The organism is Massilia violaceinigra, from assembly GCF_002752675.1.
GTDB classification, from domain to species: Bacteria; Pseudomonadota; Gammaproteobacteria; order Burkholderiales; family Burkholderiaceae_D; genus Telluria_A; species Telluria_A violaceinigra.
On the sequence record NZ_CP024608.1, the window covers coordinates 4713556 to 4768511 of the forward strand.

A 54956-nucleotide genomic window follows, 5' to 3' on the forward strand; every position below is an offset into this window, starting at 1 on the left:
CCTGGGCGAATCGATTGCGCAGCGCACCCAGAGGGCGAGCGGATTGCGGGAGATGATTTCGGGGTGAGGCAAACTGTCGCTTCCGCCAGTGGCGGAAGCGACGGGGCCGCATTGTTACGCGCGGCGGTGGCGGTGGATGACCGGTTTGTTCTGCTTTAACTTCACGCGGCTGTGCAGCCCCGCTTTGACCACCGGACCACGGGCGACGGTGACGATCACCGGCTGGTTACGTCCACGGCTACGCAAGCTGGCCTTGATCACCGGCGCGCGCGCCGCCGACGCCATGATCACCGGACGCGCGCGCTGGCGGGTCGGTGCACGGGCGATCACAGGCGCTTCATCGCCGGCAATGAAGCGGCGGATGCTGAGCGCATCCACGATCCGGGTCGAACTGGCTTTGGCGTTGAGCAGCACCAGGGTTGCATTCTTGCCAGCCGATTTGATCTTCATGATCAGGCAACGGCCCGCTTCTTCCGTATACCCGGTCTTCGAGAGGCCGATTTCCCAGCCCTTGGCGCCGACCAGGCGGTTGGTGTTGCGGTACTCGACCTCGCGGCCGCTGATATTGATCGTTTCGCGCGACTCGGTCGTCATGCGCGCAATTTCCGGATAAGCCGACGCTGCCTTGGCCATCTTGACCAGGTCCAGGGCGGTCGACTTGTTGTTGGGCGACAGGCCGGTCGGCTCTTCGATCACGGTCTGGGTCATGCCCAGCGCCGCCACCTTGGCGCGCACGGCCGACTTGAACGCGACCACGCCGCCCGGATAGGTGCGGCCCAGGGACGCCGCGGCGCGGTTGTCGGAGCTCATCAACGCCAGCGAGAGCACATCGCCGCGGCTGATCACCGCGCCCACCGGCACGCGCGAGGTGCTGTGCTTGAGGATGTCGACGTCGCGCTGGTCGATGGCGATCAGTTCGTTCATGTCTTGCTTGGCATCGAGCACGACCATGGCGGTCATCAGCTTGGTCAGCGATGCGATCGAGACGACCTGGTTGGCGTTCTTTTCGAGGAGGATCTTGCCGGTGTCGTCCTCGATCACCAGCACTGAATGCGATCCGAACGGCACGGCAACAGCGGCCGCGGCGGACAGCGACATCAATAGGGTGACAAGCAATTTCTTGATCATGTGGTTGGTCTTTGCAGTAGGGCTGGGTCAATGGCGGCGCGGGGAGCGCGGCAGCTGCTGATGTGGTAATTCTATACGGCAACTACTTAATAAGGGGCACGATAGCATCAAAGGCGCGGCTATGTCTAGCGTGCGCGAAGCAAAACGAGCTCAAGCGCAATAAACACCTTAATAAAGTCACGTAAGTACCTGAATTATTTCAGGAAAGCAAAGTTTCTCGTATGCTACGCGGGTGGCGGAAATGCTATTGGGCGATGCCGTGGGGGTAGGAAAAGGAAGGAGGGCGACGGGCGGAATGGCCGCTTGCGCGCCGGTGGCGCAAGCGGCGGGGAAGGCTTATTTGACCTGGTAGATTTTGTCGAATTCACCACCGTCGTCGAAGTGTTTTTTCTGCGCCTGTTTCCAGCCGCCGAAGACCTCGTCGACCGTGAACAGCGCGATCGGCTTGTAGTTGGCGGCAAACTTCTTGGCCACCGCTTCCGAGCGCGGGCGCAGGAAGTGCTTGGCGCCGATGGTCTGGCCGACCTCGGAGTACAGGAAGTTCAGGTAGGCGGTGGCCTGCTTGCGCACGCCGCGCTTGTCGACCACCTTGTCGACGACCGCCACCGGCGACTCGGCGAGGATCGATACGGCCGGGTAGACGACCTCGAAATTGTCGCCGAATTCTGTGCGCACCATCTGCACTTCGCTCTCGAAGGTCACCAGGACGTCGCCGATGTCGCGCTGGGTGAAGGTGGTGGTGGCCGCGCGGCCGCCGCCGTCGAGCACCGGCACGTTCTTGAAGATGCGCGTGACCAGGTCGCGCGCCTGGACTTCAGTGCCGCCTTTCTTGATCACGGAGCCCCACGCGGCCAGGTAGGTGTAACGGCCATTGCCGGCAGTTTTCGGGTTGGGGATGACCACCTTGGTGCCGGGCTTGGCCAGGTCGTCCCAGGTCTTGATCTGTTTAGGATTGCCTTTGCGCACCAGAAAAATCATCGTGGAATAGAAGGGCGCCGCATTGTGGGGAAACTTCTTGGCCCAGTCGGCCGCCACCACGCCGCGGTCGGCCAGCATGTCGATATCGTTGGCCTGGTTCATGGTCACCACCGACGCCTCCAGACCGTCCGCGACCGAGCGTGCCTGCTTGCTGGAACCGCCGTGCGACTGGTTGATGGTGACGGTTTCGCCCGTGGTTTTCTTCCATTCTGCAATAAATGCCGGATTGATTTCCTTGTACAGCTCGCGCGCCACGTCGTACGAGACGTTGAGCAGCTGCACATCGGCGGCGCTGGCGCTGAGCGGCAGGATGGCCATGCCGGCGGCCAGGGAAAGAATCGCCCGACGGGTACGCATATTGCATGTTGTTTTCATGGTGTTCTCTTGGGCTTTCTATTGTAGTAACTGAGACGCATGGTCTAAAATCCGCAGCCAAAACGGAAGGATTGTTTTGTCATATGCTTAGATGGGGCGTGCTGGTAGTGTCGCATAAGCTTCCTTGATTTTCTTCGTTGGCACGGGCTGCCGGGCGGCGTAGGCTGGTCGGGTTGGGCAAATTCGCAACAGGCGTGTGCACCTGTTCTTGGTATAGTTGCGTTGCACTTGGACTGCGGCAACACCTTTTACTCTTTTGTTATTGGTTATCGTGATTACACATGGGTATTGAGATTCGCATTGCTGTGCCAGAAGACGCGTTCGCCGCGTGTGACGTCTTGCGCCGCTCGATTACCGAGTGCTGCGTGGCCGATCACCAGCACAATCCGGACGCGCTCACGGCGTGGCTGGGCAACAAGACACCGCAGAATGTGGCGAGCTGGTTCGTCTCGCCCGCCAACCATGCCCTGGTGGCGGAGCGCGACGGCGCCGTGGTGGGCGTGGCCTTGTTGACCCAGGCCGGCAAGTTGTCGCTGTGCTATGTGTTGCCCGAAGCGCTGTACAGCGGCGTCGGCAAGGCTCTCCTGCAGGGCGTGGAAGCGCAGGCGCGCGCATGGGGCGTGAGCGTGTTGCGCCTGAATAGCACTATCACCGCCAGCAAGTTTTATGAACGTAACGGCTACATCCTCGCGGGCAAGGAAAAGAGCTGCTACGGGCTGGAGTGCGACTTTTTCTGGAAGAAATTGAACGCCTGCGAGACGACGGATCCCAGTCCGCGCAAGCGTTTTTGCAACTGTACCGGGCAATAATGCGCGTGCGCCCTGTGCGCACGGCAAGCTTGCGCTATAGTGTGCGCCTTGTTTACTGAGTATTCGTCATGGCCACGCGCAGAGATTTTCTACATCAAGGCTTATGCCTGTCCACCATGGGCATTATTTCGGTTCCGCTGATCGGTTGCGGCAGTGCGAGCGCGGCGCCGGCGGACAAGGCCAAGCGGCCGGTCCAGGTCACCAAAGCAGGCAAGCCGGCGCCGGTAGCCCGTGCGGCGGCCCCATCCGCGCCGGTCCCGGAAACCGAACTGGCGCCCCCACCTGATATTTTCGATGCGCAAGCGCTGGACCTGGATTTCTGGCTCAAGCCGCGCGTGTTGACGCTGACGCGTCCGCAAAGCGGGGAAAAAGCCAAGGTGCTGTACTGGAAGGATGGCCAGGTCATCGATTCGGCCTATCAGGAACTGTGCCACTTGATGCGTGACGTCAACGGCAAGGAAACGGCGCCGATCGATCCCAAGCTGTTCGAAACGCTGTGGGGCACGCAGGCCTTCATCGCCCGCTACGGTATCGAGGAACCGCTGGAAATCCTGTCGGGCTTTCGGACGTCCAAATCGAACGATAAACTCAGGGAAGCGGGCGTGCCGGCGGCGCGCCAGTCGCTGCATATCGAAGGCAAGGCGGCCGATATCCGGATCGCCAATTTGAATGCCGATGTGCTCGGCGGGCTGGTGCGCAGCTTCCGCCAGGGCGGGGTAGGGTATTACTATCGTTCGGGACCGCGCGGCGGCTGGATTCATGCCGATACCGGGCTCAAGCGGACCTGGAAAGGCTGATCGCCGCACGGTATGTCCACGCGCTCGCGTTGATGCCGCTGCCCGGCGTGCGGGTGCATGAGGAATTGCGAGTGAGGGGGCGCGCGTCGGCTCACTTACTCACGGTAATAGTCCTTCATGACCTCATGACTCCAGGCTGGCTGCCTTATTTCCCCGATCGGCCCGAATTCCGCCAAGTACGGTTTGATATCGAGCACCGGGCTCCCATCCACAGCGTCGAGCCCGCGTACGCGCAATGTACGACCATCGACGGACAATAGCTGACAACGAGCCAAGCCAATCAGGTTCGGGCGCGCCTTGGCGCGTTGCGCCAGTATCCCGACGTTTGGCCAGTCGGCGCGCCCGCGCGGATGGCGGGCGCCTCTTTCTATTTCTTCCAGCGGAACGCGGTGAAGGTGATATATCACTTCGATGTGGCTGAATGTATCCAACCCCAGAAGCGCCTCATGCAACAGTTCGGGGGAGTCGATCGTAATAACGGATTCGACCGACCCCCAATTGTCGTCGCTTAAATCGTCTCGCTGCGACGAGACCACGCCGATGGGAACCATGGTGATTGGGTGAGCAGACACTGAATACCTCCTCGTCATCCAGGCGGATAACTTGAATAAACACCGTTAACGTTCCGCAGCCGAGCGCCGCAGCAAGGGGCGACCGCATTGGGGCCGATGCTTCGCATTCTCTCGCGGAAGTGGCTGTGACGACAAATTATATTTTCTTATTCATACGTACTCCACTTGGATCGTTATGCCCTAATCATTACTTTGTCTGGCACGAATTTCTATCCTATTAAAACGAACTAAGTGGTATCTGGTCCGGATCAAAATAATCGCGCGAATTTTTACGATCGTACGATATCGGCGACGCCTGATATGCCAGGTGATGGCATTTTGGTTGCAAATCCTGTCGCAATTTCGTACTTTTTGAAGCGGAAAGCCTCAGCGCCTGGCGCGGATGGCTGGTCAGCAATTTGACCAAGCCACCGCAGCGGGCTGTAGCGCTATGCATGAAATGGTGATGTCAAAGTGCGTGATGGCGTTTGGCACTTCAAACAACGTCCACTCGGCATGGGGAGTGCAAGCTTTCAGCAAGGTACCCACCGCCGAAATTTACCGGGGTAACCGTAGATTTTCCAACTTATCGAGCCGCTGGTACCGTAGGGTACTCGTATGCATGGGCTATCTTTGCCACGCTGGATATCCACACGAATATGATCCGGTCCGGAGCCGCCGGAGCAATTGTAGTACGTACCGCTCCAGTAAAAAGACAGTGTGAAGGGAGTCCTGTGATATATGGAGGCCGTGCCCCCGTCGTTTCGCTTGCTGCACACATTCGGTTCTGCAGAAACATTTGGCGATAATAATGCGAGCATGGCAGCGCTTATCACAGGGATCAGAACAGCACAATAAAGACAGGACGTGAATGTCGGTCTCATGATTTTCTTCCGGAAAGGTTAAGCCGCGTCTGAAGGACGCGAAATTTCATGCTACGCGCGTAGATACCGAGGCAATTGACTGTCCTCACGATGAAAATACAGGCAATGACAAGGATCGGCGGACCGGGGCCAACAACCACAGAGGGATTTGACTGGCTGATTTGAGCTGGGTGGAGAGGAGGCGAAAGGGCCGTGTAGTCCGGCAACTGATAACAGCTGGAAGGGCAGGGCAACGGAACGTCGAGCGCTTCGAGGCGTTTGTAATGCTGGCGGCGCCGCCATCATTTCCAACTCGTCATGTGACCACGTTGAAAAGTTCCAGCGAGCTCGAATGCAGTGCGTGGTCCAGGAATCGAACCTGGTTATCAGTCATTCGGTCTGAGACACTCCTGACTGGGCTTTACCAAATAAGCGAACCCCGCATCTACATCTTACTGAAAAAATTCTAAATTGCAATAATTATTTTCAACGACCAATGACTGGACCTAGTCGTACACGTATGGCTTGACCCGCAACTCGTTCTCGCGCTGCTTGTCAAGCTCATCGAGATCGACGCGGTGATCCCACCAGATGTTCCAGCCGCGCCGTCGGTCCTCTTCCACCTCCGGATGCCGCGCCAGAAAACCATGCATGAATTCTTCGAATTCGGACACATACCCGCCGCCCGGCCGGTGATCTTTCCCGGTATGCTTCATCATCCATCCTCCCGTTAACGCTACTATGACCACCTGCGCGCGCACTGGTTCCATGTACGCGCGGCCGAAAATACCGTACGATACGCGCCGTTAAACGCTCACTCTCAGGACGCAATGAACTCAGAACCACCCGAGCCAGCGCCGGCGCCGCGCTTTCGCCCGCGCCCCTGGACCGCACTCGAAACCCCGCAAGACGTCGAACTGTGGATCGACGAGCACAATCAAAGCCTGACCGAACACATCGCCCCGCACGAAACCGGCTACGGCGTCTGCTTCACCCTGGCCGAGGGCGGCAATATCTATATGCAGACCAGCGCCGACGCCGTCATTCTCGACGTCGACGACGATGCCGCCTGGATCGCGCCCCTGATCATGGCCGCCACCGGCGTCGAGGCGCCGCAGGGCCAATTGTGGGTGCTGCCGGACGATAAACTGGTGCAGCTCATCATTGGACTGTCGACCCTGGTCGCCAGCACGACCCTGGTGGTCGGCCACAATTTTGGCGGACGCCACCGTAAGGCCAGCTATTCGCGCTAAACTGCATTTCTTTTCCATAATATTGCCGCCTTCATGCCTATTCATTTCCGTCGCCGCAGCCTGACCCTGACCTTGACCTTTGGATTGATCGGCGCCGCCCTGGCCATGCCGGCCGCCGCCGCCGACCTGCTCACCGGCGCCAAGGCGCGCGGCACGCTGAAAATCGCCATGGAAGGCACCTATCCGCCGTTCAATTTCAAGGACTTGAAAACCAACCAGCTGGCCGGCTACGACGTCGACGTCGCCACCTTGCTGACGGCGCGCCTGGGCCTGAAGCCCGAGTTCATCACCACCGAGTGGAGCGCGATCCTGGCCGGCCTGGCCGCCGGCAAGTTCGATGTGGCGGTCAGCCAGGTGGGCATCAATCCCAAGCGCGAGCAAACTTTCGATTTTTCCGAGCCGTACACCTATTCGAACCCGCAACTGATCGTGCGCAAGAACGAGAAGGCGACCTACGCCTCCCTGGCCGATCTCAAGGGCAAGAAACTGGGCGTGGGGCAGGGCAGCGTCTATGAGCAGCAAGCCAAGGCCGTGCCCGGCATCGAGGTGCGCAGCTATCCGGCCGCGCCGGAAACCTTGCAGGACCTGGCGTTCGGCCGCATCGACGCCGCCCTCAACGACAGCCTGATGGTCGCTTACCTGCTCAAACATTCCAAGCTCCCGATCCAGGCCGGCGCGCGCGTCGGCAACGTCGAGCGCATGGGCATTCCTGTCCGCAAGGGCAATCCTCTGCTCAAGGCCGCGCTGAACCGCGCACTGGCCGAGGCCCAGGCCGACGGCAGCCTCGCGAAACTCTCGCTCAAGTGGTTCGGCAGCGACGTCAGCCGCCCGGCCGCGCAGCCCTGATCGGGGCCGGTGTTGATGGATTGGGCCGCGCTGGCCGAGCTCTTGCGCGACGCCGCGCCCTCGATGCTCAAGGGCACCGGCTACACGGTGATCTTTGCGCTGGCCTCGATGGTTGGCGGGCTGGCGCTGGGCTTTCCCACGGCGCTGATGCGCCTGTCGCGCTGGAAGCTGGTGCGCGCGCCGGCCGAACTGTATGTGAGCGCAATGCGCGGCACGCCCCTGCTGGTGCAGTTGTACGTGATCTATTACTGGCTGCCCAGCATCGGCATCGACTTCCCGCCGGTGGTGGCCGGCGTGCTGGCGCTCTCGCTCAATGCCGGCGCCTTCCTGTCGGAGAGCCTGCGCGGCGCCGTGCTCGGCGTGAGCCAGGGCCAGTGGCGCGCCAGCTTCAGCCTGGGCCTGGGCTACTGGGCCACCCTGTACCACGTGGTGCTGCCGCAAGCGCTGCGCGTGGCCGTGCCGTCGATGAGCAATACCCTTATCAGCCTGATCAAGGATACCTCGCTGGTCTCGGTCGTCACCATTAGCGAGCTCATGCTAGCGACCAAGGAAGCGGTCGCCGGCAGCGCCAATCCCTTGCCGCTGTATATGACCGCGGCCCTGATTTACTGGTGCCTGAGCCTGCTGTTCGAGGCGCTGCAGCGCTATCTCGAACGGCGCCTGAACCGCGCGCACCGCTAGGATCGTCCGCCGCCTTCGCCTTCGACTCCGCGAATCTGCGGCGCGATCGGTGGTGGCGCTCGACATGGCGCCCACGCCCATGCTAGTCTAGTCCACAGTGCTTCCACGATCCGTTTTGCCGGTGCGTGGCAGGTGTCCGCTGGCGTGTGCAATGTGTGCGAGGTGAGATGGACAACGATCACGATCCGGCAACGCAGGGGGGCTCCGCGCAGGCGCGTGCCCGCCGCGCCGACCGCGCCTTGCCCGGCAGCGCCTTCGCCTACGACCCCGGCGAGCCCGCAGCCTTGCCCGTCCTGGCGCGCGGCGCGCCGCAGGCGCCTCCCACCGATAGCAGCGGCGTCACCATCGAACGCCTGCGCCACGAAGAAGACCTGGCGCGCTCGGGCGACCTGTATCTGCTCGCTCCCGTCGGCTACTGCCTGCTGGCCTTCGACACCACCGTGCTGAAGGTGAACCTGGTTGGGGCCACCATGCTGGGCGTGGCGCGCGCCAATCCAGGACTGCACCATTTCCGCGCCTTCGTGGTTCCCGCCTTCCTGCCCGATTTCGACGGCTTTTTCGCCCGCGCCCTCAACAGCCACACCGGCGAAACCTGCCGCGTGCGGCTGCGAACGCCGAACGACGGCGGCGTCGACGTCACCTTGCACGGCAGCGCCGACGGCAGCGGCCAGGCCTGCCGCCTGATTGTCGAGCGCGCCGAAGGCAGGCTGGCGGCGCTCGAACGCAGCGAGGAGCGCTTGCGCCGCATCGTCCACTGCGCCGGCGAAGGCATCTGGGAAATCGACGCCGCCGCCCATACCACCTTCGTCAACCCGCGCATGGCGCACATCCTCGGCTACAGCATCGAAGACATGCTGGCCCGCCCGCTGATCTCGTTCATGGATGACGAGGGCATCGCCATGCTCGAACACTGCATCGCCGAGCACACCCCGGGCCTGCCCGCCCCGCGCGAATACCGCTTCATCGGCAAGGATGGCAGGGTGGTCTGGACTTCCATGTCGACCAGCCCCATCCTCGACGCCGACGGCGCCTGCCTCGGCGCGCTGGCGCTGGTGACCGACATCACCGTGCAAAAGCAGTCAACCGAGCTGATCTGGCACCAGGCCAACTACGACACGCTTACCGGGCTGCCCAACCGCCATATGTTCATGGACCGCCTGCGCCACGAGACACGCAAGGCCGACCGCGGCGCCGATTTCCTGGCGCTGCTGTTCATCGACCTCGACCACTTCAAGGAGGTCAACGACCGCCTCGGCCATGCACGCGGCGACCTGGTGCTGGTCGAAGCGAGCCGCCGCATCGCCAACTGCGTGCGCTCGAGCGACACCCTGGCGCGCCAGGGCGGCGACGAGTTCACGGTCATCCTGTCGGGGCTCGACCATATCGGCAGCGTCGAGCGCATTGCCCACGCCATGATCGCGGCGCTGGCCCTGCCGTTCGAGTTGGGCGGCGAGAAAGCTTTTGTGTCGGCCAGCATCGGCATTGCCCTGTACCCGCCGGACGCGCGCGATATCGACCAGCTGGTCGAGCGCGCCGACCGCGCCATGTACGCCGCCAAGAACGCGGGCGGCCACCAGTTCAGCTATTTCACGCCCGGCCTGCAGCACGCCGCCCAGGCGCGCCAGAGCATTGCCGACGACTTGCGCGCGGCCATTGCGCTGCGCCAGTTCGAAATCGTCTACCAGCCCATCGTGTCGCTGCAGACGGGCGCCGTGCACAAGGCCGAGGCGCTGCTGCGCTGGCGCCATCCGACCCGCGGGCTGCTGGGACCGGCCGAATTCATTCCGTTCGCCGAGTCGAACGGGCTCATTGTCGAGATCGGTGACTGGGTGTTTCGCGAAGTGGCGCAGCAGGTGCAGCGCTGGCAGCACAGCCTCGATCCATCGTTCCAGATCAGTGTCAACAAGTCGCCGGTCCAGTTCCGGCGCGATGCCGATCTGTACCTGAGCTGGCTGGACTACCTGAACGAGCTGGGCCTGCCGGCGCACAGCATCGTCATCGAAATTACCGAGGGGGTGCTGTTCGAAGGGGCGAACCAGGTCATCGAACGCCTGCGCCAGTTCCGCGCGATGGGGCTGCAGGTGGCGCTGGACGACTTCGGCACGGGCTATTCCTCGCTGTCGCACCTCAAGCGCTTCGACATCGATTACGTGAAGATCGACCAATCCTTCGTGGCCACCCTGGAAAACGATGTGGGCGACCTGGCGCTGTGCGAAGCCATCATTGTCATGGCGCACAAGCTGGGGCTGAAAGTGGTGGCGGAAGGGGTGGAGACCAAGGTGCAGCGCGCGCTGCTGGTCGATGCCGGGTGCGATTTTGCGCAGGGCTATGTGTTTGCGCGGCCGATGCCGGCGGAGGAATTTGAAACGATGGCCGCTGCGGGGATACCGCGTTTGCCGCATTGAAGGCAGTCCGTCGTTCCCGGCAGTGCCAGGAACGACGGAGCTGATGCAGTCGCCCGGGCTTACATCCCCGGGTAATTCGGCCCGCCGCCGCCTTCCGGCGTCACCCACACGATATTCTGGGTCGGGTCCTTGATATCGCAGGTCTTGCAGTGCACGCAGTTCTGCGCATTGATCTGCAGGCGGTCCTTGCCTTCGTCGGTTTTCACGTACTCGTACACGCCCGCCGGGCAGTAGCGCGACTCCGGACCGGCATACTGCGCCAGATTCACCGACACCGGAATGCTGTCATTCTTGAGCGTCAGGTGAATCGGCTGGTCTTCGGCATGGTTGGTGTTCGAAATGAACACCGACGAGAGCCGGTCGAAGGTCAGCTTGCCATCCGGCTTCGGATAGGCGATCGGCGCATAGTTTGCCGCCGGTTTCAGGCATTCATGGTCGCCGTAATCGCGGTGCAGAGTCCATGGCGCCTTGCCACGCAAAATCAGCTGGTCGATGCCGGTCATGATCGAGCCCAGGTACAGGCCTTTCGACAGCCACGGCTTGACGTTGCGCGCCACGTGCAATTCCTCGTGCAGCCAGGATTGCTCGAACGCGGTCGGGAAGGTCGACAGCTCGTCGTGCTGGCGCTGCTCGCCCAGCGCCGCGAAGGCCGATTCGGCCGCCAGCATGCCGGTCTTGATCGCCGCATGGCTGCCCTTGATGCGGCTCATGTTCAGGAAACCCGCTTCGCAGCCGATCAGCGCGCCGCCCGGGAACACCAGCTTCGGCAAGGCTTGCAGGCCGCCGGCCGTGATCGCGCGCGCGCCGTACGAAATGCGTTTGCCGCCTTCGAAGAAGGTGCGGATTTCCGGGTGCGTCTTGTAGCGCTGGAATTCTTCATACGGCGACAGATACGGATTCTCGTACGACAGGCCGATCACATAGCCGACCATGACCTGGTTGTTTTCCATGTGGTACAGGAAAGAACCGCCATAGGTATCCGACTTGAGCGGCCAGCCGGTGGTGTGGATGACCAGGCCCGGCTTGTGCTTGGCGGGATCGATTTCCCACAATTCCTTGATGCCGATGCTGTACGACTGCGGGTCCTTGCCCTTGTTCAGGTCGTACTTGACCATCAGCTGCTTGCCGAGGTGACCGCGCGAACCTTCGGCGAACAAGGTGTACTTGGCATGGAGTTCCATGCCGAGCTGAAAGGCCGATGTCGGCTTGCCGTGGCGGTCCACGCCCATATTGCCGGTCGCTACGCCCTTGACCGAGCCATTCTCGTTGTACAGAATTTCCGCGGCAGCGAAGCCCGGGAAGATTTCCACGCCGAGCGCTTCGGCCTGCTGGCCCATCCAGCGCACCACATTGCCCAGCGAAATCACGTAATTGCCGTGGTTTTCAAAGCAGGCCGGGGTCATGAAGCCGGGCGCCTGGTAGGCCTTGTTTTCGGTCAGGAACAGGATGCGGTCTTCGGTCACGGCCGTATTGAGCGGTGCGCCGAGTTCCTTCCAGTTCGGAATCAGTTCAGTCAGTGCGCGCGGGTCCATCACGGCACCGGACAGGATATGTGCGCCAATTTCGCCGCCTTTTTCCAGCACGCAAACGGACACTTCCTGGCCCTTTTCGGCCGCCATTTGTTTCAGGCGGATGGCGGCGGACAGGCCGGCAGGGCCCCCGCCGACGACGACAACGTCGTACTCCATTGCTTCGCGCGGACCGTATTGTTCGAGGATGTTGATAGGCTCTGTCATGGTCTCATCATGGGATAGAAAAATTTAAGCACGAGTGTGCGGCTTTTTGTCGAGGATTGCAACTTTGGCGCCATTTTACGGACAATATTAGACGCTGCCATCTAATACTGGCAATTTGTGACATCATTATGCTTTCGCAAGACCACCGCACAGGAGCCGATCGTGGGTATTGAAGTAAATTTCGAAGGAAAAATCGCACTGATCACCGGCGCATCGAGCGGCCTGGGCGCGCGCTTCGCCAAGGCCCTCGCTGGCGCAGGTGCCCAGGTCGTGCTGGCTTCGCGCCGCACCGACCGCCTCAAGGAGCTGCGTGCCGAAATCGAAGCCGACGGCGGCGCCGCGCACGTGGTCTCGCTCGACGTGACCGATCTGGCGAGCATCAAGTCGGCCATTGCGCACGCCGAAACCGAAGCCGGCCCGATCGACATCCTGGTTAACAACTCGGGTGTCTCGACCACCCAGCGCCTGATCGACGTGACGCCGGAAGATTACTCCTATGTTATGGACACCAATTTGCGCGGCGCCTTTTTCGTGGCCCAGCAAGCGGCCAAGCGCATGATCCAGCGCGCCAAGGGCGACCCGAAAAAACAGCATCGTATTATCAACATTGCCTCCGTGGCCGGCCTGCGCGTACTGCCGCAAATTGGCGTGTATTGCATGAGCAAGGCTGGTGTGGTGCAAATGACCAAGGCAATGGCGGTGGAGTGGGGTAAATATGGCATTAACGTCAACGCGATTTGTCCTGGTTATATATCCACTGAAATCAACGAAGAATATTTCGCCACCGAACAAGGCCAGAAACTGATCGACATGCTTCCGCGCAAGCGCCCGGGCAAGCCGGAAGACCTGGACGGCTTGCTGCTCTTGCTGGCGGCCGAGGAAAGCCACTTCATCAACGGTGCGATCATCACCGCCGATGATGGTATGACAGCGCAGTAAAGTAAAAGTTCGTCGCGGCGCAACGCCGCGCACGTGGATCGCTTGTCCAGCCTGGGCCCTGCCTCCATAAACAAACAAATGCAAAACCGGGAACAAAGCCCGGGTTTGCATTTAAAGCCAGATTTCCGGTATTATTCGCGCCTCTCCGTTTGTTCCCAACTCGCAGTCCTGCAGTTTCGCGCTATCGGCGCACCAGCCGGCATCGCGTTTATTGCTCCCCAATCCCCTCTAATGCGCCTCTTCTGTTGTTTATCAGATATTTATTTGCATAAAATCCCGTAACAGTGGGACAATTCGGACCTTCTGTTGCTTGCTGCTACTTTAGTTTCTCGAATGGAAGTATTCCTCTAGGAGCCAGCATTACCGGCAGTTTATAATTTAGGCTGTACGTACCTTAGAGAAATAAGTAACAAAATGCGAGTAGACGGCCTCAAGTTTTCCATTGCTGCGCATTCTGCGTGGGCGCCTGGACTGGCAACGGCCGAGGCCTGGGCCGGATGGGCACAGGCGCCGGTCAGAATCGGTGAAGGTCCCGATCCGGCCGTGTCCGCGATGCCTGCCATGCTGCGCCGGCGCGCCGGCTTCCTCGGCAAGATGGCGCTCGAGGTGGCCTACCGCTGCCTGGACGGCCGCACCGATATTGCGGCGGTTTTCTGCTCGCGTCATGGCGAAGTGTCGCGCGCGGTGGACCTGCTGGGCGAGCTGTCGCAGGGCGAGCCGATGTCACCGACCGGCTTCGGCCTGGCCGTGCATAACGCCAGCGCCGGCCTGTTCTCGATCGCACGCACCGACCGCGCCAATCACATGGCCCTGTCGGCCGGCGCGGCGACCGTCGAACATGGCGTGGTCGAAGCCTGCGGCCTGCTGGCCGACGGCGCGCCCATGGTCCTGCTGGTGGTGTACGACTGCGCACTGCCGGCGGCCCTCGCGCATTTCGAGGATTGCGACGAGCAGCCGCACGCGTGGGCATGGCTGATGACCGCGCCGGGCGCCCACGCCATCGGCCTTGCCTGCGACGCCGCCGACGGCACGGCGCCGGCGTCGACCCAGCCCGGTGGCCTGGATGTGCTGCACTTCCAGTTGAGCGGTGCCGCGAGCCTGGTGCGCCAGGCGGGCGGGCAGCGCTGGACCTGGACGCGCGATGTTTGACCGGATCGGCCGCTACTGGCGCGTACTCGCCACCGGCATCAGTTTTCTCGCCTTCGGTATCGGCGGCCTGCTGCTGCGCATCGCGGTCTTTCCGCTGCTGCAGGTGGTGGTATGGGAGCGCGCCGCGCGCGTCACCGCGGCACGCGCCATCCTGCGCCTGACGTTTCGCGGGTTTGTGGGCCTGATGCGCGGCCTGGGTGTGCTGCGCTATGAATTCATCGGGCTCGAAAAGCTCGAACGGGGTGGCCTGCTGATTCTCGCGAACCACCCATCGCTGATCGATACCGTGTTCCTGATGGCGTTCGTCAAGCGCGCCGACTGCATCGTCAAGAGTCACCTGTGGAACAACCCGTTCACCCGTGGTCCGGTGCGCGCCGCCGGCTACATCAGCAACGACAGCGGCGAGCAGCTGGTCGAGGCGTGCATCGCCTCCCTGCGTGCCGGGAACAACCTGATTATCTTCCCGGAAGGGACGCGCACCCCGGCCGGCGGCGCGATCAGCCTAAAACGCGGCGCCGCCAACATCGCCGTGCGCGGCGCGCGCGCCGTGACCCCGGTGCTGATCGACTGCCAGCCGCCGACGCTCGGCAAGGGCGACAAGTGGTGGCGCGTGCCGGAGCGCTTTGTGCAGTTCCGGCTTGAAGTGAAAGACGATATCGAGGTCGGCACCTTTCTTGGCGCCGGCGTGAGCGAAGTAATGGCGGTGCGTCATCTGACGGACCACCTGCAACAATTTTTTACTGGAGAGTACCAAGGCCATGCTTGAAACAGAAGTCAAACAACTGATCATCGACGTCCTGCAACTGGAAGATATTAGCGTCGACGATATCGATAGCGCCGCGCCGCTGTTCGTCGAAGGCCTCGGCCTGGACTCGATCGATGCGCTGGAACTGGGCGTCGCGCTGCAGAAGCGTTACGGCATTTCGCTGTCGGCCGATTCGGAAGACACCCGCAGCCATTTCGCGTCGGTGCGCGCGCTGGCGGCCCTGATTGAAACCCACCGCAAAAAGTAAGGAGTTTGTATGGTAGACGTAAACAATATGAGCCGTGACGAGCTGTATGCGTGGGTTGTCGATCTGCTGGCCGACATGTTCGAGCTCGATAAATCCTCGCTGACGGCCGACTCGAACCTGTACGCCGATCTCGATATCGACAGCATCGACGCGGTCGACCTGGCGGTCAAGCTCAAGCAGCTGACCGGCAAGCGCCTGCAGCCGGAAGTGTTCAAGACCATCCGCACCATCGGCGACGTGGTCAACGCGCTTGACGATCTGGTCGAGGAGCAGGCGTTATAAGCATGCGCCTGTTGACAGGGCTGCTGGCCGCGATGTCGGTCGTGCTCACCCTGTGTTATCCGCTGGCCGTCTGGTACGGGCAGGGGAGGGTGGAGCCGCGCTGGCTGGCGCTGCTGCTGGTGCTGGCCGCCCTGGCGCGCCTGCCTGCCATGAAGGTCAGCCTGGCTGCACGCTGGTCGGTTGCCGGCGCCCTGGCGCTGGCCGCCGTCACGGTGATGGGTAATGCCATGCTGCCCTTGAAACTGTACCCGGTGCTGGTCAATGCCGCCCTGTTGGGAGCATTTGCCTACACACTTACCACGCCGGTGTCGATGGTCGAACGCTTCGCGCGCATGCGCGAGCCGGACCTGCCGCCCGCGGCGGTGGCGTACACGCGCACGGTGACCAAGGTATGGTGCGTGTTTTTCGTGGTGAACGGCGCCATTGCGCTGGGCACCGCGCTGTGGGCCACGCAAGAGGTCTGGTCGTTGTACAACGGCGTTATTGCGTACGGTCTGATGGGCGTACTGTTCGCCGCTGAATTTTTGGTACGTCTGCGCTTTAAGCGATTGCATCATGGTTGATCTGTTTTCTGTTCTCGGTTCACGCGATGGCGCCGCCATCGCCGGCTGGCGTGAGGTGGCTGGCGTCCGCGCGCCCGTCACCATCGGCGCGCTGCGCGAGCGCGTGGGAGCGTGGCGCGCGCTGGCCCTGCGCACCTCCGGCACCAACGCCGCCCTGTACATCGAGGACAGCCTTGAATTCGCCGCCGCGCTGCTGGGCGCATGGCAGGCCGGTAAAACCGTGTGGCTCACCGCCGACACGCTCGACGCCAGCTGCATCGCGCTGGCGCGCTCGGTCGACTGTTTTCTGGGCGAGTTCGCGCCGCGCTGGAAAGCGCTGCGGCCGGCGCTTGACGACGCCTGCGCGCTGCCATGGAGCGGTCCCGATGGCGCTTTTCCGGCGCTGATGGTGCATACCTCCGGCAGCACCGGTGCGCCGCAGGCGATCCCGAAACAACTCTCGCAGCTCACCAGCGAAGTGGCCACGCTCGAGGCACTGTTCGGTCCCGCCATCGGCGAGGCCGACATTTTCTCGACCGTCTCGCACCAGCATATTTACGGCCTGCTGTTCAAGGTCTTGTGGCCGCTGGCCGCCGGCCGCGCGATTCACGCGGCCAGCCTGGCCTATCCCGAGCAGCTCGCGCAGATGCTCGGACAGCGCCCCTGCGTGCTGGTGGCCAGCCCGGCCCACTTGAAACGCTTGCCGGCTCACCTGGACTGGAGCGCGGCGGCAGCCTGCCTGCGCGCGGTGTTTTCGTCCGGCGGCCCGCTTGCGCCCGACGCATCGGTGGCGGCCGCCCACCTGCTCGGCCAGATCCCGACCGAAATCTATGGCAGCTCGGAAACTGGCGGCGTGGCATGGCGCCGCCACCACGCCGGCTCGCCCGGCGCATGGGAAGCGCTGCCCGGCGTCGCCTGGCGCATCGCGCCCGACAGCGGCCGCCTCGAAGTGCAGTCGCCCCACCTGGGCGACGATGCCTGGCTGGCGCTGGAAGACCGGGTCAACCCCGCGCCGGATGGGCGTTTCCTGCTGCTCGGCCGTGGCGACCGCCTGGTCAAGATCGAAGAAAAACGCATCTCGCTCGACGCCATCGAAGCCGCTCTGGTGGCATCGGGCCTGGCCAGCGAAGCGCGCGTGATCGTCTGCCCCGAGCGGGCCGGCGAGCGCCAGGTGCTGGCCGGGTTCGTGATTCCGTCGGCCAGCGGCCGCGCGCTGCTCGACGCCGAAGGCAAGCAGGCCCTCAACGCGCTGCTGCGCGCCCACCTGGGACGCGTGGTGGAAGCGGTCGCGCTGCCGCGCCGCTGGCGCTACCTCGATCAATTGCCGCTCAACGCCCAGGGCAAGACCACGCACGCACAGCTGCTTGCGCTGCTCGGCGTGGGCGACGCCCGTCCGCGCGTGCCGCAGGTGCGCCTGCTGGAGCAGGACGCGCAGCGCACCCTGCTCGAAATGGTCGTGCCGTCGACCTTGTTCTACTTCGACGGCCACTTCACCCAAGCCGCCGTGCTGCCGGGCGTGGTGCAGGTCGACTGGGCCATCCGCTACGGCCGCCAGCACTTTGCGATGGCGCCAATGTTCCGTGCCATCCATGCGCTCAAGTTCCAGCAGGTGGTCAGGCCCGACACCCCGTTCCACCTTGAGCTCAAGTACGACAGCGCCGCCGACGGCGCCAGCGGCACCCTGCATTTCCGTTATTTCTCCGACGCCGGGCAGCACGCCGGCGGTCGCATCCTGTTTGGTACTTAACCTAAAGCGTCGTATGTTAGATAAAAAATTCTCCCCTGATCGCCAGACTGCCTTTGAAGCCCGTTTTGAAGCGCAAAAAATCGCCTTCGGCCCGGTCGTATTCCAGTGCGTGCGCTACGCGTGGAAGCGCGGGATGCTGCAAACGCTGGCCGACGCCGGCGAAACGGGGCTGTCCATCGCCGATATGGCGGGCACCGGCCGCTGGACCGAATACGCGCTCAAGGTGGTGCTGGAAACCTGCCTGTCGGCCGGCGTGGTGTTCGTGCACGATGGCCGCTATGCGCTCGACAAGGCTGGCTTTTGCGTCCTTACCGACAGCATCACCCAGATCAACATCGACTTCAATCACGATGTCTGCTACCAGGGCTTGTTCAAGCTGGACGAGTCGCTCGACGCCGAAAAGCCGATTGGCCTGAAAGCGCTGGGCGAGTGGCCCACGCTGTACCAGGGCCTGTCGGAACTGTCGGAGCCGGCCAAGACCAGCTGGTTCGCGTTCGACCACTATTATTCGGACACCTCCTTCCCCTCGATCATGCCGGACGTGTTTGCGACCGCGCCGCGCAAGGTGATGGACGTGGGCGCCAATACGGGCAAATTCAGCTGCGCCGCGCTGGCCTATAACGCCGACGTCGAGCTGCATCTGGTCGACTTGCCGCGCCAGTTGTCGGTCGCTTCGACCACGCTCGAAACGGCCGGCGTGCGTGCGCGCGCGCAGCTGCACCCGACCGACCTGCTCGACGCCGCGCTGGCGCTGCCGGCGGGGATGGACGTGATCTGGATGAGCCAATTTTTGAGCTGCTTCTCCGAGCCGGCGATCGCCACCATCCTCCAGCGCGCCGCCGCGGCACTGGCGCCGCAGGGCCAGCTGCTGGTGATGGACACCTTCTGGGACCGCCAGCGCTACGACATCGCTTCCTACTGCCTGATCAACACCTCGCCGTACTTCACGGCCATGGCCAGCGGGAACAGCAAGATCTACGAGAGCGGCGACTACGTGCGCCTGGCTGAAGCGGCCGGCCTCAAGCTGCTCACCGCGCGCGACGGCATCGGCTACTGCCATTCGCTGCTGCGCTTCGGGCGGTCGGAGTAAATCATGTTCAAGCCCTGCGTGATGATCCCGGTGTACGACCACGAACACGCCATCGGCGACGTGGTCGACGCGGTGCTCGCTCACGGCCTGCCGTGCATGCTGGTGGACGACGGCAGCAAGCCGTCGTGCGCGCGCGTGCTCGACCAGCTGGCGGCGGCGCATCCCGGCACGGTCGTGCTGGTGCGCCACGCCGTCAACCAGGGCAAGGGCGCGGCCGTGCTGACCGGTTTTCACAGCGCCGCGCAGGCGGGCTACACGCATTTGCTGCAGGTTGACGCCGACGGTCAGCACAACACCGGCGACATTCCGCGTTTCGTGGCGCTCGCGCGCCTGCATCCGCACGCCGTCATCGCCGGCTGCCCGGTGTACGACCAATCGGTACCGAAGCTGCGCCTGTACGCGCGCTACCTGACCCACGTCTGGATCTGGATTAACACCTTGTCGTTCGCGATCCGCGATTCGATGTGCGGCTTCCGTGTCTATCCGGTGGCGCCGGTGGTGGCGCTGGCGTCGCGCTGCTCGCTGGGCAAGCGCATGAACTTCGACTCCGAAGTTCTGGTGCGCCTGTTCTGGGACGAAGTGCAGGTGGTGAACCTGCCCACGCGCGTGACTTACCCGAGCGACGGCGTGTCGCACTTCATGGCCTTTCGCGACAACGTGCTCATTTCGCGCATGCATACGGTGCTGTTCTTCGGCATGCTGATCCGCCTGCCCAAGCTGCTGGCGCGCAAATGGCGGGCCGCATGACCAAGCTGCACGCCAGCCACTGGGCCGCGATCTCGGAATCGAGTTTCGTGGGCGGCATGCGCCTGCTGTTCTGGGTGTGCCGCGTGTTCGGCCGCTGGCCGTTCCGGGTGGTGCTCTATCCCGTGCTGGCCTGGTACGTGCTGACCAAGCCGGCCGCGCGCCGCGCGTCGACGAATTATCTCGACCGCGTGCGCGCCTTTGCGCCGGTGCCGGGCGGCTGGTACGGCGTGCTGCGCCACTTCGGCAGCTTTGCCGAAGCCATTCTCGACAAGATGCTGCTGTGGGGCGGCCTGTTCGACAAGAACCTGGTCAGCCACCTGGGCATGGAGCCGATGCGGCGCCTGCTGGACGAAAAGCGCGGCGCGGTGCTGGTCTGCACGCACCTGGGCAATGCCGACTTGTGCCGCGTGCTGTCGAACGACGTGCCGGGCCTGACGCTGACGGTGCTGGTGCATACGCGCCACGCCCAAGCGTTTAATAATATGCTTGCCTCGCTCGACCCACGCAGCCAGACCAATCTGCTGCAGGTGACGGAGATGAATCCGGCCACCGCGATGATGCTGTCGGAGCGGGTAGGGCGGGGCGAGTTCGTCGTCATCGCAGGCGACCGCGTGCCGGTCTCGCCCGACCCGCGCGTGGCGCTGGCGCCGTTCCTGGGCGTCGATGCGCCTTTTCCGGTCGGGCCGTACGTACTGGCCTCGATCCTGCAATGCCCGCTCTACATGATGTTCTCGAACCGCGTCGGACGCGGCTACCAAGTGAACTTCGAACTGCTGCGCGAATCGGTGCGCCTGCCGCGCAAGGGCCGCGAAGAAGTGCTGGCCCAGGTGGCCGGCGACTTCGCGGCGCGCCTGCAGCACCACTGCATCCGTTCCCCGCTCGAGTGGTTCAACTTTTACGATTTTTGGCATTTACCCCATCTGGACAAGAATGATGCATCCTGACCTGACCACTACCCGCCGCGCCGTCCAATTCGACCGCGAACGTCTGACGATCGAAGATATCGTCGATATCGCGCGCGGCACCGCCAGCGCCGTGCTCTCGCCCGACCCGGTGTTCCGCGCGGCGATCGCGCGCGGCGCCGACTTCCTCGACCGCCTGCTGCGCGAGGACGGGACCATTTACGGCGTCACCACCGGTTACGGCGACTCGTGCACGGTATCGATTCCGCCCGACCTGGTGGCCGAACTGCCGCATCACCTGTACACCTACCACGGCTGCGGCCTGGGCGAGTACCTCACGCCCGCGCAAACGCGCGCGGTGATGGCCACGCGCCTGGCGTCGCTGTCCAAGGGCTTTTCGGGCGTGAGCGTCGAACTGCTGGAACAGATCGCGCGCCTGCTCGACGCCGGCCTGTTGCCGCTGATCCCGAGCGAAGGCTCGGTCGGCGCCAGCGGCGACCTGACCCCGCTGTCCTACCTGGCGGCGGTACTGTGCGGCGAGCGTGAAGTGTGGCGCGACGGCGTGCAGGTCCCGGCCGCCCAGGCCTTGAAGGAAGCCGGCATCACGCCGCTGCGCCTGCGCCCGAAAGAAGGGCTGGCGATCATGAACGGCACCGCCGTCATGACCGCGCTGGCCTGCCTGGCATACGACCGCGCCGAGTATCTGACGCGCATGTGCACCCGCATCACCGCCATGGCCTCGTTTGCGCTGGACGGCAATGCCCATCATTTCGACGAAACCCTGTTTTCGGTCAAGCCGCACGCCGGCATGCAGGGCGTGGCCGCCTGGCTGCGCCAGGACCTGCACGTCGGCGAGGCGGAACGCAACGGCAAGCGCCTGCAGGACCGCTATTCGATCCGCTGCGCGCCGCACGTCATCGGCGTGCTGGCCGACGCGCTGCCGTTCTTCCGCCAGTCGATCGAAAATGAACTCAACAGCGCCAACGACAATCCGATCATCGATGCCGAAGGCGAACGCGTGCTGCACGGCGGGCATTTCTACGGCGGCCATATCGCCTTTGCGATGGACGGCATGAAGAATGCGGTGGCCAACCTGGCCGACCTGCTGGACCGCCAGATGGCGCTGCTGGTCGACAGCCGCTACAACCACGGCCTGCCGGCCAACCTGTCGGGCGCGGAAGGGCCGCGCGCGGCCATCAACCACGGCCTGAAAGCCTTGCAGATCAGTTCCTCGGCGTGGACCGCGGAAGCGCTGAAACTGACCATGCCGGCCTCGGTGTTCTCGCGTTCGACCGAGTGCCACAACCAGGACAAGGTCAGCATGGGCACCATCGCCGCGCGCGACTGCCTGCGCGTGCTGGAACTGACCGAGCAGGTTGTCGCCGCGCTCTTGATCACGGTGCGCCAGGGTGTGTGGCTGCGCCTGCGCGTCAATCCGGAAAACCCGGCGCCGCAAGCGCTGCGGGACATGATGGACAAGCTGGGCGAAGACGTGGCCCCGGTGGCAGAAGACCGCCGCCTGGAACCCGAGCTGCGCGTGCTGATCGCGCGCCTGCGCGAGCAAGCCTGGAGCCTGTATGCGTAGGGGCGCGCTGCCGAGCCGCTGGTTCGCCGAGACCGAGATGCAGGTCCAGTTCTTCGACCTGGACCCGATGCAGATCGTCTGGCACGGCAACTACGTCAAATACCTCGAAGTGGCGCGCTGTACGCTGCTCGACAAGATCGACTACAACTACGAACAGATGAAGGCGTCCGGCTTCGCCTGGCCGGTGATCGACATGAACCTGCGCTATATCGGGCCGGCCGTGTTCGGCCAGCGCCTGATCCTGCGCGCTGAAATCGTCGAATACGAAAACCGCCTGAAAATCGATTACCTGATCAGCGATGCGGCCAGCGGCAAGCGCCTGAACCGCGCCAGCACCACCCAGGTGGCCGTCGATATCGCCAGCGGCGAGATGTGTTTCATGTCGCCGCCCGTGCTGTTTGAAAAATTAGGAGTAAGCCCCGCATGAAACGTTTGATCTTCGCCCTCGCCATCGGCGCCGCCTGCGCTGTTGCCGGCGCTAGCGCGCCGATCGCCAAAATCCAGGCATTGCTGGCCAAGCCGACGGTCTTGTGCGGCCGCTTCGACCAGACCAAGCACCTGGCCGGCATGAAAAAACCGCTCGCCTCGAACGGCCGCTTTTGCGTCGTGGCGGGCAAGGGCGTGTTGTGGCGTACCCTGAAACCGTTCCCGAACACCCTGCGCCTGACGCGCGACGAAATCGTCAGCTTCCAGGGCGAGCGCGTGGCGATGCGCCTCGAAGCGAAGCAGGAACCGACGGTGCGCATGATTAACAGCGTGCTGTTCTCGCTGCTGTCGGGCGACCTGGGCCAGCTCGAAACCCTGTTCGAAGTCGACGGCGGTGTCGAGGGCAGCACCTGGAACGTCGCGCTCAAGGCGCGCCAGCCGGCGCTGGCCAAGGCCATCGGCGCCATTTCGCTCGACGGCGGCGCGTACGTGAAGAATATCCAGATCGTCGAAGCGAGCGGTGACAAGACCTTCATTGTCTTCTCCGAGATCAAGACAGGCGAGGGCGCGATTACCCTTGAGGAGGCGGCGCTGCTGTGAATCCTGAAGTAAAGCGGCACAAGTGGCTGGCCTGGCTCTGGGCGCTGGTGGTATGCGCCCTGCTGGGGCATAACGCCTATCTGTGGGTGGTCCAGCGCATTGTGCCGGACACCGATATCCTGGCCTTGCTGCCGGTGCAGGAGCGCGACCGCGTTCTGCAGGAGTCGTTCACCCACATGGTCGACGCCGCGCAGCAGCGCGTGATCGTGCTGGTCGGCGCCGCCGAGTGGAATGACGCCAAGCGCGCCGCCGACGCCTACAATGCGGTGCTGGCCACCCAGCCCGGCGTGCTCGAAGCGGTCAAGCTGTCCGACGAAACCCAGGGCGACTGGCTGGCGCCATTCCAGAAGCACAGCGTGGCTTTGCTCACCGCGCAGCAGGAAGCGCAATTGCGTAGCGCGAGCCCGCAATTCTGGACCGACGCCGCCCTGGCCAAGCTGTACTCCGCATTCTCCGGTCCGAAACTGGGCGCCTTCCGCGACGATCCGTTCGGCCTGTTTTCCGGCTGGGTCCAGGAACGCGCGCAGGAAACCCCGGTGCGTCCGCGCGACGACAAGCTGTTCGTGGCCGACGGCGAGCGCCAGTACGTGCTCATGCCGCTGACCATGCGCGCGCCGGCGTTCTCGATGACGGCCCAGCAAACCGTGGTGCCGCTGCTCGAACGGGCCAAACAGGCCGCGCTCAAGGCCGCCCCGCAGGCGAAGGTGATCACCGCCGGCGTGGTGCTGCATGCGTCCGCCGCCAGCAGCCAGGCCGAAGGCGAAATGTCCACCATCGGCCTTGGTTCGCTGGCCGGTATCGTGCTGCTGACATGGTTCACTTTCCGCTCGCTGCGGCCGATCGCGCTGGTGCTGCTGTCGATCGGGATCGGCTTTCTCGGTTCGCTGTCGGTGTGCTGGCTGCTGTTCGGCCGCATCCACCTGCTCACGCTCGTCTTCGGGGCAAGCCTGATCGGCGTGGCCCAGGATTACGGCATCTACTTCCTGTGCAACCGCCTGAGCGCCGATCCGGCCGAGGGTTCGGTGCGCCTGCTTAAACGCCTGCTGCCGGGACTGTGCCTGACGCTGCTGGCGGCGGTAATCGGCTACATGGGCCTCGGCTTCACGCCGTTCCCCGGCCTGCGCCACATGGCCGTGTTCTCCGCCGTCGGACTGGTGTTCGCCTGGCTGACGGTCGTTTGCTGGTTCCCGCTGCTCGTTTCCGGCGGCACTTTGACAACCGGTGCACTGGCCCACCGCTACGGCGCCACGCTGGCGCACTGGCCGCAAGCGCGCCTGAATGCCCGCACGCTCGTCATTGCCGCCTTGTTCGTGGCGGTGGCCGGTTTCGGCTGGTCGCGCCTGGGCGTCAACGATGACATCCGCTCGCTGCAAAACCCGCCCAAGCATCTGATCGACGACCAGATCAAATTGAGCAAGCTGCTCGATGCCCCGACGCCCGTCCAGTATTTCCTGGTGCGCGGCGCCAGCGCCGAAATCGTGCTGCAGCGTGAAGAAGAACTCAAGCGCCGTCTCGACCCGCTGATCGCCGCCAAACGCATCGGCGGCTACCAGGCCATGTCGAACTGGGTACCGTCGGTGCGCACCCAGCTCGAACGGCGCGCCCTGATCGACAGCAAGCTGCTGGCGCCGGGCGGCCCGCTCGATGCGGTGGCCAAGGCGATTGAAGAAGACAGTGCCTGGAGCGCCGCCACGCGCGCGCACCTGATGGCGCCGCGCGCGCCGCTCACGCCTGCGGAATTCCTGAAAACCCCGCCGAGCGAGCCTTGGCGCCACCTGTGGCTGGGCGACATCGACGGCGTTCACGCGAGTATCGTCGCGCTGCGCGGCATGAGCATGGCCGCGCTGCCGGAGCTGCGCCGCGCAGGCGAGGGTATGGAAGGTGTGCAGTGGGTCGACAAGGTGGCCGAGATTTCATCGGTACTGGGCCGCTACCGCCAGTACATGGGCTGGGTCGTCCTGGGGGCGTACGCGGTGGTGTTCGCGCTGCTCTATCCGCGCTACCGCGGCAACGCCTGGCGTGTGCTGGCGCCAAGCGCGGTCGCGAGCATCGCCACCCTGGCGGTGCTCGGCCTCACCGGCCAGGCGCTGCAACTGTTCCACGTGCTGGCACTGATGCTGCTCCTCGGCGTCGTGGTCGACTACGGCATCTTCATGCAGGAGCACCCGGGCCGGCGCAATACCACGCCATGGCTGGCGGTCGGCCTGTCGGCGGCCAATACCCTGCTCGCTTTCGGCTTGCTTGGCCTGAGCCGCACCCCCGCACTGCAGGCGTTCGGGCTGACGATGCTGATCGGGACCACGCTGGCGTGGCTGCTGGTCCCTTATTTTGCGAATACCAAGGAAAATGAACATGCGTGATTCCCGCCTCCACCTGGCTGCGCCGCTGCTGGCTGCCGTGCTGCTGGGCGCCTGCAGCACGCCGCCGGCGCCCATCGCGCGGCTCGGCATCAAGCTGGCGCCGCAAGCGCTGGAGTCGACCATCAGCGTGCAGCAGCACCTCAAGGTCGAACGCAAGGGCCGCATCGACGAACTCGATGCCGCGGTCGAAGTCGACCCGCAGCAGGTGCAGATGGTCGGCCTGGCTTTCGGCCAGCGCGTCCTGAGCCTGAGCTATGATGGCAAGGAACTGACGTCGTGGCGCCACATGATGCTGCCCAAGCAGGTGCGCGCCGAGGACGTGCTCGAAGACATGCAGCTCACCTTGTGGCCGGCCGAGGCGATTGCGCGCAGCCTGCCGCAGGGCTGGCGCATCGAAGACGCCGGCCTGCGCCGCACCCTGACCCTCGATGGCGCGGTGGTGGCCACGATTACCTACACGCAGATGCCGCGCTGGACTGGCACTGTGATCCTCGACAACCTGCGTTATGATTACCGCCTGACCATCGAGTCGGCGCCCTGATGATGAAGCTGTATTTAAACAAATGCGGGATCGTCTGCGCGCTGGGCGACTCGCACGAACAAGTCAAACGCGCCCTGTTCGCCGGCGAGAGCGGCATCGCGCCGACCGACGCCTGGTCGCCCGGCCGCGTGCTGCCCCTTGGGCGGGTGCTTACCGCGCTGCCCGACGGCGGCGTGCTCCCGCTCGGCCAGCGCAGCCGCAACAACCAGCTAGCCCTGGCCGCGCTGGCGCAGATTCGCGCCGCGGTCGACGCGGCCGTGCTGCGCTACGGGTCGAACCGGATCGGCATCGTGATCGGCACCAGCACCTCGGGCATCGCCGAAACCGAAGCGGCCCTGCAGGCACATTTCACGGGTGGGGCGCTGCCGGCCGAATTCCATTATGCGCAGCAGGAGATGGGTTCGCCCGCCGCCATGCTGGCCCATGAATTGAAAGTCACCGGCCCGGCCTATGCCCATTCGAGCGCCTGCGCATCCGGCGCCAAGGCCCTGGCCAGCGCCGCGCGCCTGATTCGCATGGGCCTGTGCGACGCCGTCGTTACCGGCGGCGTGGACACCCTGTGCGGGTTTACGGTTGCGGGTTTTTCGGCACTCGAATCGGTCAGCGCGGCGCGCTGCAATCCATTGAGCGCCAATCGCGAGGGTATCAACATCGGCGAGGGTGCGGCGCTGTTCCTGATGACGCGCGAGCCGGCTGCCGTCGCCCTGTGCGGCTGGGGCGAGGCGTCCGACGGGCACCACATGTCGGCGCCCGATCCGGCCGGCAGCGGCGCGCGCCTGGCGATTACCGAAGCGCTCGCGCGCGCCGGTATTGACGCGGCGCAGATAGACTATATCAACCTGCACGGCACGGCGACCATCCAGAACGATGCGATGGAGTCGCGCGTGGTGCATGACCTGTTCGGTCCAGCGGTGCCGGTCAGCTCGACCAAGGGCTTTACCGGCCATGCGCTGGGCGCGGCGGCGGCGCTGGAGGCGGCGTTGATCTGGCTGGCCATGCAGGACGATAATCCGGAAGGGCTGCTGCCCCCGCACCTGTGGGATGGCGTGCCCGATCCGGCGCTGCCGGCGCTGAACGTGGCCGCGCCGGGTGCGCGCCTCGGGCGTCCGCTCGACTGGGCGTTGAGTAACTCGTTTGCGTTCGGCGGCTCGAACGCCACCCTGGTGTTGGGACGGACCCGATGAACAGTGACAGCTACCCCGATATCCGCGCGCTGGTCCCGCACGAAGGCGAGATGGTGTTTCTCGACCGTGTGCTCACGGCCGGCACCAGCACCCTGTGCGCGGAAGTGACGATCGGCCAGCGCAGCGTGTTTTTCGATGGCGCCGGCGTCGGTTCCTGGGTCGGCATCGAGTACATGGCGCAGGCAATCGCCGCCCACGCCGGTTTTCTGGCGCGCCTGCGCGGCGACGCGGTGCGCGTGGGCTTTCTGCTCGGTGCGCGGCGCTACCAGACCAGCGTGCCCCTGTTCGCGCTGGGCAGCGTGCTGCATGTGCACGTGCAGCACGTTCTGCAGGGCGAGAATGGCCTGGGCGCGTTCGACTGCCGCATCGACGATGGCGCCAGCGGGGCCAATCTGGCCAATGCCACCATCACGGTCTTCCAGCCCGATAACGTTAACGAATTTTTGCAGCGGAGTTTTTAAATGAGTAGCCAGAGCAGTATCAACGAGACAGTATTGGTGACGGGTTCGTCGCGCGGCATCGGCAAGGCGGTTGCGCTGCGCCTGGCGCGCGACGGCTACGATATCGTCGTTCATTGCCGTAGCCAGCGTGCCGAGGCCGACGCGGTCGCCCACGAAATCGAGGCGATGGGCCGCCGCGCGCGCGTGCTGCAGTTCGACATCGGCGAGCGCGATGTCGCGGCCGCGGCCCTGCTGGCCGACATCGAGCAGCATGGCTGCTATTACGGCGTGGTGTGCAACGCCGGCGTGGCGCGCGACAATGCGTTTCCGGCCATGAGCGGCGAGGACTGGGATATCGTCCTCAAGACCAATCTCGATGGTTTTTATAACGTGCTCAATCCCCTCGTGATGCCGATGGTCCAGCGCCGCAAGGCCGGACGCATCGTCACCATGGCCTCGGTGTCGGGCCTGGCGGGCAACCGCGGGCAGGTCAACTACAGCGCCGCCAAGGCCGGCATCATCGGCGCCACCAAGGCGCTGGCGATCGAACTGGCCAAACGCGCCATCACCGTCAATTGCGTCGCGCCGGGTCTGATCGAAACCGACATGATCAGCGACGTGCCGATGGAAGAAGCGCTCAAGATGATTCCGGCCAAGCGGATCGGCAAACCCGAGGAGGTGGCCGCCGCGGTCAGCTTCCTGATCGGCGCCGATGCCTCGTACATCACGCGCCAGGTTATTTCTGTCAACGGAGGCATGGTATGAAGCACCGCGTCGTCGTCACCGGCATGGCCGGCATCAGCCCCCTGGGCAACGACTGGGCCGCGATTCGCACGCGCCTGGGCGAGTACCGCAACGCCATCGTGCCGATGCAGGACTGGGCCGACTATGAAGGCCTGAACACCAAATTGGGCGCCCCGGCCGCGCCCTTCGAGCTGGGCGAGCGCTTTCACCGCAAGGCCATCCGCAGCATGGGACGGGTGGCGCTGATGGCCACGCGCGCCAGCGAAATGGCGCTGGCCCATGCCGGCCTGCTGGAGCATCCGCTGCTCAAAAGCGGGCGCATGGGCGTGTCCTTCGGTTCGTCCGCCGGCACGCCGAGCGCCATCGGCGACTTTGGCCGCATGATGGAAGAGCGCAGCACGCGCGGCATCAACGCCACCACCTACATCAAGATGATGGCGCACACCGCGCCGGTGAACATCGGCGTGTTCTTCGGCCTGACCGGGCGCGTGATCACGACGTCGTCGGCCTGCACCTCGGGCAGCCAGGGCATCGGCTACGCGTACGAAGCGATCCGCAACGGCCAGCAGACCGCCATGGTCGCCGGCGGCGCCGAGGAGCTGTGCGCGACCGAGGCGGCGGTGTTCGACACCCTGTTCGCCACCAGCACGCGCAACGACACGCCGGCCATCACGCCACGTCCGTTCGACAGCGCGCGTGACGGCCTGGTGATCGGGGAGGGTGCCGGTTGCCTGATCCTCGAAGAGCTCGAGCACGCGATTGCGCGCGGCGCCACCATCCACGCCGAGCTGGTGGGCTTCGGCACCAACAGCGACGGCTGCCACGTCACGCAGCCCAACGCGGCGACGATGAAGATTGCGATGGAGCTGGCCCTGGCCGACGCCGAGCTGGCGCCCGACGCCATCGGCTATGTGAATGCGCACGGCACCGCCACCGAGCAGGGCGACATCGCCGAAACGCAGGCCACGGCCGCGATGTTCGGCGCGCGCGTGCCGATCAGTTCACTGAAAAGCTATATGGGCCACACCCTGGGCGCGTGCGGCGCGCTGGAAGCGTGGATCAGCATCGAAATGATGCGCGAAGGCTGGTTCGCGCCGACCATCAACCTGGAACAGGTCGACCCGCGCTGCGCGCCGCTCGACTACATCCACACCGAGGGCCGGCGTATCGATACCGACTACATCATGACCAACAATTTTGCGTTCGGCGGCATTAACACGTCGCTGATTTTTAAGAAGTATGGCTAAACCTGGAGATATACACGAATGAAAAAAATCCTCTCGACGATGGCAGTTCTGGCAGTTATCGGTAGCGCAGTTCCGGCCCACGCGGCCGACAAGAAATTGGTGTTGCCGTTCGCCGGCGCACTGGCGGACAACGGCGCCAAAGAACGCCTGGGCGACTCGATCGCTTTCTATTATGGTGCGCAGAAGACGCCGAAGGTACTGGAAAAGCGCGGCTCCGACCAGACCAGCCAGAAGACCAACGCTTTCAGCAAGACCGACACGGCAGTGTGCCATTGGGCCTTCCTGTCGGCCATGCTGGCATTGCAGAAGCGTGCCCAGGAAGTCGGCGCGAACGCGGTCATCAATATCACCAGCAACTACAAGAACGTCACGTATTCGAGCGAGACCGACTTTGAATGCCACGTCGGTAATATCGTTGGCGGCGTCGCCCTGAAAGGCGACTTCGTGCGCCTGGCCGACGGCAAGAAGTAAGCCGTCAAGCCCTCAAGCGCGGCCCGATCGCGGCCGCGCTTTTCTTCACGATCCGGCCAGGCGCGGGAACAGCTGGTCGACCAGCTCCGTGATTTTCTTCTCTGCGCCGATGAATTTGCCCATGTTGCCCCCGCCCCTGGAGGCATCGTAGGTCGCCTTGCCGGCCGGCTTGGCGTTCTTGTAGACCACGATGTCGGCGTACGCCATGTACATGGCAAGGTCCCAGCGCCAGGTCGCGGTATAGGTCGAGGTGACCGGGCACTCCACCAGCGACGTCCCCGAAGCCAGCTTCTTCACTTCATATCCCTTGTTGGTCAACGCGCGCTCGTAGGCGTCGAAGAAGGTCGCCCTGACGGCGGGATTGTCGACGATGCACACCACTTTGCTGTCGAAACGCTCGACCGGCTTGACGTTTTGGTGAATCGCGCAGCCGGAAAGAGCGAACAGCGCGACGGAGATGCAGGCCAGTCTGGAGATCATATGATTTCTTTGCGGAAATTTTGGAGAGTCTGAACTATACCATTGCATTTCAGGGTAAACACATTAATTGCATTGACCGCTTTCCAAGTGGCGTTCGTGCAACGCCGCCCACGGGGCGTCCTGCGCGCAATCCATGTAGACCGAAAAGTTCAGCGGCTGACCCCGACCAGCTTGTGCACCAGCTCGGACGAGGTCGACGCCGAAAATTTGCGCATCAGTTTGGCTCTATGCATTTCCACCGTGCGCGGACTGAGGTCGGTTTCGCGCGCGATCACTTTGCTGGTCTTGCCTTCGACCAGCAGGGCCGCGATCTCGCGCTCGCGCGGCGTCAGTTCGGCCGTGACCGGCCGCTTTTCGCTGACATCCTCGAACGTCCACACGCCCGCGCCGAGCGGCTCGCGCGCATCGAGGGCGCGCCCGCTCACGTGGCACCAGAACAGTTCGCCCCCGGCGCGGCGCATGATGCGCTCGTCGGAATAGACGCCGCGCGCGTTCATCACCGGAATGATGCGGTCGCCCGTACGCAGGAATTCATCCATGGTCGGATACAGCACCTGGAAGGACTTGCCATCGAGTTCGCCGTGGCCGTAGCCGAACATCGAACTGAGCGCATCGTTGCAGGCCTGGATCACGCGGTCGACCGAAATGCACATGCCGACCGGCGCGTGGCGGAAAATCGTTTCGTAATCGATGGCGTATGATGCGGTCATTGGATGCTGTGCAGTGATTCGGAAGCGGTGGAAAACATCGGAAACAACCGGTAGTTCTACGGTATTGTGCTTTTGGCCCGCGTATTTTATGCTGAGAATCCACTGTGCAGTGCAGTATGGACGAATTTAGCTTAACTATAAAAAGGGACAGGGAATGAACAAAGTTTATCCTGACGCGGCATCGGCGCTGGCCGGCATCGTGAGCGATGGCCAGACCATCGCAGTCGGCGGTTTCGGCCTGTGCGGCATACCGGAAGCGCTGATCCTGGCCTTGCGCAAGTCGGCTGTCACCAACCTGACGGTGATCTCCAACAATGCCGGCGTGGACGACTTCGGCCTCGGCCAGCTGCTCACCACGCGCCAGATCAAGAAAATGATTTCGTCCTACGTGGGTGAAAACAAGGAGTTCGCGCGCCAGTACCTGGCCGGCGAACTCGAACTCGAATTCACGCCGCAGGGCACGCTGGCCGAGAAGCTGCGCGCCGGCGGCTCGGGCATCCCCGCCTTCTTCACCAAGACCGGCGTGGGCACCATCGTGGCCGAGGGTAAGGAAGTGCGCGAGTTTGACGGAGAACAATACGTGATGGAGCGCAGTCTGGTAGCGGACGTGTCGCTGGTCAAAGCCTACATGGCCGACCGCGCCGGCAACCTGGTGTACCGCAAGACCGCGCGCAACTTCAACCCGAACGTGGCGATGGCCGGCAAGATCACCATCGTCGAAGTCGAGAAACTGGTGGAAGTGGGCGAGATCGAACCCGACCAGGTGCATACGCCGAGCATTTTCGTGCACCGCATCGTCGTCAACGCCACGCCGGAAAAGCGCATCGAACAGCGCACCGTGCGCACCAACTAAGACCACAGGAGAAGAAGATGGCATGGACTCGTGATGAAATGGCCGCGCGCGCGGCAAAAGAATTGCAGGATGGTTTTTACGTGAACCTGGGCATCGGTTTGCCGACCCTGGTGGCGAACTACGTTCCGGCCGACATGGAAGTGTTCCTGCAGTCGGAAAACGGCTTGCTCGGCATCGGTCCGTTTCCGACCGAGGATGAAGTCGACGCCGACCTGATCAACGCCGGCAAGCAGACCGTGACGGCGCTGCCGGGCGCAGCCTACTTCAGCTCGGCCGATTCCTTCGGCATGATCCGTGGCGGCAAGATCAACCTGGCGATTCTTGGGGCGATGCAAGTATCGGCCCAGGGCGACCTGGCCAACTGGATGATTCCAGGCAAAATGGTCAAGGGCATGGGCGGCGCGATGGACCTGGTGGCCGGCGTCAAGCGCGTGGTGGTGGTGATGGAACACGTCGCCACGGCCAAGGATGGCTCGACCTCGCACAAGATCTTGCCCAAGTGTGATCTGCCGCTGACGGGCGTGGGCGTGGTCGACCTGATCATTACCGACCTCGGCGTGATCGAGGTCACCGCGGCCGGCCTGAAGCTGGTTGAACTGGCACCGGGCGTGAACAAGGAACTAGTGGTGGCCGCGACAGGCGCCGAACTGGACGTCAGCGGGCTCTAGCATATCGCGCCCGCGCGGCGCAAGTCTCGTCAGACGAAACAGCACCGGGTCGAACACCGGCGCGGCGCAGCGGATCGCGGGGCCCGGTCGATGAGCTGGTTCGCTCGGTGGCCAAGTGTGCCGGGCTGAATGGTACCGGCATCATCAATGACCGCGTGGGCGACGACGGCCTGCTGGAAATCCGCACCGCCGGCGCGCGCAGGATGAGGCGAGCTGCGTGGTGGACGGCATGCCCACGGATGCGGTCAAGCGCGGCGCCGTGCAGCACACGGTGGCGCTGGACGCAATCGCGCGCTCGATCACGCGATTTAGTCGTCGCCGCCTTTGAGCATCCACACATACTTCATGTTCATCCAGGCCGCCACCGGCTTGCCGTTCTCCGTGCCAGGCTTGAACTGGCACTTCATGATCCCGGCGCGCGCCGCTTCGTCGAGCAGCGCATGTCCGCTCGAGGCGGCGATGCGCGAGGCGGTGACACGTCCGGTATCGCCGACCTTGAAGGCGAGTGTGACTGTGCCGGTGTGTTCGGCCTTGAACGACGCTGCCGGCCAGACTGGCTTGGCGCAGCTGGCAAAGTCGACGACTGGCGCAACCTTGGCCAGCGCGGGCGTCACGGCCGCCCGGTCGTTGGCGGCGTGTGCGTAAAGGCTGAAGCAGGCGGCAGCCAGTCCCAGTGCCGGCAAGGATGCTTTCCAGTCGAGCGCCTGGCGGCCGGGCTTGACCAGCCGCCGCACGCGCGTCACCAGCTCACCGCCATTGGCCGCGATTGCCAGGTGGTGCGAGGAAAACTGCAAGCGCTCCAGCTCCGACAAGGCGTGCGCCAGCCGGCGCGGTTCGCCCAGATGGCGTGCCGCCAGGTCGTCGGCGATCTGTTCGCGTTCGGTGCGGATGCGGCCCGAAATCCACCACACGGCGGGGTGATAGAAGAGCAGGATCTCGACCACATTCTGGCCCAGGTTGACCAGGTAGTCGAAGCGCCGCACGTGCGCCATTTCGTGCGCCAGCAGCGCTTCGAGCAGCTCGGGCGGCATGCCGGTCATCAGCGAGGCCGGCACCAGCACCACGGGACGCAGCCAGCCGATCGTCAGCGGGCTGTCCAGGTTCTCGACAACGCGCACGCGCACGGCACGTGTGATGCCGAAGGCGCTTGCCATGCGCCCGGCGCGCGCCTGCCATTCGGCGCCGGCCAGCGGTGCCTGGCTGGCGTGGCGTATCCATGCCAGTCCGGCCGCCATGCGCAGCGCCAGCAGTGCCGCGCACACCGACCAGAAGCCGACGATCCACAGCAACTGCTCCTGCAGCCAGCCGGCGAGGCTGGCGTCATCGGCGCGCGCGCCGGCCATCATCTGGTCGGCAAAGCGCAGGTGCGCCGCGCTGGCGTTTGCGTCCTGCAGGCGCAGCGTCAATTCGGCGGCGGGCCACAGCACGCAGGCCAGCAGCGCCACGCAGGCCACGTTGTAGCGGTATTCGGGCCGGGTGTTGCGCATCAGGGCCAGTACGGCGGCGCTGGTGCAGCCGATCAGCAAGCCTTGCCAGGTGAAGTGGAGCAGGGTCCAGCCGATGCTGTCGATGAGGGACGCCGTCATTTGTCTTCTTCCTTGAGCATGTTTTCGATCTCTTCGCGCTCTTTTTTGCTGATGCCGCTGCGCAGGGCCGCCATGACCAGCGCCTTGGCCGAGCCGGAGAAGGCTTTCTGGATCAGGTCCTTGAGCAGGTTCGTTTGCAGCGAATCCTGGGCTTGCGCGGGCGCATAGACGTGCGAGCGTTCGCTTTCGTCGCGGATCAGCAAACCCTTGGTATGCATGATCTGCATCAGGCGCAGCACCGTCGCATAGGTCACGTCGGGGCGCTCCATCAGGATCGCCTGGTGCACTTGCTTGGCGGTCGCCGCGCCGAGTGGCCACAGGGTTTGCAGCAGATCGAGTTCGGCCGCTGTCGGCTTGGGCGGGGCAGGGAGTTTGGACATGGTGCGCCGTTTGTGTAAGGGTAGATGCTAGGTTAGCGCATCTAGACTTTCGTGTCTAACGAAAAAACCCGGAGCTTTAAGGAATAGGGGGCGCCCAGTTGCGCATGTGGGATAAAAATAGACATCATTGTCTATTTTAGGGGCGTCATGGATATCTGGATGGCTGGATCATCGCCATCGCCGGCCTGACCTATGGGCTGGCGATTCTCGTCACGCGAGGTACTTTTGCGGGATGGACCGGCGGCTGCGGCGATTTCGGCATGCGCTGCGTGAGTCAGGGCGTGATCGTGCTGGGCGTCGGATGCCTGGCGGGCGCGATACTCGCGGGGAGCCTGGCCGCTGTGATTACAGCTTCCACACGTAATCGATGCCGGCCCAGCTTTCGACCGGCTTGCCCTTGGCGCTGGCGGCGGTGAACTTGCACAGTTTGATCGCATTCCGGGCGGCGTCGTCGAGCGCGACGTGGCCGCTCGATTTTTTCACCTTGCTGTCGACAACATCTCCGCTGGCGCCGATCAGGTAAGCCAGTTTCACCGTGCCGGCATGTTTGGCGGCGCGCGCCTCGGCCGGGTAGACCGGTTTGGTGCAGGAAGTCAGGTCGGCGACGGCGTGGGCTTTCTCGCCCTTGGCCGGCGTGGCGTGCGCAGCGCCGGCAACGCAGCCGGCGGCGAGGGCAAACAGGGCCAGGCAGCGTGTCAGGCGGGCCGAAATGACCGGGGTCGAAGTTGGGGATGGGGTCATGCAATCTCCTTGGTTGGCGTCGTGCGCCATGGTTTGGGCGGGTGCCTGATTTATAGATTAATCTGTCTAGACAGAGTTGTCTATAACTTTTTTCGCCCTGTTTTAAATGCATAATTGTTGTAGACAGTACTGTCTACATTGTCTATTCTGGCGTTTTCAACATCAGATTAACGTCCGGAGAAACCATGCTCAAAACGATTGCCGCCGTTGGCGCACTGACCTTGCTGCCCGTGGCCGCGCAGGCTGCCGGCTTGCCCGACTATCCATTCATCCATGTCAGCGGCATGGGTACCACGACTGCGATGCCCGACCTGGGGCAGATCGATTTCGAGATCAGCGCCTTCGACGCCGACCCTGCCGTGGCTGTGGGTGTGGTGCAGACGCGCGCCACCGAAATCCGCGCGGCGATGGAGCAGGCGGGCGTGCCGCTGGAGGATGTGGAGGTGCGCGATGTGCGCAAGGACTTCCGCAAGCCGGACCCGAATGCGGCGCCAGGACCGGTGCAGTACGATATCCGCGCCGGGGTGCGCATCAACGTGCGCGACCTGACCAAATGGCGCGGCGCTGCGGCGCCGTTGCTGAACATGCCGAACCTGGACGGCTTCATGACGGTGTTCGATACCACCCAGCGCGAAAAGATCGAGATGGAACTGGCTACCGATGCGATCAAGATCGCGCGGCGCAAGGCGGAGGGGATTGCGGTGGGGCTGGGACGCAAGCTGGGGCCCGCGAGTGCGGTCAGTACGGGAGATCTGAAGAACCTGACGCGGGCGATGGGGCTGGCCCCGAACGAGACGAATTACCGCTCGTCGCCGCAGACCGGCATGGACAAGGCCGATGTGCTGACCGTGATGGCGCTCAAGTTCGCGCAGCCGGTCGATGTGATTTATCGCTTCAAATAAGCAAAATTCCCGCAGGGGTCGTGAGCCACCGCGGGAAGGGGGGTGAAGTCAGTGACGGTCAGGCGGCTTTGCGGACCGGGTACATTTCGCGATCATCGTCGATGTGGGTTGGATTGGCCAGTTCGCTCTTGAGGCGGTCGTGATCGAGTTCTTTTTCCCAGTGCGATACCACCACCGTCGCTACGCCGTTGCCGACGAAGTTGGTCAGTGCGCGGCACTCGCTCATGAAACGGTCGATGCCCAGGATGAGGGCCATGCCGGCCACCGGTACCGACGGCACCACGGCCAGGGTGGCCGCCAAGGTAATGAAGCCCGCGCCGGTGATGCCCGACGCGCCCTTGGAGGTCAGCATCGCCACGCCCAGGATCGTCAACTGCTGGCTGAAGGTCAGGTCGGTATTGGTGGCCTGCGCCACGAACAGGGCCGCCATCGTCATGTAGATGTTGGTGCCGTCCAGGTTGAACGAGTAACCGGTCGGCACCACCAGGCCCACGACCGATTTCGAGCAGCCGAGTTTTTCAAGCTTGCGCATCAGGGCGGGCAGGGCGCTTTCCGAGGAGCTGGTACCGAGCACGATCAGCAGTTCTTCCTTGATGTACGAGATGAAGCGGAAGATCGAAAAACCGGTCATGCGGGCGATCAGGCCAAGCACGACGAACACGAACACGGCGCAGGTCAGGTAGAAGGAACCCATCAGCTTGGCCAGTGGCAGCAGCGAGGCCAGGCCGAATTTACCGATGGTGAAGGCCATCGCGCCAAAGGCGCCGATCGGTGCGACTTTCATCACGATGCCGACCACGCCGAAGATCACATGCGACATGTCGTCGATCAGCTTGGTGATTGGACGGCCACGCTCGCCCAGCATCGACAGCGCGAAGCCGAACAGGATCGCGAACAGCAGCACTTGCAGGATGTCGCCCTTGGCGAAGGCATCGACCACGGTGTTCGGGATGATGTTCATCACGAAGTCGATGGTGCTCTGGGATTTGGCCTTGGAGGTGTATTCGGCAATCGCCTTGGTGTCAAGCGTGGCGGGATCGGCATTGAAGCCGTCGCCCGGGCGCACCACGTTGGCGACCACCAGGCCGATGGCCAGCGCGAAGGTCGACACCACTTCAAAGTACAGCAGCGCCTTGCCGCCGACGCGGCCAATCTTTTTCATGTCCTGCATGCCGGCGATACCAGCGACCACGGTACAGAAAATGACGGGGGCGATGATCATCTTGATCAGCTTGATGAAGCCGTCGCCCAGCGGTTTCATGTCGACCCCGAGTTTTGGGTAGAACACGCCGAGCAGGACGCCGCACACGATGGCGAACAGAACCTGCACATACAGGATCTGGTAGAAGGGCTTTTTCATGACGGTGTCTCCGTTCGATATTGGAATGAATGTATCTTTATCCAAATCGGGAACCTCATCTATTGTGGATATCCGCAGTGCGTGATTTTCCAGCGCGACTGTGATCGGCATGGCGGCAGGACAATGATTGATTGAAAGGTTGCATCTTTGTTAGCATGCTTGTTTTCGTATGAAGAAAGCGATTATGTTGATACGGGCATCGTTAGCAGCCTGCCTGATGTGGGCCAACCTGGTGCTGGCCTCGGCGCCGCCAGGCGGGGTGGATGGGCCGTTCGCCCTGATCGATGCGGGCAAGCACCGCGAGGCACTGGTGCTGCTCGAAAAGGCCAGGGAAACCGCACCCACGCCCGAGGTGTTGTGGGGCATCGGCCTGGCTGCATTCGAACTGGGCGAGTACGAGAAGTCGCTCGACGCGCGCCTGGCGTTTGCGCGAGTCAATAGCGACTGGCGCGGCATGGTGAAACTGGTGCAGACCTACCAGGCGCTGGGCCGGCTGGAGGAGCGCGACAAGCAACGGACCGCGCTGGTGGACTTGTGGACGAGCGGCGCCAACCCCGAACTGAGCAGGGAAGAGTCGTACCGGCGCGAGCAGTTTCGCCATGAAGGCAGGAATATTTCCGCGTTCGAGCATTACCGGCCCGCCGGCACCCATCGGGTGGTGTATGCCTTCGAGGTGGCTGCGGACGGCGACAAGCCCGGCTACCGCATCAGCCTGGGCAGCTATGACACGACCAATACGATCGCCCAGGAGTTAGGCGACGTACCGAAGGGGAAGAGGATGTATCATCTCGACCAGTATGGCGCGGGCTATCACGAGACGCTCGGCTTTTATATCGGCCAGCCGTCGTACGACGTCGTGCGTGCGGCCGTGCTGGCCAAGGTGTCGGGCACGAGCAAGCCGATGTCGCGCTCCACGTACAAGGAAAACAATGCAAAGAGCCCTATTCATCTGCAGCCAAAACCGGCTGCGCAGCCCGACGGCGGAGCAGGTCTTCGCTAGCTGGCCCGGGGTCGAGACCGACTCGGCCGGCCTGGGCGGCGACGCCTCGGTGCCGCTGTCGCCCGAGCAGATTGCCTGGGCCACCATCGTGTTCGTCATGGAAAAGGCGCACCGGCGGCGCCTCGGCGAGCGCTTTCGCGCCCATCTGAACGGCAAGAAGGTCATCTGCCTCGATATTCCCGACAATTACGCCTACATGCAGCCGGAACTGGTCAGCATTCTGGAAGCGAAGGCCGGGAAATTTCTGCGTTAAACGGCGCGCCGCGTATAATTGCAGTACGGAAACTTGACCATCCTCAGGACGGACGCAACGCTTGCGTCGTCCATCCCACCTCCCCACCAATGAAAAATTTGCTTTTGCGCGGCGCCGCCTGCGCACTGTTTGTGCCCGACAGCGCCGACCTCAAGCGGTGGGACGCGATGATCCAGGACCTTGAGCGCACGATGCGCAATATTGCCACCATGGCCAGCATTCCGGCGTCTTAATTGTTCATGTGACCACGCCGCAAGCGGTATAGTCATGCTTTCGACCTTGAGTCGGTCACCTCGGGAACCCGCCATGAGAACAATCCGTCATTTACTGCTGGCTTTCGCGATCGCACCAGCCCTGCTGCACGCAGCGCCCAAACCGTCGCCCAAGCCGGTGGCATCGTTCTTTCCCCAGCTTGAACTGGGCCGCTTCCTCGCCGATAACTTCGACCTGGCCTCGGTACGCAGCTCGCTCGGCTCGCGCCGCACGCCGGAACTGCGCACCTTTACCGATTTCGGCATGGTGCCCACCCGCAGCGGCGACGACGTGGTCGCCTTCGATGGCGAACGCTGGTTCTACCAGCTGCGCGTGGTGCGCCGCGCCGATATCAATAACGACGGCATCGAAGACCTGGAAGTGTGCTTCACCGACCGCGCCAAGGGCGCCTCGGTCGATACCTCCCAAAGCTTGCTGATCAGCCGCTTTTCCGACGAAACCTACGCGGTCGCTCTGCACTACGCGTCGGACGCCTGCGGCCCGGCCGCCAAAAACACCGGCGCGCGCGCACGCACCATCGAGGTCAAGTAAGCTGCCGCGCCGATGCTGGCATCGGACTGCGCGCCTTACTGCGCGGCCCAGCCGCCATCCATGTTCCAGGCCACGCCGCGCACCTGATTGCCGGCGGGGCTGCACAGGAACACAGCCAGCGCGCCCAGTTCTTCCGGCGTGACGAATTCGCCGGACGGCTGCTTTTCGCTCAGCAGGGCCTTCTTGGCCTCTTCCATGCTGATGCCATCTTTCGCCGCGCGGTCGTCCACCTGTTTTTGCACCAAGGGCGTGAGGACCCAGCCCGGGCAGATGGCGTTGCAGGTAACGCCGGTGCCGGCCGTTTCCAGCGCGGTGACCTTGGTGAAGCCGACCAGCCCGTGCTTGGCCGCCACGTAGGCCGATTTCTGCGCCGATCCCACCAGCCCGTGCACCGACGCCAGGTTGATGATGCGGCCCCAGTTCTTTTGCTTCATGCCCGGCAGTGCCAGGCGCGAGGTGTGGAAGGCGGAGGTGAGGTTGATGGCGATGATGGCATCCCATTTCTCGGCCGGAAAATCCTCGATATTGGCCACATGCTGGATGCCGGCGTTATTGACCAGCACATCGACCCCGCCGAATTTGTCGGATGCGAACTGCATCATCGCCTCGATGTCGGCCGGTTTCGACATGTCGGCGTTATGGTAAGCCGTCTGTACGCCGAATTCGCGCGCCAGGTCGGTGTGCAGTTGTTCGATGTGCTGGGCGTCGCCGAAGCCGTTGAACACGATGTTGGCGCCTTCCTGGGCCAGCGAACGCGCGATTCCCAGGCCGATACCCGAGGTCGAGCCGGTGACCAGAGCGGTTTTACCGCTCAACATACTTGATTTCATTGTGTCCTCTAGAGAAAGAGTTTGGGGTTGATGATGTAGAATTCTAAACGCAGTGAAGATTGAAGCACATATTTAAAAGTGGCGACGGATGACGCCCAACGAGGAGCCGGCATGATCAAAGCAAGAATCAAATCCGTCCAGTGCATCTCGCCCGCCGGCTTGCACCAGATGTCCTACAAGGAGTGGGGCGACGAGTCCAATCCGCGCGTGCTTATTTGCGCCCATGGCGTCACGCGCGTGGGCGACGATTTCGACAATCTGGCGCGCGCGCTGGCCGGCCACTACCGCGTGGTGGCCCCCGACGTGGTGGGGCGCGGCCGCTCCGGACGCCTGCGCAACCCCCAGTTCTACCGCGTGCCGCAGTACGTGAGCGACATGGTGACCCTGATCGCGCGCGTCACCGCCAGCGGTGGTGGCAATGGCGCCGGCGGCGTCGACTGGTTCGGCACCTCGATGGGTGGCCTGATCGGTATCGCGCTCGCCTCGCTGCCGGACACCCCGGTGCGCAAACTCGTCCTCAACGACATCGGCCCGACGCTCGACCCGGCGGCGCTGCTGCGCATCGGCGACTACATCGGCCAGGACCTGCGCTTCCCGACGTTTGACGCTGCCGCGGGCTTCGTGCGCGACGTGTCGCAGTCGTTCGGCGAGCACTCCGAAGACGAATGGCACAAGCTGGCCAGCGACGTGCTGCGCCAGGAGCCCGACGGCCAGTGGGTGCGGCATTACGACATGGGCCTGGCGCTGCCGTTTCGCTCGGCCACGCCGGAAAGCGCGCAGGCCGACGAAGCCATGCTGTGGGCCGCCTACGATGCGATCCGCTGCCCGACCCTGCTGGTGCGCGGCGAACATTCGGACCTGCTCTCGCGCGAGACGGCCGCCATCATGGCCGGGCGCGGCCCGTGCGCCAGCCTGGTCGAGATTCCGAACGTGGGCCATGCCCCGACCTTCATCCACGACGACCAGATCGCCATTGCACGACAATTTTTGATTGGTACTTGAAAGACATTATGGAAATTACACGACTGCACGTAGGAAAACGCCTGTCCGAAGTGGCCATCCACAACGGCACGGTCTACCTGGCCGGCCAGATTGCCGACGACACGCTCGCCGATATCGTCGGCCAGACCCGCGAGGTGCTGGGCCACGTCGACCGCCTGCTCGCTGAAGCGGGCAGCGACAAGAGCTGCATCCTGATGGCCCAGATCTTCATCGCCGACATGGCCGATTTCGAGGGCATGAACACGGTGTGGGACGAATGGGTCGCCGCCGGCCACACGCCGCCGCGCGCTACCGTCGAATCGAAGCTGGCCAACCCCGCATGCCTGGTTGAAATCGTCGTTACCGCAGCCCTGCGCTAAGCCGCATGGTCTCGATCGCAGCACTCGGCAGCACAACGGCCGAACTGGTACAGGGACTGAGCCCTGACGACTGCGCGCGCGTGGAGTCGGCACTCGCGTATGCGAGCGACGCCTACAAGGACCTGGCGTGCAGCTCGGGCCAGAACGCGTTCGATTTCGCCGTCGGCGTGGCCAGCACCCTGGCGTATTTAAGAAGCGATGCCGAAACCCGCATCGCCGGGTTGATGTTCGAGCTGACGGTGCTCGATCCGCAGGCCGTGGCGGGCCTGGAAGCGCGGGTCGGGCGCGAGGCGACCGACCTGGTGACCGGCGTGCGCCAGCTGATCCGGCTGCGCGACATGACGGTCGGTCACCAGACGGTCGGGCGCGGCAAGAACGCGGCCCAGCAAGCCGTGGCCCAGGTCGAGACGCTGCGCAAGATGCTGCTGGCCATGGCTACCGACATGCGCGTGGTGCTGGTGCGCCTGGCCTCGTGCATAACGACCTTGCGCTATTTTGCTGACATCAAGCGCTTCGACGAACTGACCTGCGCCTACGGACGCGAAACGCTCGACCTGTACGCGCCGCTGGCCAACCGGCTCGGCATCTGGCAGCTCAAGTGGGAGCTGGAAGACCTGTCGTTCCGCTTCATCGAGCCCGATACCTACAAGCGCATCGCCAAGATGCTCGAAGAAAAACGCATGATGCGCGAAGGCTTCGTGCAGTCGGCCATCCTGCGCCTGCAAAACGAGCTGGCGGCGGCCGGCATCACGGCCGAAGTGTTCGGCCGGCCCAAGCATATCTACAGCATCTGGAGCAAGATGCGCGGCAAGGAGCTCGATTTCACCGAGCTCTATGACGTGCGCGCCTTCCGCGTGATCGTCGCCGACGACAAGACCTGCTACACGGTGCTGGGCGTGGTGCACAATATCTGGACCCCGATTCCGAAGGAGTTCGACGATTACATCTCGCGCCCCAAGGCGAACGGCTACCAGTCGCTGCACACGGTGGTGACGGCCGACGATGGCCGCCCGCTGGAAGTGCAGATCCGCACCCAGGAAATGCACAACTTCGCCGAGTACGGCATCGCCGCGCACTGGCGCTACAAGGAAGAGGGCGGGTCCAACTTCAGGGGCCAGGCCTACGACGAAAAGATCGCCTGGCTGCGCCAACTGCTGGCCTGGAAGACCGACGTGGCCGACGCCGTCGTCGGGCAGGAGGAAATCCAGCGCGAGTGGGTGGAAAAACTCAAGTCGACCACGCTGGACGACCGCATTTTCGTGCTCACGCCGCAGGCGCGCGTGCTGGAACTGCCGGTCGGCGCCACGCCGATCGACTTTGCGTATCACCTGCACAGCGAAGTCGGACACCGCTGCCGCGGCGCGCGCGTGGACGGCATCATGGTGCCGCTCAATACGGCGCTCAAGAACGGCCAGACCTGCGAGATCATCACCGCCAAGGGCGCGCCCGGCACGGCCGGCCCGTCGCGCGACTGGCTCAATGTGGATTACACCGTCAGCACGCGCACGCGCGCCAAGGTGCGCGCGTGGTTCCACGCCATCGATTTAGAGGAAACGCTGGCGCACGGGCGCGCCATGGTCGAAAAATCGCTCCAGCGCGAAGGAAAGACCGCCGTCAACCTGGAACAGCTGGCGCATAAGCTGGGCTTTGCCAAGGTCGACGACCTGTTCATCTCGGTCGGCAAGGAAGAATTTAGCCTGCGCCATGTGGAACAGGCGCTGCACGATACCGGCGAAGTGGTGGTGCCGGAAGACGCGGTGGTGCTCAATAAAAGCCGCGCGTCGAGCGTGGAGCAGGGCGCCAAGTCGGGCGTGCTGGTGGTCGGCACCGAAGGCTTGATGACGGCGCTGGCCAAATGCTGCAAACCGGCGCCGCCGGACGGCATCGTCGGTTTTGTCACGCGCGGCAAGGGCGTGTCGATTCACCGCGCCACCTGCAAGAACTTCGCCGAAATGCGCACCAAGGCGCCCGAGCGCGTGATCCATACCGATTGGGGCCGGGCCGGGCAGGACACGGTCTATCCGGTCGACCTGTTCATCCTCGCCGGCGACCGCCAGGGCCTGTTGCGCGATATCTCCGAGGTGTTCTCGCGCGAGAAAATCAACGTCATCGGCGTCAATACCCAGAGTGCCAAGGGCCAGGCGCGCATGACCTTCACCGCCGAAATCGGCTCGACCGCGCAGCTGCAAAAGGCGCTGGGGGCGATCATGGAGGTAGGCGGCGTACAAGAAGCGCGGCGGCAGTAAGTGAAGATGCTGCCGAAGTCATTCCTGTACTCCAAGCCGCGCGACTGGGGCCGGCACGCCTTTCGTTTCGTGTTCAGCTGGTGGTACATGGTGTACCTGGGGGCGATCGCGCTGGTGATGGCGTTTTCGCCCTCGACCTACAACCGCGATAACCGGCTGACCACCTCGCGCTATATCTACACCAGCACCTGGCAGGTGCTGCCGTGGTTCACGGTGCTCGCCGCGCTGGTCAGCCTGGTGCTGATCCGGGTCGTGGTGGTCACGTCGCAAAGCTATGGCTTGTCGCGCTATGCGCTCGAAATGGTGGTGCGGGTGCTGGTGCTCGAACTCATTCCCCTTACCGCCGCCATGTTCGTGGCGCTGCGCGCGGGGCTGGCCTTCAACGCCGGCGACGCGCTGGCGCTGGCCGCCGCCGCCACGCCGGACCGTTCGCGCCAGGCCCAGAACCGCCTGCGCCGGGACCTGGTGCCGCAGGTGATCGCCAACGCCTTTGCGGTCCTGAGCCTGGCCATGGTCAGCAGCGTGATCGTGCTGGTGCTGGCGTATATGAGCGTGTATGGCCTGTCGCCGTGGGGCGTGGGCGACTACACGCGCACCGTGGGCCGCATTTTCAATCCGGCGGTGACCATCGGCTTCGTGCTCAAGACCGTGTTCTTCGGGCTGTCGGTGGCGGTCATTCCGACTGCCGCCATCCTGGAATCGCACCGCTACGGGCGCACCTCGTCGTCGACGGTGCAGCCGGGCGCGGTGCGCCTGCTGTTCGTGCTGCTGCTGATCGAAGCCGGCTCGCTGGCCGTCAAATACATTTAAATGGAATCGAACATGAGCCAACCCAACACCAATCCGGCGGACGATGCGCCGGCCGAAGCGGTCGCCCACGTCGAAGTCAAGGCGGTCGTGCTGCTGGTGCTGATGAGCGCCCTGATCGTCACTTTTTTGCTGTACGTGATGTACGCGCGCGGCGTGTTCGAAAGCACGCAGCGCCTGGTGCTGCTGTCCGAGGATTCGGACGGCGTCATTCCCGGCATGGACATGACCTTTTCCGGCTTTCCGGTGGGGCGCGTGCAGCGCGTGGAACTGGCGCCGGACGGCAAGGTGCGCATCCTGGTCGACGTGCCGCGCAAGGACGCCAAGTGGCTCAAGACGTCGAGCGTGTTTACCATCGAGCGCGGGCTGGTGGGCGACACGCGCATCAAGGCGTTTACCGGCATCCTGACCGATCCGGTGCTGCCGCCCGATTCGGTGCGCACGGTGCTGCGCGGCGACACCGCCGCCGAGATTCCGCGCCTGGTCGCGAGCGCGCGCGCCTTGCTGGAAAACCTGGACAACATGACGCGCAGCGATTCGGCCATCAATACCAGCCTGACGAATATCCAGGCCGCGACCGGGCGCCTGTCGGGCAAATATGGTTTGCTCGGCACGGCGCTGGGCAGCGACACCGAGGCCAGGAAGCTGCTGCAAACGCTGGAGCACGTCGATGCTCTGCTGCTCAAGGCCGACAAGCGCGTGTTCGGCAAGCAGGGCGTGATGGACGAGGCGCAGCTGGCCATCGTGCAGTTGCAGGTGGTGCTCAAGGATGCCAGCAACAGCCTCAAAAAGGTCGACGCGGTGCTGGTCGAAGCGCAGGCCGTGGGCGCGAACGCCAAGGTGGCGACCAAGGATTTGGGCGCGCTGCGCGCCGAAGTGGACGCCAGCCTGCGCAAGGTGACGCGCCTGATCGATGAAATCAACCGCAAGTGGCCATTTGCACGCGAGACGGAGCTGAAACTGCCATGAAAACCATTTGCCTCGCCGCGCTGCTCTGCGCGGCCTTCGCCGGCTGCACCAGCAACCCGCCGCCGCCCGCCTGGAAGGGTAACGCAGGCAGCGCGCTGGCCGCGTTCAGCGATGCTTACCTGCGCGGCGACAGCCATATCGCCGATGCGGAATTCGCGCGTGCGCGTGGCGAAATGGCCAGCACCGGCCGCCCGGACCTGGTGGCGCACGCGGAACTGGTGCGCTGCGCCACGCGCGTGGCGAGCCTGGAATACGACGCCTGTCCGGCCTTCGAGGCGCTGGCGCAGGACGCCACGCCGGCCGAACGCGCGTATGCCGCCTATCTGGCCGGCCGCTGGGACGGACTCGATGCGGCGCTGCTGCCCGAGCAGCACCGCGCGGTGGTGGCGGCGCGCGCGGCCAACGGCAAGAGCGTGCTGGCGGCAATCAGCGACCCGCTGTCGCGTCTTGTCGCCGCAGGGGGCCTGATGCGCCAGGCACGCATTGCGCCGGCCGACATCATCGTGGCCACCGGCACCGCCTCGGAGCAGGGCTGGCGCCGGCCGCTGCTGATGTGGCTGGGCGTGTCGCTCAAGCGCGCCCAGGCCGCCGGCGACACGGTGGAGGCGGCGCGCCTGCAGCGCCGCATCGACCTGGCGGGCGCCGCAACGGTTCCGGTACCCTGATTTTTTCCAACCCTGAAGGCTTTATGAACCACCCCGTCCACACCATGGCCAAATGGAGCATGCTCGCCGTGTTGTTATCGACTGCCGGTTGCCAGGCCAAGGAAATGCCCGACGCGCGGCGCGACTACCTGCTGGCGCACGACCATGGCTGGATCGACCTGACCGTCAAGGCGCCAACCGGCGCGCCGGGCTTCAAGGCCGGCGAAGCTTGCCAGGTTGCCTTGCTGGTCAATGGCGAAACGCTGCTGCTGGAGAGCGCCAACCTGGCCGAGGCCGACGGTGCCGGCATCCCGGTCGGCTACCGTTTCGTGGCGCCGGCCGGCAAACTGCAGGCCGAGCTGCATATCGGCGCGTGCGTCAAGGAGGCACTGGTGGTGAAGATCCCGCTGCAGCTGGACAAGGACCACCTGCTCGCGCTGGCGTTCGACGGCGCCGCCGCCAAGGCGGGCCCCGCGACAGTGTTCGAGCCGGCCTCGCTCGAATGGGTGCGCGCCGAAATGCTCAGGATGCAAGCCAACGGCCGGGCCAATGACGCGGCGACGGACAAGCTGACCCGGCTCGCCATCTACAGTGCCGTCCTGAATGCGATCGGGGTGCTGGCCCTGCTGGGCTTTATCGTAAACCGTCGCCGCCGCTAATGCGTCCTTAATGGTCTGATCGCCACTTCCAGGTCGACGCACGAATAAAGCTCGCGCGCGCCGACCGGTTCCAGGCGAAGCGGCACGCCCGCGATTTCGATCTGCCGGGTGCGCGGCGCTGCCAGCTTGTAGTCGCCGCGCTTGAGGATATCGACGAAGAGCGGGCACTGCGCCATGCCGTGCAATCTGGCGCTGAGTCTCCATTTGCCCGCGGGCGTTTCGGAAAACACCACGGGTGCGGAAAAGGCGCCGGTGGCGGTCATGAGGATTTCATCCTTGCCGTCCGCATCGAAATCGATCAGGAACACATCGCAGCGTCCTTGCCCCTGGGTCAGGCATGGCGGCACGCCGGTGTTGCGCTCCCAGTCCGATAGCGGAAAGCTGGCCGGCAGGTTGGCCGATGCGGGCCACATTGCCAATTGCCCGGGTTTGACGGTGTGCTGTTCAAATCCAACGTAATCATCGGACTCGGCCAGAGTACGCGTGGCGTGCCCGGCGGCGAGCTTAGCTTGCGGGCCGGTTTTGCCTTCCTTGAGCTTGAGCAGGGCGGCGGTGCCGTAGCGCTTGGACTGCGTCTTGAGGAATTTGTAATCGAACTCCGCAGCGCTGACGGCGCCGCTTTCAAGCCGGGCGATCTGGCTGTTGACGGCGATCCGGTCCGGGTCGGCCAGCGGGGAAAGCAGCGCCAGCAGGACGGCGATGGCGGCATACGCCGCCGCCAGGTTGACCGGCGCCACGCGGCGCAGCCAGCCACCCCGGTCGATGGCCGCGTACAAATAGCCGAGTGCGTAAAAGCTGGCCACCAGCAGCGCGGCGGCCGCGAAAATGCGGTCCGAGGTCCAGCCGTGGTCGGCAACGCGCAGGCCCAGCGCATAGATGGCGATGGCGGTCAGCGGCAGCAGCAGCACGCAGGCGATGCGCGCGGAGAAGCGCACCACACGCGCCACGGAGTCGCCCATGTCGCCATTCTGCCAAGCGGCGTTGATCAGCACCACCAGCAGCGCGACCGCCGCCAGCAGGGCCACGGTGGCATGGCGGGTGGCCCACAGCGCATCGAGACCGGTGAACGGCAGGCACAGCACGAAGCCGCCGATCAGCAGGGTGGCGACCGGCAGCAGCCACGACATCAGCACCAGCAGCAGGCCGCGGATGCCGTGCACGATGGCCGGGCGCACGTCGGTCAGGTGCAGGGCGCAGGCAAAGGCGCAGGACAGGAGCGGGCTCAGGAACGCGGACGACTTCATCAGCTCCGTCAGGAAGCGGATCTTGACCAGATCGAACAGGGACGCTCCCAGCAACATGGCGAGATACAGCGCGCCGGTAAAGAACACCGAAAACGCCAGCTGGATGAAGAGTTTCCAGGCGATATCGAAATGGGTGGCATAGCTTGCCAGGCGGCGCCGGTCCTGGGCCGCGGCAAGCACCAGCGAGTGCGCGATGAAGAGGATGATCAGGCTGAAAGCGCACACCAGCGGCAGCATCGTGGGCCATTTCGGGATGGTCGCCGGGTCCTCGAGCAGCCGCATTTCGCGCCAGGCGGCATGGGTGCCGATCATGGTCACCGCGGTCGCGGTGACGGCGCTCCACAGGCCAAGCATGGCCGGGCGCAGGTTGCCGAGGCCGGAAATGGCGACGACGGGTGCCAGCGCGCAGGCCAGCAGCGCCGCGCTATGAATGAGAGGGTTGGTGAAGACTTTATCCGAGAACAGCAGGTAGAGCAGCAAGCCCTGCACCAGACCGATGGCGGCACGCGCCAGGCCGATGTGTTTCGGAGTTTCCGGGGCGGTGACAACGGGGTCAGTGGGCATGGTGGTGTGGTTGTGCTCGCTTATTGATCGAGAGCGGGCGGCGCCCACCCGGTGCGGCAGCCGCGTCGCCCCCTGATGGCGCGACGCGGTCATTCCTGCTTACTTGTGCTTGAGCGCCCAGTTGCCTGGCGCGGCGGCGCCGGCCAATGGACCGCTCATGTCGAACAGCGCTGCCTGGCCGACGTTGGTTTCGGTGGCACCGCCAGCCACGCTCATGGCCAGTTTTACCACGCCTGCCTTGTCGACGCTACCGGTCACTGAGGTAGTGCGGGTGGCCGCCTTGCATGCGCCGGTAATCAAGCCCGTGAACGTGATGTTGACGTCGCAGGTGCCGTAGTAGGCGCCGAAGCTGCCCGTCCATGGGCCGGCGAAGCGGATCGGATCGAGGAATTCGCGCTTGGTCGCCGCTTGCGAGAAGCTGACCAGTTCGCTGACGCTGGAATAGCTCATGCCGCCGGTACCTTTGGAGTCGGTCGACGTGTTGCAGGCAATGATCAGGCCGGTGACTGTGTCGCGCCAGCAGGTTTTTTCGACCCAATAGTTTGCCGAGGCGCCGATGGTGCGCAGGTCGAAGTTGGTTTCGCTCGAAACGATTTTGAGGGCGGTGAACGTGCCCGCAGGAACGGTCTTGCTTTCGATGGCAACGACCTTGCCCTTGCTGGTGAGCGCGCGCGAGGATTCTTCCTTGGAGCAAGGAATCGACATCGTGCTGGCGTACTCGAAGGTGGCGCCGACGGTCGCGCTAGGCGGGGCTTGCAGGGCAGCCGGCGCATAGGTGACGCTGCAGCCGTAGCCGGACGAGTTGGTGGACAGCATGCCGCCCTGCTTGTCGAAGACTTCGATCGTTTGCGCGCCTTTTTCCTGGCTCACCGAATCGGCGTTTTCCCAGCTGCCATTGGCATCGACCTTGGTGATGCGCTGGGTAACCGACACTTTCCAGCCCATCGTCACGTCCGTATAGGTGGCGAAGTCGCCGACCGTGCGCGCGGGGAGGGTGTACGGGCCGGTTGACGGCGTGGGGGGGACGGTCGGTTCGGTGACCGGTGGCGTGACCGGTGGCGTGACAGGTACCGGTGGCAAGACGGTTACTGGTGGTACCGTTGGCCATCCCGGGGACGTCACTGGCGTGCCCGGAGTCGGCTCGGTCGGGGTTGGCGGCACGACTGGAACTGGCGGATTTGGCTCGGCCGGCGTGGACGGCGCGGGCGGAACCACCGGTGGCGGCGTGACAGGTACGGCGGGTGCAACCGGGATGGCCGGTGTCGGGGCCGGTGTCGTATCGCTGCCGCCGCCGCATGCAGTCAGGGCCGTCGCCGAAATCAGTCCAAGTAAACGCATCCGCATCGCTGTCATTCCTTTTCAGTAAAGTGTAAGGTGCTACATATGTATATCCATACAACTATAAAAGTTAATATTGAATAAACAGCACCGAAGGGCGCGATTATACACGTGGCATAGCGTCGAAATTATCAGAGATTTAATTTTGTTGGAAAAAGACTACTGGTGGTTTCGGTGACGTAAACATTAAATCGGCTGCACCAAGGGAAGACCGCAGCGGATAAACTGCTGTCCGGGTTTTCGCCTTTCACCGAATTAACAATTTACGGACGAGTATGTATATCAGCGAATTAGGTCGGCGCACCAATGCCACTCCAAAAGCGATCCGGCTGTATGAATCACTGGGATTACTGGGCGAGGTCGGCCGCAAGGGAACGTACCGTATTTACTCGGAACAGAATGTGTATCAGGTTCAATTGATCCGCCAGGTGCAGGCGCTGGGATTCCGGCTGGCCGACATGGGGCCGCTGCTGCTGTCCGGCGAGGGCGCACCGGATTGGGGCCGGCTGGTGGCGCTGCTGGAGGCGCGCCGCGTGGCATTGCGCGTCGAGGTGGCGCGCTTGCACCAGCTCGACAGTAAACTTGGCGAGGTGTGTGCCGAGATCCGCGTCTGCCTGGATGGGCCGGTGCCGCCCATGCTGGCCGATTGCATCGACAAGCCGCTTGACTCTGCCCCGAGGGACAAGCTGCATACTTCCTGAAACTTTTTTCAGGAGAATACGATGGGTAATAAAACAGGATCGCGACGCGTGTTGGTCATTGCGGCGCATTCGTCGCAACAGACCTTCGGCAGCGCGCTGGCGGCGGCCTATGCGGCGGCGGCGACGGCTGCGGGTCATGAGGCGCGGCTGCTGGAACTGGACCGGCTGGCATTCGATCCGATCCTGCACCACGGTTACAAGGTGGTCCAGGAACTGGAACCTGACCTGAAAACTGCGCAGGAGCTCATTACGTGGGCCGATCACCTGGTCTTCGCGTATCCCGTCTGGTGGGGCAGCATTCCCGCGCTGCTCAAAGGTTTTCTCGACCGGATCATGTTGCCCGGCTTCGCTTTTAAATACCGCAAGGGCAAGGCCTTTCCGGACAAGCTGCTGGCGGGGCGCAGCGCGCATTTGCTGGTGACGATGGATACGCCGCCGTGGTATTTCCGGCTGGCTTATCGCGCGCCCGCCATTCATCAGATGAAAAAGACCACGCTGGAGTTTTGCGGCGTAACGCCAGTGAAAACGCTGCTGTGCGGGCCGGTGCTCGATTCGACGCCGGAGCAGCGCAGCAAGTGGCTGGCCCAGGTCCACGACATGGCCGGGCGAATTTAAGCGCGCGCCTTGCCCTTCTTGCCTTGTTTTTTCTGTTTTCCCTGTTTTCCGCGCGCGAAATGCAGCGCGAGGCCGGCCAGCGCGGCCGGCAGCCATATCCAGAGCAGTTCGGAGAGCATCACGACCACGCCCCGGGGGCCCAGGAAGGTTTTCAGGGACAGCGGACTGACCCGGATCACGCGAACCGGAAAGAACAGGCGCGCATCGGACACCGGCCAGGCCAGCGCCACGCCCAGCCCGCCGGTGGTGAACATGTCGAGCAAGCCGTGCGATACGGTGCACACCGTAATGAACAGGAAGGCCGCCATGCGCGAGGCGCGCAGGCGGCTCGCGCATGCCGCCGCCAGCAGTCCCAGCACGATGGCGAACGCCAGCGAATGGGACGCGCCCCGGTGGCCCAGTTCGTTCGCATACGGAATTCCCAGACGCAGGCCGATGACATCGAAGTCCGGCAGGATCGACGCCACCACGCCGGCTGCCAGCAAGCGGCGGGGGATGATCCGGGAACCCAACGCCAGACCGATGGCGAGGGGAACGGCGGGGTGGGACAGGATGGTTGGCATGGGAATCGGCGGATTGTGCGGTCGGTATTGACGGGCGATATCATAGCGTTTCGCCGCGGCTTATTGCTATCGCCGCTCATCTATATTTCACACCGGTAGAGGGTAGAACCGGCGCAAGCGAGTATGGATGCCGCGGTGAAGTCCGCTATTCATGTTTCCTTTCTGTGGGGTGTCCACTCTTAAACATCAATGGGATCAGCTAGCAATCAATAAAGTCTGCTGAGCCAGTCAGCATCGCCGCGGTGACATAATGGTTTATCGCACATGGCGGGCGAGCCAGACGAAAATGCTGACCTTGAGTTCGCAGAGTCAGGCTCGACCGCATCTTGCCTAGATGGTACTAAAATAGTCGGCGAGCGTAGTCGAGCCGCGGATCACTTCGCCCAACGCGGGCCATACGCCTTGCGTGGTCGCCCTAGCCATACAGGCGTAGGACTCCGCTGCCGCCTGCGAGAATCCCGCTTTCTGGAACCATCCGTTAAGATCGGGGCCGGCGACAACACGCACCTCTACCGGCCTTCCTAAACGCTGCGCAAACACATCTGCAACGTGTCGGGGCGAGTAGCGTTCAGGCCCTTCCACAAAGGCCAAGCTACTTCCAACGTCGCCGCGCATGAGTTTGGCGCATTCTGCCCCAATATCTTCGGGCGCCGCCATCGGGAAAACCAGGTCAACGGGAAGCACTGATTCTATGAAACCGTGGTCCTTGGCTGTCTCGATTCCAGCGCACCAGTTCGCGTAATGATAGGCTGCTCTGATGATACGACATGGAATTGGCTGGGCAGACAATCCCTGCTCAAGCTCATACAGTACGTTGAGATCCCCGCATGGAGCCCCAGGACGGGCTCCGTAGGTGGACTGTGCCACGATCAGCTCTAGTCCACTGCCTGTGACTGCCGCGAGCAAGTCCGCGACGGACTGGCGCTCAACGGCATCTGTATCTGCTGAAGGATCAGCAGGCGGGTTAAGTAGAAAGGCGCGACTGCCGCTCTTGAATACTCGGCGCAGGCCTTCGATGTCGCGTACATTGACTTCAGCGAGCAGTGCGCCACGATCGCCCCACCCGGCCGCTGTCGCTGCGTCGCGAGTCACAATAGTTACCTTCTCCCCGGCGTCGAGTAATGCCCGCGATACAGCGCCGCCGACGTGCCCGGTTCCACCAACAATAATGTTCATAAAATGGCCTCCATGTGATGATTAATTCTAACGACGATGTGCGACACGTTTTGTCAGTCATCGACGTGGCACCTCAGGCTCTTGGACGTAGACCGGTCCCGCTTACGTCTTCATGCGCAGACCGTAGGCGGACAGGACTGAAGCTTGGAAAATGGTCTGATGAGTGATTAAACCAGGTAGATCCAGGGGCAGTAGCGGCCATTCATGAGCGCTCCGTATGAGCTCCCCACACGATACGCCGTCCCGGATCATGTGCGCCCGCGATGACCTGAAGGCCGCGCTTGAGACAAGCTCTGCATATCTGCCTCGTGGTTCCTGGCCTGATCGTCTTTAAGCATGGCTTAGCTGACTCCTTTCGGGCGACCGTAGCCAGCAGCCAGTTGACTGCGAGCCACCGGCCCAGTGGTGGACGCCGCCGCTGCAGCTCCAGGCAAGTTGCTTGAATATGCAAACCGTGCCAGTGCGGCCGGTATGCGGAGTTACCGTGTCAGCGTATGTCAGTCATGGGTAATCCGATTTTCTCGCTGCCACTCGGCCAGCAGAACTCGCCGGGGCTTGGGCAGCCGCTGCTCTGTCACTGTGACGGCAACCATTCGGCTAATTCGAAAATGGCGAAAAGCGTTTCGAAGTTCGCAGTGTGCGGCCAGCATTTGGCAGTCTTGAAACATACCGACGACTATGGGCCACAATATCCTTACCGTACTATTGCCCAGCGCGTCGCGATATGTAACTTCAACTCGCAGCTCGCGCGTCATGGCGTCGTGGAGCACGTCGATGATTTGCGCGTGACCGGAATCGGGCGCGACAGTAAACGATGCGTGTCGGCTTGCCATTTCCATGGCATGGGAACTATCGACCATTTTCCGATGAGCTGAGCGTGCTGCTTCCCGTAATGGTGTGCTGCCACGTTCTTCAATCAAACGAAGTCCAAGATGGACGGCCTCAGCCTCCAAAGCAGAGAACGGGGCTGGCCGTAGGAAGCCTTGCGGATCGAGCAAATATCCTGCTTGCGGAATAGCGCGTATTGGCAAACCTTCGGCCTGCAGCGCGACAATGTTGCGATAAACTGTT

61 protein-coding genes and 1 tRNA gene (2 of these 62 only partly in view) are annotated in these 54956 nt (G+C 63.6%); 44 read left to right on the forward strand and 18 right to left on the reverse strand.

Annotated elements, in window-relative coordinates; translation table 11 throughout:
* Window positions 1-67: the end of an exodeoxyribonuclease V subunit alpha gene (gene recD, locus CR152_RS20595; protein ID WP_099877872.1), read on the forward strand. 1862 nt of this gene lie to the left of the window's left edge; 67 of the gene's 1929 nt are visible here — the last part of the coding sequence; its start codon lies beyond the left edge, outside the window; it ends in the stop codon at window positions 65-67.
* A 47-nt stretch (window positions 68-114) separates the two neighbouring features.
* Here recD and CR152_RS20600 read toward each other — a convergent pair whose 3' ends face one another.
* A complete protein-coding gene (locus CR152_RS20600) occupies window positions 115-1128 on the reverse strand; it encodes a serine hydrolase (protein WP_099877874.1) in 1014 nt (337 codons plus the stop codon).
* Between the two features lie 336 nt (window positions 1129-1464).
* On the reverse strand, window positions 1465-2481 hold the full coding sequence (locus tag CR152_RS20605; RefSeq protein WP_370663825.1) for a sulfate ABC transporter substrate-binding protein: 1017 nt from the start codon (window positions 2479-2481) through the stop codon (window positions 1465-1467).
* A 281-nt stretch (window positions 2482-2762) separates the two neighbouring features.
* On the opposite strand from CR152_RS20605, the gene CR152_RS20610 reads away from it, so the two are divergent.
* Entirely contained in the window at window positions 2763-3290 is a 528-nt protein-coding gene (locus tag CR152_RS20610; protein ID WP_099877880.1) for a GNAT family N-acetyltransferase, read from the forward strand.
* A 68-nt stretch (window positions 3291-3358) separates the two neighbouring features.
* Window positions 3359-4087 carry a YcbK family protein gene (locus CR152_RS20615; RefSeq protein WP_229413484.1) on the forward strand — a complete coding sequence of 243 codons (729 nt, stop codon included), beginning with the start codon at window positions 3359-3361 and terminating at the stop codon, window positions 4085-4087.
* A gap of 95 nt (window positions 4088-4182) precedes the next feature.
* Here CR152_RS20615 and CR152_RS20620 read toward each other — a convergent pair whose 3' ends face one another.
* The 3 genes from CR152_RS20620 to CR152_RS20625 all read right to left on the reverse strand — a co-directional run bounded on the left by CR152_RS20620 (window position 4183) and on the right by CR152_RS20625 (window position 6220).
* Complete coding sequence (locus CR152_RS20620; protein ID WP_229413485.1) at window positions 4183-4659, reverse strand: SAM-dependent methyltransferase; 477 nt, start codon at window positions 4657-4659, stop codon at window positions 4183-4185.
* Window positions 4660-5859: 1200 nt separating this feature from the next.
* Window positions 5860-5944, reverse strand: a tRNA-OTHER gene (locus CR152_RS33140).
* A gap of 63 nt (window positions 5945-6007) precedes the next feature.
* Entirely contained in the window at window positions 6008-6220 is a 213-nt protein-coding gene (locus CR152_RS20625; RefSeq protein ID WP_208640165.1) for a DUF3460 family protein, read from the reverse strand.
* Window positions 6221-6331: 111 nt separating this feature from the next.
* Here CR152_RS20625 and CR152_RS20630 point away from each other — a divergent pair, with 111 nt between their 5' ends.
* The 4 genes from CR152_RS20630 (at window position 6332) to CR152_RS20645 (ending at window position 10686) form a co-directional block, all read left to right on the forward strand.
* Window positions 6332-6754 carry a hypothetical protein gene (locus tag CR152_RS20630; RefSeq protein ID WP_099877892.1) on the forward strand — a complete coding sequence of 141 codons (423 nt, stop codon included), beginning with the start codon at window positions 6332-6334 and terminating at the stop codon, window positions 6752-6754.
* A 33-nt stretch (window positions 6755-6787) separates the two neighbouring features.
* Window positions 6788-7600 carry a cystine ABC transporter substrate-binding protein gene (locus CR152_RS20635; protein ID WP_099877895.1) on the forward strand — a complete coding sequence of 271 codons (813 nt, stop codon included), beginning with the start codon at window positions 6788-6790 and terminating at the stop codon, window positions 7598-7600.
* 15 nt (window positions 7601-7615) lie between these two features.
* Entirely contained in the window at window positions 7616-8281 is a 666-nt protein-coding gene (locus tag CR152_RS20640) for an amino acid ABC transporter permease (protein ID WP_208640280.1), read from the forward strand.
* Between the two features lie 167 nt (window positions 8282-8448).
* Entirely contained in the window at window positions 8449-10686 is a 2238-nt protein-coding gene (locus tag CR152_RS20645) for a putative bifunctional diguanylate cyclase/phosphodiesterase (RefSeq protein ID WP_099877901.1), read from the forward strand.
* A 59-nt stretch (window positions 10687-10745) separates the two neighbouring features.
* Here CR152_RS20645 and CR152_RS20650 read toward each other — a convergent pair whose 3' ends face one another.
* Window positions 10746-12422, reverse strand: coding sequence for an electron transfer flavoprotein-ubiquinone oxidoreductase (locus tag CR152_RS20650; protein WP_208640166.1), 1677 nt, complete (start codon window positions 12420-12422; stop codon window positions 10746-10748).
* Window positions 12423-12584: 162 nt separating this feature from the next.
* Here CR152_RS20650 and CR152_RS20655 point away from each other — a divergent pair, with 162 nt between their 5' ends.
* From CR152_RS20655 to CR152_RS20750, 20 genes are all read left to right on the forward strand, one after another.
* Window positions 12585-13361 (forward strand): SDR family oxidoreductase, encoded by a 777-nt coding sequence (locus CR152_RS20655; protein ID WP_054263022.1) that lies wholly within the window; start codon window positions 12585-12587, stop codon window positions 13359-13361.
* A 543-nt stretch (window positions 13362-13904) separates the two neighbouring features.
* Window positions 13905-14510, forward strand: a complete 606-nt coding sequence (locus CR152_RS20660; RefSeq protein ID WP_370663826.1) for a beta-ketoacyl synthase chain length factor — start codon at window positions 13905-13907, stop codon at window positions 14508-14510.
* Window positions 14503-15276, forward strand: a complete 774-nt coding sequence (locus CR152_RS20665) for a lysophospholipid acyltransferase family protein (protein WP_099877906.1) — start codon at window positions 14503-14505, stop codon at window positions 15274-15276. Before CR152_RS20660 ends, CR152_RS20665 begins: the two co-directional genes overlap by 8 nt.
* Entirely contained in the window at window positions 15269-15523 is a 255-nt protein-coding gene (locus CR152_RS20670) for a phosphopantetheine-binding protein (RefSeq protein WP_099877909.1), read from the forward strand. The genes CR152_RS20665 and CR152_RS20670 overlap by 8 nt, the downstream gene beginning before the upstream one ends.
* A gap of 9 nt (window positions 15524-15532) precedes the next feature.
* Entirely contained in the window at window positions 15533-15805 is a 273-nt protein-coding gene (locus CR152_RS20675) for an acyl carrier protein (RefSeq protein ID WP_229413486.1), read from the forward strand.
* Between the two features lie 2 nt (window positions 15806-15807).
* Window positions 15808-16368, forward strand: a complete 561-nt coding sequence (locus tag CR152_RS20680) for a COG4648 family protein (protein WP_099877916.1) — start codon at window positions 15808-15810, stop codon at window positions 16366-16368.
* Entirely contained in the window at window positions 16361-18094 is a 1734-nt protein-coding gene (locus CR152_RS20685; protein ID WP_099877919.1) for an ApeI family dehydratase, read from the forward strand. The genes CR152_RS20680 and CR152_RS20685 overlap by 8 nt, the downstream gene beginning before the upstream one ends.
* Window positions 18095-18107: 13 nt before the next feature.
* A complete protein-coding gene (locus tag CR152_RS20690) occupies window positions 18108-19184 on the forward strand; it encodes a class I SAM-dependent methyltransferase (RefSeq protein WP_099877921.1) in 1077 nt (358 codons plus the stop codon).
* Between the two features lie 3 nt (window positions 19185-19187).
* Complete coding sequence (locus CR152_RS20695) at window positions 19188-19931, forward strand: glycosyltransferase family 2 protein (protein ID WP_099877924.1); 744 nt, start codon at window positions 19188-19190, stop codon at window positions 19929-19931.
* Window positions 19928-20875: a lysophospholipid acyltransferase family protein gene (locus CR152_RS20700; RefSeq protein WP_099882594.1), complete on the forward strand. Its 948-nt coding sequence runs from the start codon at window positions 19928-19930 to the stop codon at window positions 20873-20875. The genes CR152_RS20695 and CR152_RS20700 overlap by 4 nt, the downstream gene beginning before the upstream one ends.
* A complete protein-coding gene (locus CR152_RS20705; RefSeq protein ID WP_099877927.1) occupies window positions 20862-22418 on the forward strand; it encodes an HAL/PAL/TAL family ammonia-lyase in 1557 nt (518 codons plus the stop codon). Before CR152_RS20700 ends, CR152_RS20705 begins: the two co-directional genes overlap by 14 nt.
* Window positions 22411-22845 (forward strand): acyl-CoA thioesterase, encoded by a 435-nt coding sequence (locus tag CR152_RS20710; protein ID WP_099877929.1) that lies wholly within the window; start codon window positions 22411-22413, stop codon window positions 22843-22845. Before CR152_RS20705 ends, CR152_RS20710 begins: the two co-directional genes overlap by 8 nt.
* The gene (locus tag CR152_RS20715; protein WP_099877932.1) at window positions 22842-23444 is read left to right on the forward strand and encodes an outer membrane lipoprotein carrier protein LolA; all 603 of its coding nucleotides are present in this window, start codon (window positions 22842-22844) and stop codon (window positions 23442-23444) included. Before CR152_RS20710 ends, CR152_RS20715 begins: the two co-directional genes overlap by 4 nt.
* Window positions 23441-25804: an MMPL family transporter gene (locus CR152_RS20720; protein WP_099877935.1), complete on the forward strand. Its 2364-nt coding sequence runs from the start codon at window positions 23441-23443 to the stop codon at window positions 25802-25804. Before CR152_RS20715 ends, CR152_RS20720 begins: the two co-directional genes overlap by 4 nt.
* Window positions 25797-26345, forward strand: a complete 549-nt coding sequence (locus CR152_RS20725) for a DUF3261 domain-containing protein (RefSeq protein WP_099877938.1) — start codon at window positions 25797-25799, stop codon at window positions 26343-26345. Before CR152_RS20720 ends, CR152_RS20725 begins: the two co-directional genes overlap by 8 nt.
* 2 nt (window positions 26346-26347) lie before the next feature.
* Complete coding sequence (locus CR152_RS20730; RefSeq protein ID WP_099882596.1) at window positions 26348-27529, forward strand: beta-ketoacyl-ACP synthase; 1182 nt, start codon at window positions 26348-26350, stop codon at window positions 27527-27529.
* On the forward strand, window positions 27526-27990 hold the full coding sequence (locus CR152_RS20735; RefSeq protein WP_099877941.1) for a hotdog family protein: 465 nt from the start codon (window positions 27526-27528) through the stop codon (window positions 27988-27990). Before CR152_RS20730 ends, CR152_RS20735 begins: the two co-directional genes overlap by 4 nt.
* Window positions 27991-28734, forward strand: coding sequence for a 3-ketoacyl-ACP reductase FabG2 (locus tag CR152_RS20740; protein ID WP_099877944.1), 744 nt, complete (start codon window positions 27991-27993; stop codon window positions 28732-28734).
* Window positions 28731-29960 carry a beta-ketoacyl-ACP synthase gene (locus CR152_RS20745; protein WP_099877947.1) on the forward strand — a complete coding sequence of 410 codons (1230 nt, stop codon included), beginning with the start codon at window positions 28731-28733 and terminating at the stop codon, window positions 29958-29960. Before CR152_RS20740 ends, CR152_RS20745 begins: the two co-directional genes overlap by 4 nt.
* Before the next feature lie 18 nt (window positions 29961-29978).
* Entirely contained in the window at window positions 29979-30431 is a 453-nt protein-coding gene (locus tag CR152_RS20750; RefSeq protein WP_099877950.1) for an excinuclease ATPase subunit, read from the forward strand.
* A 45-nt stretch (window positions 30432-30476) separates the two neighbouring features.
* On the opposite strand, the gene CR152_RS20755 is transcribed toward CR152_RS20750, so the two are convergent.
* Together CR152_RS20755 and CR152_RS20760 are read right to left on the reverse strand one after the other, a co-directional pair.
* Entirely contained in the window at window positions 30477-30911 is a 435-nt protein-coding gene (locus tag CR152_RS20755) for an Sbal_3080 family lipoprotein (protein ID WP_099877953.1), read from the reverse strand.
* 149 nt (window positions 30912-31060) lie between these two features.
* Window positions 31061-31621 carry a PAS and helix-turn-helix domain-containing protein gene (locus CR152_RS20760; protein ID WP_099877955.1) on the reverse strand — a complete coding sequence of 187 codons (561 nt, stop codon included), beginning with the start codon at window positions 31619-31621 and terminating at the stop codon, window positions 31061-31063.
* A gap of 154 nt (window positions 31622-31775) precedes the next feature.
* Between CR152_RS20760 and CR152_RS20765 the strand changes: the two genes are divergently transcribed.
* The 3 genes from CR152_RS20765 (at window position 31776) to CR152_RS34850 (ending at window position 33470) form a co-directional block, all read left to right on the forward strand.
* Window positions 31776-32474: a CoA transferase subunit A gene (locus CR152_RS20765; protein WP_099877959.1), complete on the forward strand. Its 699-nt coding sequence runs from the start codon at window positions 31776-31778 to the stop codon at window positions 32472-32474.
* A gap of 17 nt (window positions 32475-32491) precedes the next feature.
* On the forward strand, window positions 32492-33142 hold the full coding sequence (locus CR152_RS20770; RefSeq protein ID WP_099877961.1) for a 3-oxoacid CoA-transferase subunit B: 651 nt from the start codon (window positions 32492-32494) through the stop codon (window positions 33140-33142).
* A 229-nt stretch (window positions 33143-33371) separates the two neighbouring features.
* A complete protein-coding gene (locus CR152_RS34850) occupies window positions 33372-33470 on the forward strand; it encodes a hypothetical protein (protein WP_307718589.1) in 99 nt (32 codons plus the stop codon).
* On the opposite strand, the gene CR152_RS20775 is transcribed toward CR152_RS34850, so the two are convergent.
* The 3 genes from CR152_RS20775 to CR152_RS20785 form a co-directional block, all read right to left on the reverse strand.
* On the reverse strand, window positions 33451-34728 hold the full coding sequence (locus CR152_RS20775) for a M56 family metallopeptidase (protein WP_099877964.1): 1278 nt from the start codon (window positions 34726-34728) through the stop codon (window positions 33451-33453). The two genes, CR152_RS34850 and CR152_RS20775, sit on opposite strands and share 20 nt — an antisense overlap.
* Window positions 34725-35108 (reverse strand): BlaI/MecI/CopY family transcriptional regulator, encoded by a 384-nt coding sequence (locus CR152_RS20780; protein ID WP_099877967.1) that lies wholly within the window; start codon window positions 35106-35108, stop codon window positions 34725-34727. Before CR152_RS20780 ends, CR152_RS20775 begins: the two co-directional genes overlap by 4 nt.
* A 345-nt stretch (window positions 35109-35453) precedes the next feature.
* A complete protein-coding gene (locus tag CR152_RS20785; protein WP_157778629.1) occupies window positions 35454-35849 on the reverse strand; it encodes an energy transducer TonB in 396 nt (131 codons plus the stop codon).
* Window positions 35850-36034: 185 nt separating this feature from the next.
* Here CR152_RS20785 and CR152_RS20790 point away from each other — a divergent pair, with 185 nt between their 5' ends.
* Window positions 36035-36751: an SIMPL domain-containing protein gene (locus tag CR152_RS20790; protein WP_099877973.1), complete on the forward strand. Its 717-nt coding sequence runs from the start codon at window positions 36035-36037 to the stop codon at window positions 36749-36751.
* A gap of 58 nt (window positions 36752-36809) precedes the next feature.
* Here the strand turns inward: CR152_RS20790 and CR152_RS20795 are convergent, their stop codons facing one another.
* The gene (locus tag CR152_RS20795; RefSeq protein WP_099877976.1) at window positions 36810-38111 is read right to left on the reverse strand and encodes a dicarboxylate/amino acid:cation symporter; all 1302 of its coding nucleotides are present in this window, start codon (window positions 38109-38111) and stop codon (window positions 36810-36812) included.
* A gap of 184 nt (window positions 38112-38295) precedes the next feature.
* Here CR152_RS20795 and CR152_RS20800 point away from each other — a divergent pair, with 184 nt between their 5' ends.
* The 4 genes from CR152_RS20800 to CR152_RS20810 all read left to right on the forward strand — a co-directional run bounded on the left by CR152_RS20800 (window position 38296) and on the right by CR152_RS20810 (window position 40168).
* The gene (locus CR152_RS20800) at window positions 38296-39111 is read left to right on the forward strand and encodes a tetratricopeptide repeat protein (protein WP_157778630.1); all 816 of its coding nucleotides are present in this window, start codon (window positions 38296-38298) and stop codon (window positions 39109-39111) included.
* On the forward strand, window positions 39041-39364 hold the full coding sequence (locus CR152_RS20805; RefSeq protein ID WP_099877982.1) for a low molecular weight protein tyrosine phosphatase family protein: 324 nt from the start codon (window positions 39041-39043) through the stop codon (window positions 39362-39364). The genes CR152_RS20800 and CR152_RS20805 overlap by 71 nt, the downstream gene beginning before the upstream one ends.
* A gap of 89 nt (window positions 39365-39453) precedes the next feature.
* Window positions 39454-39597, forward strand: a complete 144-nt coding sequence (locus tag CR152_RS33150) for a hypothetical protein (RefSeq protein ID WP_157778631.1) — start codon at window positions 39454-39456, stop codon at window positions 39595-39597.
* A gap of 73 nt (window positions 39598-39670) precedes the next feature.
* Entirely contained in the window at window positions 39671-40168 is a 498-nt protein-coding gene (locus CR152_RS20810) for a hypothetical protein (protein ID WP_099877985.1), read from the forward strand.
* A 35-nt stretch (window positions 40169-40203) separates the two neighbouring features.
* Here CR152_RS20810 and CR152_RS20815 read toward each other — a convergent pair whose 3' ends face one another.
* The gene (locus tag CR152_RS20815; RefSeq protein ID WP_099877989.1) at window positions 40204-40998 is read right to left on the reverse strand and encodes a 3-hydroxybutyrate dehydrogenase; all 795 of its coding nucleotides are present in this window, start codon (window positions 40996-40998) and stop codon (window positions 40204-40206) included.
* 111 nt (window positions 40999-41109) lie between these two features.
* Here CR152_RS20815 and CR152_RS20820 point away from each other — a divergent pair, with 111 nt between their 5' ends.
* The 7 genes from CR152_RS20820 to CR152_RS20850 are packed head-to-tail and all read left to right on the forward strand — an operon-like array spanning window position 41110 to window position 47684.
* Window positions 41110-42000: an alpha/beta fold hydrolase gene (locus CR152_RS20820; RefSeq protein ID WP_099877992.1), complete on the forward strand. Its 891-nt coding sequence runs from the start codon at window positions 41110-41112 to the stop codon at window positions 41998-42000.
* 8 nt (window positions 42001-42008) lie between these two features.
* The gene (locus CR152_RS20825) at window positions 42009-42359 is read left to right on the forward strand and encodes a RidA family protein (RefSeq protein ID WP_099877995.1); all 351 of its coding nucleotides are present in this window, start codon (window positions 42009-42011) and stop codon (window positions 42357-42359) included.
* Between the two features lie 5 nt (window positions 42360-42364).
* A complete protein-coding gene (locus CR152_RS20830) occupies window positions 42365-44605 on the forward strand; it encodes a RelA/SpoT family protein (RefSeq protein ID WP_099877997.1) in 2241 nt (746 codons plus the stop codon).
* Between the two features lie 6 nt (window positions 44606-44611).
* On the forward strand, window positions 44612-45415 hold the full coding sequence (locus tag CR152_RS20835) for an MlaE family ABC transporter permease (RefSeq protein WP_229413487.1): 804 nt from the start codon (window positions 44612-44614) through the stop codon (window positions 45413-45415).
* Between the two features lie 12 nt (window positions 45416-45427).
* Window positions 45428-46381 (forward strand): MlaD family protein, encoded by a 954-nt coding sequence (locus tag CR152_RS20840; RefSeq protein ID WP_099882600.1) that lies wholly within the window; start codon window positions 45428-45430, stop codon window positions 46379-46381.
* On the forward strand, window positions 46378-47046 hold the full coding sequence (locus CR152_RS20845; protein WP_099878000.1) for a hypothetical protein: 669 nt from the start codon (window positions 46378-46380) through the stop codon (window positions 47044-47046). The genes CR152_RS20840 and CR152_RS20845 overlap by 4 nt, the downstream gene beginning before the upstream one ends.
* A gap of 23 nt (window positions 47047-47069) precedes the next feature.
* Entirely contained in the window at window positions 47070-47684 is a 615-nt protein-coding gene (locus CR152_RS20850; protein WP_099878003.1) for a hypothetical protein, read from the forward strand.
* Here CR152_RS20850 and CR152_RS20855 read toward each other — a convergent pair.
* On the reverse strand, window positions 47681-49492 hold the full coding sequence (locus tag CR152_RS20855; protein ID WP_157778632.1) for a DUF4153 domain-containing protein: 1812 nt from the start codon (window positions 49490-49492) through the stop codon (window positions 47681-47683). The two genes, CR152_RS20850 and CR152_RS20855, sit on opposite strands and share 4 nt — an antisense overlap.
* 99 nt (window positions 49493-49591) lie before the next feature.
* The gene (locus CR152_RS20860; RefSeq protein ID WP_157778633.1) at window positions 49592-50836 is read right to left on the reverse strand and encodes a hypothetical protein; all 1245 of its coding nucleotides are present in this window, start codon (window positions 50834-50836) and stop codon (window positions 49592-49594) included.
* 269 nt (window positions 50837-51105) lie between these two features.
* Between CR152_RS20860 and CR152_RS20865 the strand changes: the two genes are divergently transcribed.
* Window positions 51106-51531, forward strand: a complete 426-nt coding sequence (locus tag CR152_RS20865) for a MerR family transcriptional regulator (protein WP_099878012.1) — start codon at window positions 51106-51108, stop codon at window positions 51529-51531.
* Window positions 51532-51552: 21 nt separating this feature from the next.
* Window positions 51553-52146, forward strand: coding sequence for an NAD(P)H-dependent oxidoreductase (locus tag CR152_RS20870; RefSeq protein ID WP_099878015.1), 594 nt, complete (start codon window positions 51553-51555; stop codon window positions 52144-52146).
* Here CR152_RS20870 and CR152_RS20875 read toward each other — a convergent pair.
* From CR152_RS20875 to CR152_RS20885, 3 genes are all read right to left on the reverse strand, one after another.
* Window positions 52143-52709 carry a metal-dependent hydrolase gene (locus tag CR152_RS20875; RefSeq protein ID WP_099878018.1) on the reverse strand — a complete coding sequence of 189 codons (567 nt, stop codon included), beginning with the start codon at window positions 52707-52709 and terminating at the stop codon, window positions 52143-52145. The genes CR152_RS20870 and CR152_RS20875 overlap by 4 nt on opposite strands.
* Before the next feature lie 330 nt (window positions 52710-53039).
* Window positions 53040-53885: an NmrA family NAD(P)-binding protein gene (locus CR152_RS20880; RefSeq protein WP_099878021.1), complete on the reverse strand. Its 846-nt coding sequence runs from the start codon at window positions 53883-53885 to the stop codon at window positions 53040-53042.
* Between the two features lie 497 nt (window positions 53886-54382).
* Window positions 54383-54956: the 3' portion of a helix-turn-helix transcriptional regulator gene (locus CR152_RS20885; protein ID WP_167399930.1), read on the reverse strand. 77 nt of this gene lie beyond the right edge of the window; only the last 574 of its 651 coding nucleotides appear in the window; its start codon lies beyond the right edge, outside the window; its stop codon occupies window positions 54383-54385.

Coding starts and splice junctions, on each gene's coding strand:
- CR152_RS20600 (WP_099877874.1), bottom strand. CDS start 1,128: ATGATCAAGAAATTGCTTGTCACCCTATTGATGTCGCTGTCCGCCGCG.
- CR152_RS20605 (WP_370663825.1), bottom strand. CDS start 2,481: ATGAAAACAACATGCAATATGCGTACCCGTCGGGCGATTCTTTCCCTG.
- CR152_RS20610 (WP_099877880.1), top strand. CDS start 2,763: ATGGGTATTGAGATTCGCATTGCTGTGCCAGAAGACGCGTTCGCCGCG.
- CR152_RS20615 (WP_229413484.1), top strand. CDS start 3,359: ATGGCCACGCGCAGAGATTTTCTACATCAAGGCTTATGCCTGTCCACC.
- CR152_RS20625 (WP_208640165.1), bottom strand. CDS start 6,220: ATGATGAAGCATACCGGGAAAGATCACCGGCCGGGCGGCGGGTATGTG.
- CR152_RS20630 (WP_099877892.1), top strand. CDS start 6,332: ATGAACTCAGAACCACCCGAGCCAGCGCCGGCGCCGCGCTTTCGCCCG.
- CR152_RS20635 (WP_099877895.1), top strand. CDS start 6,788: ATGCCTATTCATTTCCGTCGCCGCAGCCTGACCCTGACCTTGACCTTT.
- CR152_RS20640 (WP_208640280.1), top strand. CDS start 7,616: ATGGATTGGGCCGCGCTGGCCGAGCTCTTGCGCGACGCCGCGCCCTCG.
- CR152_RS20645 (WP_099877901.1), top strand. CDS start 8,449: ATGGACAACGATCACGATCCGGCAACGCAGGGGGGCTCCGCGCAGGCG.
- CR152_RS20650 (WP_208640166.1), bottom strand. CDS start 12,422: ATGACAGAGCCTATCAACATCCTCGAACAATACGGTCCGCGCGAAGCA.
- CR152_RS20665 (WP_099877906.1), top strand. CDS start 14,503: ATGTTTGACCGGATCGGCCGCTACTGGCGCGTACTCGCCACCGGCATC.
- CR152_RS20670 (WP_099877909.1), top strand. CDS start 15,269: ATGCTTGAAACAGAAGTCAAACAACTGATCATCGACGTCCTGCAACTG.
- CR152_RS20675 (WP_229413486.1), top strand. CDS start 15,533: ATGGTAGACGTAAACAATATGAGCCGTGACGAGCTGTATGCGTGGGTT.
- CR152_RS20680 (WP_099877916.1), top strand. CDS start 15,808: ATGCGCCTGTTGACAGGGCTGCTGGCCGCGATGTCGGTCGTGCTCACC.
- CR152_RS20685 (WP_099877919.1), top strand. CDS start 16,361: ATGGTTGATCTGTTTTCTGTTCTCGGTTCACGCGATGGCGCCGCCATC.
- CR152_RS20690 (WP_099877921.1), top strand. CDS start 18,108: ATGTTAGATAAAAAATTCTCCCCTGATCGCCAGACTGCCTTTGAAGCC.
- CR152_RS20695 (WP_099877924.1), top strand. CDS start 19,188: ATGTTCAAGCCCTGCGTGATGATCCCGGTGTACGACCACGAACACGCC.
- CR152_RS20700 (WP_099882594.1), top strand. CDS start 19,928: ATGACCAAGCTGCACGCCAGCCACTGGGCCGCGATCTCGGAATCGAGT.
- CR152_RS20705 (WP_099877927.1), top strand. CDS start 20,862: ATGATGCATCCTGACCTGACCACTACCCGCCGCGCCGTCCAATTCGAC.
- CR152_RS20710 (WP_099877929.1), top strand. CDS start 22,411: ATGCGTAGGGGCGCGCTGCCGAGCCGCTGGTTCGCCGAGACCGAGATG.
- CR152_RS20715 (WP_099877932.1), top strand. CDS start 22,842: ATGAAACGTTTGATCTTCGCCCTCGCCATCGGCGCCGCCTGCGCTGTT.
- CR152_RS20725 (WP_099877938.1), top strand. CDS start 25,797: ATGCGTGATTCCCGCCTCCACCTGGCTGCGCCGCTGCTGGCTGCCGTG.
- CR152_RS20730 (WP_099882596.1), top strand. CDS start 26,348: ATGAAGCTGTATTTAAACAAATGCGGGATCGTCTGCGCGCTGGGCGAC.
- CR152_RS20735 (WP_099877941.1), top strand. CDS start 27,526: ATGAACAGTGACAGCTACCCCGATATCCGCGCGCTGGTCCCGCACGAA.
- CR152_RS20740 (WP_099877944.1), top strand. CDS start 27,991: ATGAGTAGCCAGAGCAGTATCAACGAGACAGTATTGGTGACGGGTTCG.
- CR152_RS20745 (WP_099877947.1), top strand. CDS start 28,731: ATGAAGCACCGCGTCGTCGTCACCGGCATGGCCGGCATCAGCCCCCTG.
- CR152_RS20750 (WP_099877950.1), top strand. CDS start 29,979: ATGAAAAAAATCCTCTCGACGATGGCAGTTCTGGCAGTTATCGGTAGC.
- CR152_RS20755 (WP_099877953.1), bottom strand. CDS start 30,911: ATGATCTCCAGACTGGCCTGCATCTCCGTCGCGCTGTTCGCTCTTTCC.
- CR152_RS20760 (WP_099877955.1), bottom strand. CDS start 31,621: ATGACCGCATCATACGCCATCGATTACGAAACGATTTTCCGCCACGCG.
- CR152_RS20765 (WP_099877959.1), top strand. CDS start 31,776: ATGAACAAAGTTTATCCTGACGCGGCATCGGCGCTGGCCGGCATCGTG.
- CR152_RS20770 (WP_099877961.1), top strand. CDS start 32,492: ATGGCATGGACTCGTGATGAAATGGCCGCGCGCGCGGCAAAAGAATTG.
- CR152_RS34850 (WP_307718589.1), top strand. CDS start 33,372: ATGCCCACGGATGCGGTCAAGCGCGGCGCCGTGCAGCACACGGTGGCG.
- CR152_RS20775 (WP_099877964.1), bottom strand. CDS start 34,728: ATGACGGCGTCCCTCATCGACAGCATCGGCTGGACCCTGCTCCACTTC.
- CR152_RS20780 (WP_099877967.1), bottom strand. CDS start 35,108: ATGTCCAAACTCCCTGCCCCGCCCAAGCCGACAGCGGCCGAACTCGAT.
- CR152_RS20785 (WP_157778629.1), bottom strand. CDS start 35,849: ATGACCCCATCCCCAACTTCGACCCCGGTCATTTCGGCCCGCCTGACA.
- CR152_RS20790 (WP_099877973.1), top strand. CDS start 36,035: ATGCTCAAAACGATTGCCGCCGTTGGCGCACTGACCTTGCTGCCCGTG.
- CR152_RS20795 (WP_099877976.1), bottom strand. CDS start 38,111: ATGAAAAAGCCCTTCTACCAGATCCTGTATGTGCAGGTTCTGTTCGCC.
- CR152_RS20800 (WP_157778630.1), top strand. CDS start 38,296: ATGTTGATACGGGCATCGTTAGCAGCCTGCCTGATGTGGGCCAACCTG.
- CR152_RS20805 (WP_099877982.1), top strand. CDS start 39,041: ATGCAAAGAGCCCTATTCATCTGCAGCCAAAACCGGCTGCGCAGCCCG.
- CR152_RS33150 (WP_157778631.1), top strand. CDS start 39,454: ATGAAAAATTTGCTTTTGCGCGGCGCCGCCTGCGCACTGTTTGTGCCC.
- CR152_RS20810 (WP_099877985.1), top strand. CDS start 39,671: ATGAGAACAATCCGTCATTTACTGCTGGCTTTCGCGATCGCACCAGCC.
- CR152_RS20815 (WP_099877989.1), bottom strand. CDS start 40,998: ATGAAATCAAGTATGTTGAGCGGTAAAACCGCTCTGGTCACCGGCTCG.
- CR152_RS20820 (WP_099877992.1), top strand. CDS start 41,110: ATGATCAAAGCAAGAATCAAATCCGTCCAGTGCATCTCGCCCGCCGGC.
- CR152_RS20825 (WP_099877995.1), top strand. CDS start 42,009: ATGGAAATTACACGACTGCACGTAGGAAAACGCCTGTCCGAAGTGGCC.
- CR152_RS20830 (WP_099877997.1), top strand. CDS start 42,365: ATGGTCTCGATCGCAGCACTCGGCAGCACAACGGCCGAACTGGTACAG.
- CR152_RS20835 (WP_229413487.1), top strand. CDS start 44,612: ATGCTGCCGAAGTCATTCCTGTACTCCAAGCCGCGCGACTGGGGCCGG.
- CR152_RS20840 (WP_099882600.1), top strand. CDS start 45,428: ATGAGCCAACCCAACACCAATCCGGCGGACGATGCGCCGGCCGAAGCG.
- CR152_RS20845 (WP_099878000.1), top strand. CDS start 46,378: ATGAAAACCATTTGCCTCGCCGCGCTGCTCTGCGCGGCCTTCGCCGGC.
- CR152_RS20850 (WP_099878003.1), top strand. CDS start 47,070: ATGAACCACCCCGTCCACACCATGGCCAAATGGAGCATGCTCGCCGTG.
- CR152_RS20855 (WP_157778632.1), bottom strand. CDS start 49,492: ATGCCCACTGACCCCGTTGTCACCGCCCCGGAAACTCCGAAACACATC.
- CR152_RS20860 (WP_157778633.1), bottom strand. CDS start 50,836: ATGCGGATGCGTTTACTTGGACTGATTTCGGCGACGGCCCTGACTGCA.
- CR152_RS20865 (WP_099878012.1), top strand. CDS start 51,106: ATGTATATCAGCGAATTAGGTCGGCGCACCAATGCCACTCCAAAAGCG.
- CR152_RS20870 (WP_099878015.1), top strand. CDS start 51,553: ATGGGTAATAAAACAGGATCGCGACGCGTGTTGGTCATTGCGGCGCAT.
- CR152_RS20875 (WP_099878018.1), bottom strand. CDS start 52,709: ATGCCAACCATCCTGTCCCACCCCGCCGTTCCCCTCGCCATCGGTCTG.
- CR152_RS20880 (WP_099878021.1), bottom strand. CDS start 53,885: ATGAACATTATTGTTGGTGGAACCGGGCACGTCGGCGGCGCTGTATCG.